The 57,671-nt window shown below is 42.0% G+C and carries 53 protein-coding genes, 1 pseudogene and 1 riboswitch (2 of these 55 cut by a window edge); of the genes and pseudogenes, 11 read left to right on the top strand and 43 right to left on the bottom strand.

The window, feature by feature from the left end:
• Positions 1-194, top strand: partial view of a DMT family transporter gene (locus DWW43_RS06985; protein ID WP_119963126.1) — the end only. It extends 727 nt beyond the left edge of the window; 194 of the gene's 921 nt are visible here — the last part of the coding sequence; the start codon falls outside the window, past its left edge; it ends in the stop codon at positions 192-194.
• A gap of 50 nt (positions 195-244) precedes the next feature.
• On the opposite strand, the gene DWW43_RS06980 is transcribed toward DWW43_RS06985, so the two are convergent.
• Positions 245-622, bottom strand: a complete 378-nt coding sequence (locus DWW43_RS06980) for a DUF2752 domain-containing protein (protein ID WP_119963125.1) — start codon at positions 620-622, stop codon at positions 245-247.
• Positions 623-631: 9 nt separating this feature from the next.
• The gene (locus DWW43_RS06975; protein ID WP_119963124.1) at positions 632-1,189 is read right to left on the bottom strand and encodes a DUF4234 domain-containing protein; all 558 of its coding nucleotides are present in this window, start codon (positions 1,187-1,189) and stop codon (positions 632-634) included.
• Positions 1,190-1,573: 384 nt separating this feature from the next.
• Here DWW43_RS06975 and DWW43_RS06970 point away from each other — a divergent pair, with 384 nt between their 5' ends.
• The 6 genes from DWW43_RS06970 (at position 1,574) to DWW43_RS06945 (ending at position 10,005) form a co-directional block, all read left to right on the top strand.
• Positions 1,574-2,506: an ornithine carbamoyltransferase gene (locus DWW43_RS06970; protein WP_044944652.1), complete on the top strand. Its 933-nt coding sequence runs from the start codon at positions 1,574-1,576 to the stop codon at positions 2,504-2,506.
• Positions 2,507-2,571: 65 nt separating this feature from the next.
• Complete coding sequence (gene pyrB / locus DWW43_RS06965; protein WP_008400466.1) at positions 2,572-3,486, top strand: aspartate carbamoyltransferase; 915 nt, start codon at positions 2,572-2,574, stop codon at positions 3,484-3,486.
• A 13-nt stretch (positions 3,487-3,499) separates the two neighbouring features.
• A complete protein-coding gene (locus DWW43_RS06960; protein WP_008400467.1) occupies positions 3,500-3,913 on the top strand; it encodes an aspartate carbamoyltransferase regulatory subunit in 414 nt (137 codons plus the stop codon).
• A 137-nt stretch (positions 3,914-4,050) separates the two neighbouring features.
• Positions 4,051-5,352 (top strand): UDP-N-acetylglucosamine 1-carboxyvinyltransferase, encoded by a 1,302-nt coding sequence (locus tag DWW43_RS06955; RefSeq protein ID WP_119963123.1) that lies wholly within the window; start codon positions 4,051-4,053, stop codon positions 5,350-5,352.
• A 177-nt stretch (positions 5,353-5,529) separates the two neighbouring features.
• Positions 5,530-7,605 carry a cadherin-like beta sandwich domain-containing protein gene (locus DWW43_RS06950; protein WP_119963122.1) on the top strand — a complete coding sequence of 692 codons (2,076 nt, stop codon included), beginning with the start codon at positions 5,530-5,532 and terminating at the stop codon, positions 7,603-7,605.
• A gap of 33 nt (positions 7,606-7,638) precedes the next feature.
• The gene (locus DWW43_RS06945; RefSeq protein ID WP_165853033.1) at positions 7,639-10,005 is read left to right on the top strand and encodes a cadherin-like beta sandwich domain-containing protein; all 2,367 of its coding nucleotides are present in this window, start codon (positions 7,639-7,641) and stop codon (positions 10,003-10,005) included.
• Positions 10,006-10,332: 327 nt separating this feature from the next.
• On the opposite strand, the gene metK is transcribed toward DWW43_RS06945, so the two are convergent.
• The 5 genes from metK to DWW43_RS06925 all read right to left on the bottom strand — a co-directional run bounded on the left by metK (position 10,333) and on the right by DWW43_RS06925 (position 14,400).
• On the bottom strand, positions 10,333-11,520 hold the full coding sequence (metK, locus tag DWW43_RS06940; RefSeq protein WP_119963120.1) for a methionine adenosyltransferase: 1,188 nt from the start codon (positions 11,518-11,520) through the stop codon (positions 10,333-10,335).
• Positions 11,521-11,670: 150 nt separating this feature from the next.
• Positions 11,671-11,801: riboswitch (SAM riboswitch) on the bottom strand.
• 197 nt (positions 11,802-11,998) lie between these two features.
• The gene (locus tag DWW43_RS06935; protein ID WP_119963119.1) at positions 11,999-12,745 is read right to left on the bottom strand and encodes a TraX family protein; all 747 of its coding nucleotides are present in this window, start codon (positions 12,743-12,745) and stop codon (positions 11,999-12,001) included.
• Between the two features lie 7 nt (positions 12,746-12,752).
• On the bottom strand, positions 12,753-13,169 hold the full coding sequence (locus DWW43_RS06930; RefSeq protein WP_044944662.1) for an HIT family protein: 417 nt from the start codon (positions 13,167-13,169) through the stop codon (positions 12,753-12,755).
• 60 nt (positions 13,170-13,229) lie between these two features.
• Positions 13,230-13,352: a hypothetical protein gene (locus DWW43_RS12395; protein WP_279221090.1), complete on the bottom strand. Its 123-nt coding sequence runs from the start codon at positions 13,350-13,352 to the stop codon at positions 13,230-13,232.
• A 223-nt stretch (positions 13,353-13,575) separates the two neighbouring features.
• Positions 13,576-14,400, bottom strand: a complete 825-nt coding sequence (locus DWW43_RS06925; protein ID WP_119963118.1) for a nitrilase-related carbon-nitrogen hydrolase — start codon at positions 14,398-14,400, stop codon at positions 13,576-13,578.
• 315 nt (positions 14,401-14,715) lie between these two features.
• Between DWW43_RS06925 and DWW43_RS06920 the strand changes: the two genes are divergently transcribed.
• On the top strand, positions 14,716-15,288 hold the full coding sequence (locus DWW43_RS06920) for a biotin transporter BioY (RefSeq protein ID WP_044944665.1): 573 nt from the start codon (positions 14,716-14,718) through the stop codon (positions 15,286-15,288).
• Positions 15,289-15,372: 84 nt separating this feature from the next.
• On the opposite strand, the gene DWW43_RS06915 is transcribed toward DWW43_RS06920, so the two are convergent.
• The 6 genes from DWW43_RS06915 to DWW43_RS06890 form a co-directional block, all read right to left on the bottom strand.
• Positions 15,373-17,058, bottom strand: coding sequence for a [FeFe] hydrogenase, group A (locus tag DWW43_RS06915; protein ID WP_119963117.1), 1,686 nt, complete (start codon positions 17,056-17,058; stop codon positions 15,373-15,375).
• Positions 17,059-17,072: 14 nt separating this feature from the next.
• Positions 17,073-19,001 (bottom strand): NADH-ubiquinone oxidoreductase-F iron-sulfur binding region domain-containing protein, encoded by a 1,929-nt coding sequence (locus DWW43_RS06910; protein ID WP_243104419.1) that lies wholly within the window; start codon positions 18,999-19,001, stop codon positions 17,073-17,075.
• Positions 19,002-19,050: 49 nt separating this feature from the next.
• Positions 19,051-19,533 carry an NAD(P)H-dependent oxidoreductase subunit E gene (locus DWW43_RS06905; RefSeq protein ID WP_008400480.1) on the bottom strand — a complete coding sequence of 161 codons (483 nt, stop codon included), beginning with the start codon at positions 19,531-19,533 and terminating at the stop codon, positions 19,051-19,053.
• Positions 19,534-19,865: 332 nt separating this feature from the next.
• Positions 19,866-21,419: an SPOCS domain-containing protein gene (locus tag DWW43_RS06900; protein ID WP_119963116.1), complete on the bottom strand. Its 1,554-nt coding sequence runs from the start codon at positions 21,417-21,419 to the stop codon at positions 19,866-19,868.
• 21 nt (positions 21,420-21,440) lie between these two features.
• Positions 21,441-21,872: a protease complex subunit PrcB family protein gene (locus DWW43_RS06895; RefSeq protein WP_008400482.1), complete on the bottom strand. Its 432-nt coding sequence runs from the start codon at positions 21,870-21,872 to the stop codon at positions 21,441-21,443.
• Positions 21,873-22,113: 241 nt separating this feature from the next.
• Positions 22,114-23,106: a hypothetical protein gene (locus DWW43_RS06890; RefSeq protein WP_119963115.1), complete on the bottom strand. Its 993-nt coding sequence runs from the start codon at positions 23,104-23,106 to the stop codon at positions 22,114-22,116.
• Between the two features lie 470 nt (positions 23,107-23,576).
• On the opposite strand from DWW43_RS06890, the gene DWW43_RS06885 reads away from it, so the two are divergent.
• From DWW43_RS06885 to DWW43_RS06875, 3 genes are read left to right on the top strand one after another with little or no spacing between them, the layout of a single operon-like run.
• A complete protein-coding gene (locus DWW43_RS06885) occupies positions 23,577-25,952 on the top strand; it encodes an endonuclease MutS2 (protein WP_119963114.1) in 2,376 nt (791 codons plus the stop codon).
• A gap of 25 nt (positions 25,953-25,977) precedes the next feature.
• Entirely contained in the window at positions 25,978-26,694 is a 717-nt protein-coding gene (locus DWW43_RS06880) for a response regulator transcription factor (RefSeq protein ID WP_008400486.1), read from the top strand.
• 2 nt (positions 26,695-26,696) lie between these two features.
• The gene (locus DWW43_RS06875) at positions 26,697-28,202 is read left to right on the top strand and encodes a HAMP domain-containing sensor histidine kinase (RefSeq protein ID WP_119963113.1); all 1,506 of its coding nucleotides are present in this window, start codon (positions 26,697-26,699) and stop codon (positions 28,200-28,202) included.
• A 259-nt stretch (positions 28,203-28,461) separates the two neighbouring features.
• Here DWW43_RS06875 and DWW43_RS06870 read toward each other — a convergent pair whose 3' ends face one another.
• From DWW43_RS06870 to DWW43_RS06725, 30 genes and pseudogenes are all read right to left on the bottom strand, one after another.
• Positions 28,462-29,538 (bottom strand): WYL domain-containing protein, encoded by a 1,077-nt coding sequence (locus tag DWW43_RS06870; RefSeq protein WP_243104417.1) that lies wholly within the window; start codon positions 29,536-29,538, stop codon positions 28,462-28,464.
• 12 nt (positions 29,539-29,550) lie between these two features.
• A complete protein-coding gene (trmL, locus tag DWW43_RS06865) occupies positions 29,551-30,042 on the bottom strand; it encodes a tRNA (uridine(34)/cytosine(34)/5-carboxymethylaminomethyluridine(34)-2'-O)-methyltransferase TrmL (RefSeq protein ID WP_117808535.1) in 492 nt (163 codons plus the stop codon).
• A 190-nt stretch (positions 30,043-30,232) separates the two neighbouring features.
• Positions 30,233-31,945 carry an ATP-binding protein gene (locus tag DWW43_RS06860; RefSeq protein WP_008400490.1) on the bottom strand — a complete coding sequence of 571 codons (1,713 nt, stop codon included), beginning with the start codon at positions 31,943-31,945 and terminating at the stop codon, positions 30,233-30,235.
• Positions 31,946-31,973: 28 nt separating this feature from the next.
• Entirely contained in the window at positions 31,974-32,738 is a 765-nt protein-coding gene (locus DWW43_RS06855) for a hypothetical protein (RefSeq protein ID WP_008400491.1), read from the bottom strand.
• Between the two features lie 66 nt (positions 32,739-32,804).
• The gene (locus tag DWW43_RS06850; RefSeq protein ID WP_119963112.1) at positions 32,805-33,749 is read right to left on the bottom strand and encodes an AIR synthase family protein; all 945 of its coding nucleotides are present in this window, start codon (positions 33,747-33,749) and stop codon (positions 32,805-32,807) included.
• Positions 33,750-34,007: 258 nt separating this feature from the next.
• Positions 34,008-34,655, bottom strand: coding sequence for an endonuclease III (gene nth / locus DWW43_RS06845; RefSeq protein WP_119963111.1), 648 nt, complete (start codon positions 34,653-34,655; stop codon positions 34,008-34,010).
• A 6-nt stretch (positions 34,656-34,661) separates the two neighbouring features.
• Positions 34,662-35,969 carry an ATP-binding protein gene (locus DWW43_RS06840; RefSeq protein ID WP_008400495.1) on the bottom strand — a complete coding sequence of 436 codons (1,308 nt, stop codon included), beginning with the start codon at positions 35,967-35,969 and terminating at the stop codon, positions 34,662-34,664.
• A gap of 72 nt (positions 35,970-36,041) precedes the next feature.
• Positions 36,042-37,295: an AI-2E family transporter gene (locus tag DWW43_RS06835; protein ID WP_243104416.1), complete on the bottom strand. Its 1,254-nt coding sequence runs from the start codon at positions 37,293-37,295 to the stop codon at positions 36,042-36,044.
• 79 nt (positions 37,296-37,374) lie between these two features.
• The gene (locus DWW43_RS06830) at positions 37,375-38,025 is read right to left on the bottom strand and encodes a 3'-5' exonuclease (protein ID WP_008400497.1); all 651 of its coding nucleotides are present in this window, start codon (positions 38,023-38,025) and stop codon (positions 37,375-37,377) included.
• A gap of 260 nt (positions 38,026-38,285) precedes the next feature.
• The gene (locus DWW43_RS06825) at positions 38,286-39,686 is read right to left on the bottom strand and encodes an MATE family efflux transporter (protein WP_119963109.1); all 1,401 of its coding nucleotides are present in this window, start codon (positions 39,684-39,686) and stop codon (positions 38,286-38,288) included.
• 118 nt (positions 39,687-39,804) lie between these two features.
• Positions 39,805-40,650: a patatin family protein gene (locus DWW43_RS12390; protein ID WP_117822509.1), complete on the bottom strand. Its 846-nt coding sequence runs from the start codon at positions 40,648-40,650 to the stop codon at positions 39,805-39,807.
• A gap of 209 nt (positions 40,651-40,859) precedes the next feature.
• Positions 40,860-42,146 (bottom strand): aminotransferase class I/II-fold pyridoxal phosphate-dependent enzyme, encoded by a 1,287-nt coding sequence (locus DWW43_RS06815; RefSeq protein ID WP_008400501.1) that lies wholly within the window; start codon positions 42,144-42,146, stop codon positions 40,860-40,862.
• Between the two features lie 328 nt (positions 42,147-42,474).
• Positions 42,475-43,443: a hypothetical protein gene (locus DWW43_RS12310; protein ID WP_243104415.1), complete on the bottom strand. Its 969-nt coding sequence runs from the start codon at positions 43,441-43,443 to the stop codon at positions 42,475-42,477.
• 271 nt (positions 43,444-43,714) lie between these two features.
• Positions 43,715-44,440, bottom strand: coding sequence for a lysophospholipid acyltransferase family protein (locus DWW43_RS06805; RefSeq protein ID WP_118675556.1), 726 nt, complete (start codon positions 44,438-44,440; stop codon positions 43,715-43,717).
• Between the two features lie 100 nt (positions 44,441-44,540).
• Positions 44,541-44,948 carry an ATP synthase F1 subunit epsilon gene (atpC, locus tag DWW43_RS06800; RefSeq protein ID WP_008400505.1) on the bottom strand — a complete coding sequence of 136 codons (408 nt, stop codon included), beginning with the start codon at positions 44,946-44,948 and terminating at the stop codon, positions 44,541-44,543.
• 20 nt (positions 44,949-44,968) lie between these two features.
• Positions 44,969-46,357: a F0F1 ATP synthase subunit beta gene (gene atpD / locus DWW43_RS06795; protein ID WP_044944676.1), complete on the bottom strand. Its 1,389-nt coding sequence runs from the start codon at positions 46,355-46,357 to the stop codon at positions 44,969-44,971.
• 13 nt (positions 46,358-46,370) lie between these two features.
• Complete coding sequence (gene atpG, locus DWW43_RS06790; RefSeq protein ID WP_008400507.1) at positions 46,371-47,255, bottom strand: ATP synthase F1 subunit gamma; 885 nt, start codon at positions 47,253-47,255, stop codon at positions 46,371-46,373.
• Entirely contained in the window at positions 47,256-48,764 is a 1,509-nt protein-coding gene (gene atpA / locus DWW43_RS06785; RefSeq protein ID WP_008400508.1) for a F0F1 ATP synthase subunit alpha, read from the bottom strand. It lies immediately after the preceding gene.
• A 6-nt stretch (positions 48,765-48,770) separates the two neighbouring features.
• Entirely contained in the window at positions 48,771-49,280 is a 510-nt protein-coding gene (atpH, locus tag DWW43_RS06780) for an ATP synthase F1 subunit delta (protein ID WP_119963108.1), read from the bottom strand.
• Positions 49,261-49,764, bottom strand: a complete 504-nt coding sequence (gene atpF / locus DWW43_RS06775) for a F0F1 ATP synthase subunit B (RefSeq protein ID WP_008400510.1) — start codon at positions 49,762-49,764, stop codon at positions 49,261-49,263. The genes atpH and atpF overlap by 20 nt, the downstream gene beginning before the upstream one ends.
• A 102-nt stretch (positions 49,765-49,866) precedes the next feature.
• A complete protein-coding gene (gene atpE / locus DWW43_RS06770) occupies positions 49,867-50,091 on the bottom strand; it encodes an ATP synthase F0 subunit C (protein WP_008400511.1) in 225 nt (74 codons plus the stop codon).
• 36 nt (positions 50,092-50,127) lie between these two features.
• Positions 50,128-50,799: pseudogene (locus tag DWW43_RS06765) on the bottom strand (F0F1 ATP synthase subunit A); the annotation flags it as partial.
• 63 nt (positions 50,800-50,862) lie between these two features.
• Positions 50,863-51,336 (bottom strand): HAD domain-containing protein, encoded by a 474-nt coding sequence (locus DWW43_RS06760; RefSeq protein ID WP_021944443.1) that lies wholly within the window; start codon positions 51,334-51,336, stop codon positions 50,863-50,865.
• A 271-nt stretch (positions 51,337-51,607) separates the two neighbouring features.
• Entirely contained in the window at positions 51,608-52,507 is a 900-nt protein-coding gene (locus tag DWW43_RS06755) for a Precorrin-6B methylase 2 (protein WP_119963106.1), read from the bottom strand.
• 138 nt (positions 52,508-52,645) lie between these two features.
• On the bottom strand, positions 52,646-53,179 hold the full coding sequence (locus tag DWW43_RS06750; RefSeq protein WP_119963105.1) for an N-acetylmuramoyl-L-alanine amidase: 534 nt from the start codon (positions 53,177-53,179) through the stop codon (positions 52,646-52,648).
• A 123-nt stretch (positions 53,180-53,302) separates the two neighbouring features.
• Complete coding sequence (gene thrH, locus DWW43_RS06745; protein ID WP_021944446.1) at positions 53,303-53,905, bottom strand: bifunctional phosphoserine phosphatase/homoserine phosphotransferase ThrH; 603 nt, start codon at positions 53,903-53,905, stop codon at positions 53,303-53,305.
• A gap of 19 nt (positions 53,906-53,924) precedes the next feature.
• On the bottom strand, positions 53,925-54,128 hold the full coding sequence (locus tag DWW43_RS06740) for a hypothetical protein (protein ID WP_119963104.1): 204 nt from the start codon (positions 54,126-54,128) through the stop codon (positions 53,925-53,927).
• 489 nt (positions 54,129-54,617) lie between these two features.
• Entirely contained in the window at positions 54,618-54,830 is a 213-nt protein-coding gene (locus DWW43_RS06735) for a hypothetical protein (protein WP_119963103.1), read from the bottom strand.
• Positions 54,818-56,401 carry a zinc ribbon domain-containing protein gene (locus tag DWW43_RS06730; RefSeq protein WP_119963102.1) on the bottom strand — a complete coding sequence of 528 codons (1,584 nt, stop codon included), beginning with the start codon at positions 56,399-56,401 and terminating at the stop codon, positions 54,818-54,820. Before DWW43_RS06730 ends, DWW43_RS06735 begins: the two co-directional genes overlap by 13 nt.
• A 164-nt stretch (positions 56,402-56,565) precedes the next feature.
• Positions 56,566-57,671, bottom strand: the 3' portion of a protein-coding gene (locus DWW43_RS06725) for an aminopeptidase P family protein (protein ID WP_119963133.1). The gene runs 769 nt beyond the window's last position; 1,106 of the gene's 1,875 nt are visible here — the last part of the coding sequence; its start codon lies off the right edge, out of view; the stop codon is at positions 56,566-56,568.

The raw sequence follows: 57,671 nt of genomic DNA, 5'->3' as shown, positions 1-57,671 counted from the left end.
CATTATGGAGTCTGCTGTTAGCGCACAATCCGGTATCAAGAATTGCCGTCTTTGGTTTCTCGAATCCGGTCTTTGGCGTACTGTTATCAGCTCTGCTTCTGCATGAAACATCTGCCTTAAATATCCGCTGTCTGGTCGCACTTGTTCTTGTCTGCGTAGGCATTATCCTTGCAAATAAAGAAAAAGCCAAGTAAAAAATGCCATATATCATCAAATTCGCCTGATGATATATGGCATTTTATTTTTATAGATTTCTCACAACGCCGAATATCAGCGCTGCTACGATCAGTATATAGATCAGAACCGTATCCACTGTACCAAGCCGATATGTATCTCTTTTTATATAGTTCAAATCTCCCCTGACTATCAGATATATGATACATGGTCCTGCAATGTACAAAAACGGATTATAGGAAAAGGATGTCCGTATCTCTCCTTTTAATAAAAACAGGCACGCTCTGGTTATCCCACAACCGGGGCACTGCCAACCGGTCAGAACCCGAAATATGCAGGGAACCGCCAAACCGGTCAGTCTGACAAATGCCGCATACAGGATTCCTGCTAAAAGGATAATGACATCCCGATATATAATCTTTCGGACACGATTTTTCTTTTCTTTCATATACGTTTCTTACTGTCCGTTATATGGGTTGTTATTATCATTTCCATTGTTGTATGGATTATTGCCGCCCTGATTGTAACCACCATACTGCTGATTCTGGTTGTAACCGCCGTTATATGGCTGCTGATTCTGGTTGTAACCGCCGTTATATGGCTGCTGATTCTGGTTATAAGCTCCATACTGCTGATTCTGATATCCACCATTATACGGCTGATTATATCCTGTTGTTCCGCTGTACTTGTTAACCGCATCCTGCGCTAATGCATAGTTGATGATTCCAAGTCCAAGAAACTGAAGAACTACAAACAGGATACCACTGTTGCTTGATGGCATACCGTTTCTGTTCTTGATGATATCGACCTTTTCACCCATCTTATATGCCCAGTACCATCCGTAAATATTACAGGTAACAATCGTAAGCAGCAGTGCCATTCCACCACCTGCCAAGTCATTCTCGCCTGACATCTCATTTGTATCATCTGTAATACATACAAACCAATAAAGCCCATAGATACCACAGGTGACAATTGACAATAAGATACACATGCCAATACTTCTTTGTTTCATACTTTCCTCCTTGCCGACGCGCCTTTCGCATCTCTTTCATAATAAAAAAAGTATAAAATATTTATAAACAACTGTCAACGAAGTTATACAAAAATATTGCACATTCGGCAATGTTATTGCGTAATCTTCCGTAGTTTGTATCTTATTCTGCTTCATTCCGACAAAATTCCAATAAATTCCAACAATTGCATACAAAAAAATTGAAAAAAAATACATATCGTGGTACAATTTGTTTTTCTGTTATTATTTCATTAATGATATTATAAATATGCCCTGCTTTTTCATTTTATGATATACAGATTTATATCATTTTTTCTGTATAATTTATGCATATATGCGAAGCAGTGACGGATACATACTATTTATTTTAAAGAGGTGTCAGATATGAAAAACATGTTAAACTTCAAGGAATTCACAGCAGATGAGCTGATGGATATCCTGAACCTTGCTCTGGATATGAAGAAGAATCCGGAGAAGTACAGCGAATCATTAAAAGGTAAGAAACTTTATACTTTATTTGAAAAGACATCAACCAGAACCTTCCTTTCATTTGCAACCGGCATTACTGAACTAGGCGGTACCTACTACAACCAGTTATGGAAGGATTCCAACTTTGTACTTGGTGAACCTGTTTCCGAGATCAAATATGTCTGCCGTAATGTTGATATCATCATGGCACGTCTGATCAAGAATGAAACTGTTGAATTATTTGGCAAGAATGCAACTGTTCCGTTTATCAACGGCTGCGACAATTCCTACCATCCTTGCCAGATCCTTGCAGATGCCCTCACTATTCTTGAGAAGTTCGGAACGCTGGATGTCAATCTGATGTACATCGGCGCAAAGAACAATGTATTTAACTCCCATGTTGAATTCTTCTCCAAGATGAAGAAAGGTACTTTATACGGACTGACCCCACTTGTAAATGAGACAGCCTGCGGCCCTGATTTCTATGAAGAAGCAAAGAAAAGCGGTCATTACATCGAACTCGATCCTTCTATGTCTATGGAAGAAGCAAAAGAATATGCTAATAAGATGGATGTCCTCTACACGGATACATGGGTAGATATGGAATTCTTTAACAATCCTGCTTACCAGAAGCAGAAGGAAGAAACCCTTGCAAAAATGATGCCTTACCAGTTAAACGGCGACTTCACAAAAGACAGCAAAGCGATCGTATTCCACGATATGCCAATGCATGTCGGCTTTGAGATCTCTCAGGATGTCGTAGATAAGAACCTCGACCATATCCTAGACGAGGCAGAAAACCGCCGTCATGCCGAAAAGGCCGTAATGTACACACTCTTAAATTCATAAAACCGGTTGCATGCCATTCAGGCAGGTGCTATAATCGTGGATAGCAAATTTGTAAGGAGGCTGCCATGAAGCATCTTATAGATCCAATGGATTTAAGTATGGAAGAGCTTGATCACATTTTGAATCTTGCTCAGGATATTATTGATCATAAAGAAAAATACAGTGAGCTATGCAAAGGAAAGAAGCTCGCTACTTTATTTTTTGAACCAAGTACAAGAACTCGTTTAAGTTTTGAAGCTGCCATGATGGAATTAGGCGGTAATGTACTTGGTTTTTCTTCTGCCAGTTCATCATCCTCATCTAAGGGTGAAAGCGTTGGTGATACAGTAAAGGTTGTAAGCTGTTATGCAGATATCATAGCTATGCGCCATTTCAAGGAAGGTGCTCCGATGCTTGCATCCATGAAATCCGATGTACCGATCATTAATGCAGGTGACGGTGGACATAACCACCCAACACAGACACTGGCTGATCTTTTAACGATCAAACGTGAAAAAGGAAGACTGGACAACCTTGTGATCGGCTTCTGCGGAGATCTGATGTTTGGACGTACCGTTCATTCTCTGATCAAAGCAATGTCCCGTTATGAAAATATCAGTTTTGTGCTTATTTCACCGGATGAATTAAAAATTCCTGATTATATCCGCACAGAAGTGATCGAGAAGAATAATATACCTTATAAGGAAGTTTCTTCTATGGAGGATGTGATCGGAGAACTGGATATCCTCTATATGACAAGAGTACAGAAAGAACGTTTCTTCAACGAAGCAGATTACATCCGATTAAAGGATACTTACATACTGGATAACAGCAAGATGGCACTTGCCCGTCCGGATATGTGTGTCCTCCATCCGCTGCCACGAGTAAATGAGATTGCTGTTGAAGTAGATGACGATCCAAGAGCATGTTATTTTCGTCAGGTATTAAATGGTAAATATGTCCGTATGGCATTAATTGCCACACTGCTTGGTTTAGCATAGGAGGTACAAACAGATGAACATAGACAGTATTCAAAACGGTATCGTACTTGATCACATTGCCGCAGGCAAGGCACTCCAGATCTATAATGACCTGCATCTCGACAAGCTGGACTGCTCCGTAGCCATTATCAAAAATGTCAAAAGCCAGAAAATGGGTAAAAAGGATATCTTAAAAATAGATCAGGATATCGACATCAACCTTGATGTCCTTGGTTATATCGATCCGGATATCTCGGTTAATATTATCCGCGACGGAAAACTGGTAGAAAAGAAAAATATCGAACTTCCGGAACGTCTGGTAGGCATCAAGAAATGTACCAATCCACGTTGCATTACCTCAACGGAACAGGGTATCCAGCACATATTCAAGCTTACCGACAGAGCACACAGGATTTATCGTTGTATTTATTGCGAAGCAGATAAATAATTTTACTTACTATTTACTTTTTGCAAAAATATGCTATAATCTAGAAGTTATCTGTGCGGTAATGCATCGAAAAAACTCACCGGCACGATAACCAGACTTTTTAAATATGCTGATTAATATTTAGAGGTGCAATTAGTATGGAACAATATGTGATCAAAGGCGGTCAGCCTCTTGAAGGAGAGGTAACAATTGCAGGTGCAAAAAATGCGGCACTCGGTATTCTTGCTGCTGCTGTTATGACCGACCAGGAAGTTATAATAGAAAATGTACCAAATGTCCGAGATACACGGGTTCTCCTGCAGGCGATCGAAGGTATCGGCGCAAAAGTCCGTTACATAGATGAGCACACGGTTTCTATCTGCGGAGCCTCCATTAATCCGAACAGCGATCTATGTGTAGATGACGAATTTATTCGTAAAATCCGTGCTTCTTATTATCTGTTAGGAGCACTGCTTGGAAAATATAAGCGCTCTCAGGTAGCATTACCCGGCGGCTGCGATATCGGAGCCAGACCGATCAATCTTCATATAAAAGGATTTGAAGCACTTGGTGCACAGGTTGATATTACAAATGGAACTATCTCCACTTATGCCGAAGAACTGATTGGAAGCCATATTTATATGGATGTTGCATCCGTTGGTGCAACGATCAATATTATGATGGCTGCAGTTCTCGCTGAAGGTAAAACCACCATTGAAAACGCAGCAAAAGAACCACATATTGTCGATGTTGCCAACTTCTTAAACAGTATGGGCGCAAATATCAAAGGTGCAGGAACTGATGTCATCCGTATCCGTGGTGTTAAAGAACTTCATGGTACTACTTATTCCATCATTCCGGATCAGATTGAAGCCGGTACATTTATGGTAGCTGCTGCTGCAACAAAAGGAAATGTTCTGATCAAGAATGTCATTCCAAAGCATCTGGAAGCTATCACCTCCAAGTTGAACGAGATTGGTGCTCACGTTATTGAATATGATGATTCTGTAAGAGTCATGTCAGATAAACGTTTGAAGTCTACTAATATCAAGACACTTCCATATCCCGGATTTCCGACTGATATGCAACCACAGATGGCTGTTACACTGGCTCTTTCAAACGGAACAAGCATCGTAACCGAAAGTATATTTGAAAATCGTTTCAAATATGTTGCGGAACTTACAAGAATGGGCGCTCATATCCGTGTGGAAGGCAATACCGCTATTATCGATGGTGTCGAATCCTTCACCGGAGCGAATGTTGCCGCTCCTGATCTCCGAGCCGGCGCTGCCCTTGTGATTGCCGCATTGGTAGCCGATGATTTTTCAGTTGTATCCGATATCAAGTATATCCAGCGCGGATATGAGAAATTCGACGAAAAACTTCAGTGTCTTGGCGCAAAGATTGAAAAAGTAGATACCGAAAAGGACATTCAAAAGTTCAAGTTAAAAATCGGATAATCCGATTACTGATATACCCAAAAATGGATTTTGCTTATATGCAGAATCCATTTTTTTTTACGATTTTTCATAGTTTTTTGAGAAAAAAGGGTTTTGTTTTTTTCAGATTATGGTAAACTGTTTTTCAAGAGCGTTTTCGCGTTCTTTTTATGTTTTGAACCCTGAAGGAGAATACACATGACAAACAAAAAGTCTTATACCGGATCGGGATACACCTGTATGTTTCTGCTTACAGCACTTATTTTCAGTCTCCTGATCTGCTTATTTATAAACAACGGCATGGCCGATGCTGCCGGAAAGGAAGGATATATCTCCGAGGGACGTACAAATGTCTACTTCAGAGAATCCCCCGGCGGAAATCCTGTTCAGGAAAACGGAAGTAACATTATGTTAAATGGGGGGCAGGCATTAAACGTCGTTGATACCTCTAACGGTTCCTGGTATAAGGTTACTCTGGTATATAACGGAACAACTTATACCGGATATGTATCTTCATCATTTATCACCCTCGGGAAAAAAGAAGATTCATCGGATACCGAAGCTACAACAGCAAGTGCCGGCGGTTCCGATTCCGACTTTGAAGCATATCTGACCAAACAGGGCTTCCCGGAAAGCTATAAACCACAGCTTCGTGATCTGCATGCCCTCCATCCAAACTGGACATTCAAAGCTATACAGACCGGATTAGACTGGAACACGGTTATCGACAATGAGATCAACAAAGCAGGCCAGATTAAAAATCTGGTTCAGGGAACCAGCGGAGCCCCTCATTATAACTGGCGTTCTACCACAGTCGGATATAACATCAAGACGGACAAATGGTCCTCTTACGATGGCTCGAACTGGTTTGCTGCTTCAAATGATTTTGTCACTTATTATCTGGATCCACGAACTTACTTATACGAGCGCTTTGTATTTGCATTTGAAAATCTTTCATATGAAGATACCCAGACCAAATCCGGCGTAGAATCGATTCTTTCCGGTACATTTATGTACAAGTCCAAACCATCCGGATACAGTTATACATATTCCGAGTTAATCATCAAAGCCGGGCAGGCAGTCGGTGTCAGCCCATATCATATTGCGTCCCGTATCAAACAAGAGGTAGGTTCATCCCTGAGCTCGGTTACTAACGGAAAACACGCTAAATATCCGGGCATCTATAACTTCTATAATATCGGTGGCTATGACAGTGCCAGCGGTAATGCTGTAACAAATGCTCTGCGCTGGGCAGCGACCAGCGGTTCCTACGGAAGACCATGGAACAATGTCTACAAGTCCATTTATGGTGGCGCACAGTATATCGGCAACAACTACATTTTGAAAAAACAGAATACTTTGTATACACAAAAATTTAACGTTACAAATACATCCAACCTGTTCTCTCATCAATATATGTCAAATGTACAGGCTGTATCATCAGAAGCATCGAAAGTATTTAATGCCTACGCAGGCTCCGGTACCTTAAATGATGCGATCACTTTCAGCATTCCGGTCTATACCGATATGCCGGACACAAACACGGGGAAACCGGCAGACAGCGGCAATCCGAATAATTATCTGAAGTCTCTTACGATCGATAATTATTCACTGACACCGACTTTTGCCATCAACTCAACAAAGAAATATTCCCTGATCGTATCTGAGAACACAACCTCGGTTAAGATCTCCGCCACCCCGGTAAACAGCCATGCTTCTGTATCCGGAACCGGAAAGATCTCCCTGTCAAAGGGAACAAATACAGCTAAAGTTACAGTTACAGCACAAAGTGGTGCAAAACGAACTTATACCATAACTATAGTCCGCGGTAAGTCAACCGGAAACGGAGGATCTGATCCTGAATTTGACGGAGACTACATCATCTCCGACGAAACAATCAGCGGAGTAGCTCCATCAACTACTGTCTCCTCTTTCCTGTCAACTCTAGGATGCACAAACGGAACGATAAGCATTACAAATGCTTCCGGTAAGGAAAAGACATCCGGTAAGATCGGAACAGGTGACATTGTAAAGATCACAGTATCCGGTAATACAAGCACTTATAATGTTATTATCTTTGGTGATGTAACAGGTGATGGTGTGATCAATGCACTGGATCTGTTAAAGATTCAGAAACATATCATCGGCGCCTCCTCATTAAAGGGTGCATTCCTGCAGGCAGCCAATATCAAACGAAGCGGCGGTCTCTCTGCACTGGATCTGTTAAAGGTTCAGAAATTCCTGATGGGTGCTGCCAAGATTTCACAAAAATAAGCCTTTTACAAGGTTATGATAGGAGATATTACTATGAATAAGCTAAAAAAATGTACAGCGATGATTCTGGTTCTAATCATGGCTCTCAGCTGTTTTGTGTATGGAAACGCGATAAAAGCGCAGGCCGCTTCTACCCAGTTCTCCATTTCCCTTTCATCTTCAAGTGTATCAAAGGGAGGTTCGGTAACAGTAACCGTATCAGTAAGCTGCTCCGAAGCACTGGGTGCATACAGCTATTGCTTGTCCTATGATTCTTCCGTTCTGGAATACACTTCCGGTGACGGATATGGCGGAGGCGGTACAATTTCCTGTGCCGGATACGGTGACGGAAATATCAAATCTGCTTCTAACAGCTTTACATTTTCTGCTATCGCAAGCGGCTCTTCCTATGTAGGTACAGGAAGCTCAGACGTATATACTTGGGGTGAGGAAAGCTGCTCTGTCTCAAATGCCGGTGCTACGATCACTGTAACAGCAGCAGGTAGCGGCAACAACGGTGGAGATTCCACCACTCAGGCTGCAACTACACAAGAACAGGGTTCCACCGAAGCCGGAAGTACCGAAAGCGGAGAATCTACAGAAAGCACCGAAGAAACTTCCGAGGAGACAACCGAAGAAATGTCCGATAATTGTTTCCTTTCATCCCTTCAAATCACACCGGGCGAATTAAAGCCGGAATTTTCAAAGGATGTATATTCATATGAGACAACTGTTCCGGGTGAAACAACAAGTCTCGCCATCAATGCTTTACCGGAAGATTCCAAATCATCTGTATCTATTGACGGAAACGAGAACTTCGAACCGGGCAAGCAGGCACATGTTACGATAAAAGTTACCGCCGAGACAGGCGACACCCACATTTATGATCTTACGGTAAATGTTGAGGAAATCGTTGATACACGGGCTGTTATCAATGTAAACGGAACCGATTATTATTTCTCTCAGGATTATAGCAAGATCAGTGTCCCTGAAGGGTTTGCCCAATCAAAAGAAAAATTTGATGGCGCCGATGTAATCTTATATACTTCTCCTAATGGTCAGATCAAATGTGCATATCTGACGGATAAAGATGGAAAAAACGGGGCATGGTACATCATTGATCTGAATGCAAAAACAGCAGTTCCGTTGATCAATGTGCAGTCGTCATATAAGAATTTTATTATTCTGGAACCATCTGACAACGTAAGCAAGCCGGAAGGTTACAGCTCATTCTCTTATGATTTTGGTGGAAACACCGTTACTGCTTACCATGTAACAGAAAATGATGAAGTTATCTTGGTATATGCTATGAGTCCGGATTCTGACCCAAGCTGGTACAGATACGATACAGTTGAGAAAACATTTGTCCGATATAATGCAGATCCTGTAACGGAAAAGCAGGAAGAAGCTGCATCAAACGGTTCATTCTTCGACCAGCATAAGGATAAGGTTCTGACAATCTGCATCATTGTCGTTGTAGTTATGTTCTTCCTTATCATCATCCTTGCATGCATGCTTGTACGTGTGATCCGAAAGGGTCTGCCTGAAGACGATGAGCCGGATGATCCGAACGATCCTGATAAAATGGCCGATGAAGATATTGATACTGACGCTATAGACGACGCCGGCGATAATGTCGAATCTAATGCCAACGAAGATATTCATGCAAATGCTATTGATAACGCCGGTGATAGTGTTGAGGCAAATGCCACAGATGATGCCGGCGATAGTGTTGAGTCAGATGCCACAGATGATACCGACGATAATATTGAGGCAGATACCACAGATGATGCCGATGATGCAAATGTTGATTCTGAGACATCAGAAACCAGTAGTGTTACCGACGTTGCAGACAACTCAGAAATTATGGATGACTCTGCTAAAGCAGACACTATAGACGATACTGCGGATTCAGACAGCTCCGAAGATTCCGAACAGCTTGTCTTAAACGAGTCTTCTGACAAGGATTCTATTGAGGCATCTTCGATCCCTGAGATTAAGGCCAAAACAGAACCTGCTGAAGCAGATACGACCGATTTACAGGCTACAACAGAGGAAGCGGTTGCTACAGATACCACTGAGGCAGAACAGCCTAAACCGGATGCAAATGCTTCTGTAAAAGAAACAGCCGCTGCTACTCACGATGGAATGACGGAATTAAAAGCAGAACCTGCTACCAAGGCAGAAAACATTACATCTACCAGATTAAGTGCTGGTGCAAAGAAGGAACAGGAATTAACACCGGCAGAAGAGATCGTGAAGAAAGCTGCTCAGTATTCATCTATGAATACCGCAGACCTGTCAGAGGTATTCAACATGGCCGAAGCGATCATCAACCATGAAGATCCTAAGAAGAATGCCGGTTCCTTACAGTTCAAGCCGATCAAGCAGAACGCACCGGAGGATAAAAAGGAAAAATAAGATTTTAATAATAGCAAAATAAGACCTGACCAGAATTGTTTGTTATTCTTTATTAAGGTTTCTAATCACGTTTGCCTACCTTTGTTTCACTCAATTTTATATGCACATGTCTCTGCCGCGATAAAAACTTTTGCGGCGACGACATGGCACAAAATTGAATGAAACTCAGTCGGCTACACTATGGATTATGAAACCTTAATCAGAAATAACAAACTCTGTCAGGTCTTATTTTTATTTTTACAATAGCGTCAATATTAAACAAGCAAACGTGATTATAAACCTTATTCAAGAGCTGCAAACTTCCGACAGGCTTTTTATCTATACCTTTTATAAATATGCCTTTAGCATATCAACTTTGTCGAGCTTCTCCCACGGAAGGTCGAGGTCAGTTCTTCCAAAGTGTCCGTATGCTGCTGTCTGCTTGTAGATTGGTCTTCTGAGGTCAAGCATCTTGATGATACCGGCCGGGCGAAGATCGAAATGCTCACGAATGATCTCAACCAGCTTCTCATCGGATACCTTTCCTGTTCCAAATGTATCTACCATGATAGATGTAGGTCTGGCAACACCGATCGCATAAGACAACTGGATCTCACATTTATCTGCAAGTCCTGCTGCTACAATGTTCTTTGCTACATATCTTGCTGCATATGCTGCTGAACGGTCAACCTTTGTGCAATCCTTTCCTGAGAAAGCCCCGCCGCCGTGACGGGCATATCCGCCATAAGTATCTACGATGATCTTACGTCCTGTAAGTCCACTGTCACCATTCGGTCCGCCGATAACGAATCTTCCGGTCGGATTAATAAAGAACTTAGTATCTTCATCTACCATATCAGCAGGAAGAACCGGATCAAATACATACTTCTTGATATCTTCGTGAATCTGTTCCTGTGATACTTCCTCGCCATGCTGAGTTGAAAGAACTACTGCATCGAGCCTCTTTGCTTTTCCATTCTCATCGTACTCTACTGTTACCTGAGTCTTACCATCCGGTCTAAGATATGAAAGTGTTCCGTTCTTTCTTACTTCTGTCAGCTTTCTTGCAAGCTTATGTGCAAGTGCAATCGGATATGGCATATATTCCGGGGTCTCATTTGTTGCAAATCCGAACATCATACCCTGATCTCCTGCACCGATCGCTTCGATATCATCATCGCTCATCAGATGTTCTTTTGCTTCTAACGCCTTATCAACACCCATTGCGATATCTGCTGACTGTTCGTCAATTGCTGTGATAACACCGCAGGTATCGCAGTCAAATCCATATTTTGCTCTGTCGTATCCAATCTCACGGATCGTCTCACGAACGATCTTCTGAATATCTACATATGCTTTTGTTGTAATCTCACCCATTACAAGTACAAGACCTGTTGTAATAGATGTCTCGCAAGCCACACGGCTCATTGGATCCTGTTCCATCAACGCATCCAATACCGCATCTGAAATCTGGTCACAGATTTTATCCGGATGACCTTCTGTTACTGATTCTGATGTGAATAATAATTTTTCCATCATTTCCTCCTTGTATAAATACTGTCTATAGCTATAGCCATGCGTATTCGTTCACATGACTTTCTGATTTTTCTTTTTTTCAGACAGGACGTCTCTACCTGATTTTAGGCAAAAGAAAAATCCGCTCTGAGCGGATTGATAAAATCAAACCTCTCATTGTTCGACGTCTGCATATTACAGACTCGCTCAGGAAGGCACCTTCCATACAGGTATTTCTTTCACCTGTTCCGGGGTTGCCATGGCTTCACAGTCCCTTATGACTCCACCATTCTGAATAAGAGCATTTATAAATATTTACTTGTATTCGAACTGCAATGCAGTTCAGAAACAGCTATACTGTAACTGATAAATCTTCATAAGTCAATAGGAAATTTATATTTTGCGACAAAAAATCAATAATTTTACATAGATCACAGCACTGTTTTTTAATTTTTAGCATTTTCAGAATAAAATAATATTTCATCTTAAAAAGGTTATACTATAAAATCACCCTGCCAAGCAGATATAAAATGAGCAAATGTGCCGGATAGAACACATAGAATGCATATTTTAGAACTTTATTCTTTCGACCATACTCTCCGTTATACAGACTGATCGGTAGGATCGCCAAAACAGCATAGAGCTGTCTTATTCCGTAAAACAGGAAATACAACACCGCCGATACGATCGCAAATCCCATATTCTGACGCAGTTTCCTGCTAAATGGATAATGTCCCGTCACAAGGCCGGCATTTCTGAATGCATGTTCCGCTGTGCCATCTTGGGTCGAATAATACATTAATACGATCAGAAGGATGCCGGCAATTCCATAATCAAAATGCAGCGCTTCTGCAACTACCATAATGACAACAATTCCGATGACTGCTCCCATCTGATTCCATTTTGCTACCTTTCCGAGATAAAGCACGATCAGCCCTGCTGCAAGCGTAAAGAAGATATTCTGCTTTTGCATATCAAACAGACGACCGGTTGTTACCAGATCAAAAGGGACTTCCGAAATCAAGGCAAACAAAAAAAGCCGGATAAAATATTTTCTGATATCCGACGTATGTCTGTATCCTTCTACCAGCAGAAATGCAAATATAGGAAATGCGAGCCGTCCTACAGCCCGCATTATCCAGTTATTATTCATTAGAACAAATCCTACATGATCGCACAACATAAAAATACATGCCAGAAGCTTTAACTGATTTGAAGTTATCCCTGTCTCTGCCCTTTTATCCATGTTTTCCTTAAATTCTCTTACGAAGTGCCTTTGACAACTGATCCAGTTCCTCATTGTCTGACTGACCCGGAACCCATGTAACTGTAACCGTATCCTTAATGAATCGCGGTACAAGATGCATGTGAAAATGGAATACTGTCTGTCCTGCAGCAGCGCCATTGTTCTGAATAATGTTCAGTCCGTCAGGATTTAATTCCGCTTTCTGAGCCTTGGCAACCTCTGTTGCAATCGTAAAGATCTTTGAAGCAGTATCCGCGTCCATGCTATATATATCATCATAATGTTCTTTTGGTATAATTAAAGCATGACCTTTATTTGCAGGATTTACATCAAGTATTACTCTACATATGCTGTCTTCATAAACTGTCGCTGATGGTATCTCACCATTTGCAATCTTGCAAAAAATGCAATCGTCCTTACCCATAAAAGTTTCCTCCTTAATTGCTTTTTCCATTTTACTCCATTATGTGAGATTTTACAAGCTTTATGTGGTTTGGGTTCCACCAAGCCCATATAATTCATCTAATTTATCCGAATATTCTGTATTCATGGTTCTGCGACACGCCTCTGCTAATTCATCCGGTGTCTCCCATACAAAAGGTTCCATGTCTCTTTACCCCGTAAATTATTTATATAGATAATATTTTATCTTTTTATTCTACATTTTTGTTGTAATAGACAATATATTATCCATATTTATTATATGATATCATCTTATTATTTTTAATTTATATTTATTCAAAAATAAAATATGCTTACAGCCTGTCGAATAAAAATGAAGCATATCATGTATTTTTCATGCCGATCCGACTGACTGTAAGCACATTTCATCAATAAAGCGTCTTATAAAATGTATTCTTTCTGTCATTTGCCTGTGGAAATTCTGTTCTTGCCAGTCTGACTCCCCCGGAATCAATATCTGCAACACGCAGCTTCTCACTAACCCGAACCGATATATCCCGTCCAAGCCAGTCATATACATGAGAGCCCGGAATATAGTGAAGCCCATCTCCATCTCCGACCCGGTTGACAGCGATCACATATGCCTGATTCTCGATCGCCCTTGCTTTTAAAAGTGTTTCCCATTGTTCCGCCCTTGTTTCCGGCCAGTTTGCGATTACCATGACAGCCTCATACCGGTCTCTCATTGCAGAGAAAATCTCCGGGAAACGAAGATCATAGCAGATATATCCGCCTATCCGGATATCCTTTACCTGTGCCTGTACAAGCTTTTCTCCTGCCCGATATACCTTATCCTCACCGCTATATGAAAATGGATGGATCTTAGCATAATCAAGCAATACATTTTCTCCATCCACAAGCACCAACCGGTTCTCGTAAGCCTTTTCTTTCATTTCATCATACACCCGGCTGCCATCGGCCATAACTGTATGAATATATCCAAATGCCATAGGCATCTTATATTTTTTGCTGTTCTCCATAAAAAATGAAACACTGTCAGGGATATTATCCGCATCCCCGCTTTCCCCATGTAACCATGGGCGCATCGTAAATCCTGTCAGTGTCATCTCCGGAAATACCAGAAGCTCTACTCCATTTGCACAGGCTTTTTCCATAACTTCAAGACAGCGTTCCTTTGCTTCTTCCCTATTCTCAAATCCAATATCCAGTTCCGTAACACCAACTCTAAGCATAGCCGCTGCCTCCTACCTGTTTTTCTTTATTATATTCTTATATAGTATATTTATATCTGCTTTTTTTCAACCCTTAAGCCTCCCGTTTCAATTGTCAACCTTAATGTTTGTTTTATGGTTGACAATTAAGAATATACCATCTATAATGTTATCCAGTGGGTGCCATTTAATAGTTGACATTCAATTTGTTATCTGGAAGCGGATAGCTTAGCCCTGCTATCCGCTTCATATTTTTGTCAATCCCCCTTAACCTCATCCAATCGAGGAATGGCACCCATTGTATGTATATTATTTATCAACAAGGAGAACACACAGATGAAAAACAAATTCACAACCGTGGAGATTACAATGATGGCTGTATTTGCAGCAATCTTATGCGTATCTGCATATTTAAGCATCCCAACTCCACTCCCAAATGCAGCTCACATTACATTATTGAACTTTATGATCATGCTCATTGCACTGGTATTTGAAGTCCGCGACTCAACGATCATCGTTGCCTTATGGATGATCCTCGGTGCAGTCGGTGTTCCGGTATTTATCGGCGGCGGCTCCGGTATCGGTTATCTGACAGGAGTATTTGGTGGATATACATTCTCATTTATTATCGTTACTATCTTTGCAGGTCTGACAAAGGGTAAGAAATACAATCGTATCCGTTATACGATCGTTGCTATTTTAACAGCAGCACTTATCGACATCATCGGTATGTTATGGTGGAAATTCAACGGAAACTTAACCTGGAAAGTTGCTTTCCTTTCAGGCTTTGTTGCATTTATTCCACTTGATCTTGTAAAAGCTATCATTGCTGCACAGATTGTTCCATTATTCAAAAAACTTATGCCGGAAGCAAATGCAAATACAGGAGCAAAAGAAGTAACCGAATAATTCTTCAATAATTACTATACGCAAATAAGCAGGAAACTTTTAAAGTTCCTGCTTATTTGCGTTTTTGTATTAATTAATATAACTCTACAGATTCCGATGTAGCAGCCGATGTTCTTTTCCGGCAAGGAAATGATCATACAACTGACGGACTGCCGGGTTTTCCTCGGAGAAACGGACATTGGAGCTTGCGTCTGCATTGTACATACCTTCCATACGGCTCCGTCTGGTTCTTGGGCCTGCGCCGGATGGCTGACCGCCACCCATGATACATCCACGTCTGCACGCCATAACTTCAACGAAATCATAGCTTGCTTCGCCGGATCGGATACGGTCAAGCAACCGTCCTGCATTTGCAAGGCCATGTACAACTGCGATCTTCACTTCTCTGCCATCTAAGTCGATCGTTGCTTCCTTCGTTCCTTCAAATCCCCGGACACCTGTATAACTGATCTCACGGATCGTGTTATAGGATTTGTCCTCCGCAAGACGACGGAGCACCGCTTCCGTTACACCACCTGTCGTTCCGAAGATCTTGCCTGCACCGGAAGCCACGGAAAATGGTGCATCTGCGGATTCATTTTCCAGTTCGGTAAACTGCAGTCCCATCTGCTTGATCATCCGCACAACCTCTGTCGTTGTGATGACATAATCGGTATCCTGTCTGCCATCCGTGAAATTATCCGGTCGGAGGATCTCTCCCTTCTTTGCTGTACAGGGCATGATCGATACAACCATCGTTCTCTTACCATCTTCTTTATCTTTCTCTGCAAAATAATCCTTGATCACTGCCGAGAACATTCCCTGTGGAGAACGGCAGGTTGACAGATTATCTGCAAATTCCGGATATTTTTCTTCACAATATTTGACCCAGCCCGGACAACAGGATGTAAATAATGGCAGCTTCTCATCCGACGCAAGACGCGCCGCAAATTCTTTGGATTCCTCCATAACCGTAAGATCGGCGCCAAAGCTTGTGTCAAATACCATGTCAAAGCCCATGATACGAAGTGCTGATACCAGCTTGCCAAAACAGTTCTCGCCCTTTGGTATACCGAAGTTATCTCCAACTGCCACGCGGACTGCCGGTGCGATCTGTGCGACCACCCGGATGGACGGATCTTCGATTGCATCCCAGATATCGGTTACATTGGTACGGATCGAGATTGCTGCGGTCGGGCAGACAACTGCACATTGTCCGCATCCTACACAGTCTGTCTCTGCAAGCGGCTTGTCAAATGCCGGCTGCACCTTCATTTTCGAACCACGGAATGCAAAATCGATAACACCAAGCCCCTGAATCTCATCGCAGGTACGCACACAGTCACCGCACAGGATACATTTATTTGGATCCCGGACGATAGACGGCGAACTCATATCGATCTTTTCTTCTTTTTTATTATTCAGGAAACGAACCGCATGCACTCCAACCTTATAGGCAAGTGACTGGAGCGCACACATGCCATTCTTCTGGCAGGTCGTACAGTCTCTGCAATGAGAGGATAACAACAGCTCGATAATAAGCTTTCTGTACTGCTGCACTTTCTTTGTATTCGTATAGATCACCATGCCCGCTCTCGGTGTCTCGGAGCATGCCGCAAATATTTTTCCTCTGTCATCTTCTACCACGCACATACGACATGCGCCATAGATGGATAATTCTGAATGATAACAGAATGTCGGGATATCGATCCCCGCCTTTCGGATCAGAGACAGAACATTCTTCTCGCCCTCGATCGGCACTTTGATTGAATTGATCGTAATATAATCCATGTTCGTCTCCCTCCTTAATTCTCTGTATATACTGCATGGAACGCACAATTATCGATACATGCACCACACTTGATGCATTTGGCTGTATCAATGACAAATGGTTTCCGGATCTCACCTGTGATCGCACCGACCGGACAGTTTCTCGCACATTTGGAACAGCCCTTACATGCTTCCGGATCGATCTTATAGCGAACCAGTGCTTTACAGTTTCCGGTTCTGCATCGTTTGTCAACCACATGCTCGATGTATTCCTGACGGAAATTCTTCAGCGTACTGAGTACCGGAAGGGCTGCGCTCTTACCAAGTCCACAAAGGGCCGTGTCGGTGATCGCCTGTCCCAGTTCCTCTAACAGATCCAGATCCTCTAACGTACCATTTCCGGCAACGATCCGCTCCAGGATCTCAAGCATCCGCTTGGTTCCTTCACGGCATGGAACGCATTTGCCGCAGCTCTCGTTCTGTGTAAAGTTCATAAAGAAACGGGCTACCTCAACCAGACAGGTATTCTCATCCATAACAACCAGACCACCTGAACCGATCATCGCGCCTTTGCTCTTTAATGAATCAAAGTCCAGACTGACCTCCAGATCATCCGTCACCAGACAGCCACCGGATGGTCCACCGATCTGAACTGCCTTTAATGGGATGTCATCCTTTAAACCACCGCCGATATCATACACGATCTCACGCAGCTTTGTTCCCATCGGTACCTCGATCAGTCCCGTATTCTTTACACTTCCGGTCAATGCAAATGCCTTGGTTCCCGGACTTTTCTCCGGTCCGATCGACTTGTACCAGTCTGCACCATTTAAAATGATCATGGACACATTTGCATAGGTTTCTACATTATTCAGAACCGTCGGCTTGGCAAATAAGCCCTGCTCTACGGTTCTTGGCGGCTTGGTTCTCGGCATTCCGCGCTGTCCCTCGATCGATGCCGTAAGCGCACTTCCCTCTCCGCAGACAAATGCCCCCGCGCCACGATTGATATGTATATGGAAAGAAAAATCGGAACCTAAGATATCCTCACCAAGGAAGCCCGCTTCCTCTGCCTGTGCTATCGCTGTCTTCAAACGGCTGACTGCCAGCGGATATTCTGCTCTTACATAGACATATCCCTCCTGCGCACCAACCGCATATGCAGCAATGATCATACCCTCTAACATCTTATGCGGATCGCCTTCCATCACGCTTCGATCCATGAACGCACCCGGATCTCCCTCATCACCATTGCAGACAACATATCGGATCTTCTCCGCCTGTCTGGCAACCTGCTGCCATTTGTATCCGGTCGGGAAACCACCGCCTCCACGTCCACGCAGATTGGAGTCACTGATGACCTGAATAACCTCCGAAGGCTCCATGGTAAATAACACCTTACGAAGTGCCTGATATCCACCGACCGCAAGATATTCATTGATATTTTCTGCATCGATATGTCCGCAGTTTTTCAGTACCAGTCTGGTCTGTTTCTTATAAAATGGAATTTCTTCCTGCTGTCTGTAGACAATACCATCCTTGTGATACATCAGACGCTCTACCGGTCTTCCGTGCAGGATCGTCTCGTTGAAGATCTCCTCGCAGTCTTCTTCCTTTACTTTTATGTAGATATAATTATATGGCTCGATTCGCACAAGCGGCCCCATCTCGCAGAAACCATGACAGCCGCTTTTCTTCACGCCGACATGACAGGATTCTTTTATAACTGTCTGTCCCGCTGCAGAATTCTCTGTTTTACTAATGTCTGTTTCAAATTCTTCTGCTATATCCGGCTTTTCCTGTTTCTCCGTCCCTGTATACTCTGCCTCCGGGACAAATTCTACCTTCACGCCCTCCGACTGCTTCGCCATCTCGCAGAACCGGTCGTATATTTTCTGAGAGCCACCCGCCAGACATCCGGTTCCTGCACAGACAAGGATCCTGTGCGAATCTGCATGCAACATCTCTTCTGCCTGTTTTACTGCTGCGTCAAGCTCCGATACATTTGTTATTCTATTCATCCGCACCCTCCTTCAATTCTGCTATCAATGCAGTTACCTTCTCCGGTGTCATAGCCGGATGAACAACATCGTTTACCGTCATGACCGGTGCGAGTCCGCATGCGCCAAGACATGATACTGTCTCTAATGTGAACATCATATCATCTGTTGTGTGTTTCTCTTTTGACAATCCAAGTTCTTTATACAATTGATTTAAGATATCCATGGATTTTCTGACATGGCATGCGGTTCCATCGCACACCTTAAGAATGAACTTTCCTTTTGCATCAAATGAAAAGTTCTCATAGAATGTTGCTACGCTATAAGCTTTTGCCTCTGTAATATTCAGTTTGTCCGCCACATATCGTAATAATTCCGGCGGAAGATACTTATATTCGCTCTGAATATCCTGAATGATCGGGATCAGAAATCTTGGCTCTGTCCCATATGCAGCAATAATCTTATCAGCCTCATCGTAGTAAGATTGTTCCAGCATGTATTACCCTCCGTGCTTTGCCCCATTGTTGGGAATTTTTATCAATACCTCATATATAGATGATAACATTTTTCAATAGGATTTGCACGAAGATTTTGGATTGAAAAATAAACCCCCGCCTGTCTCCGGCACGATGGTGGATAGTGTTTCAACTCATTGCACTTTCTATTCGGTTCGCACGCTTATTTGTCAGCAGTCGCCCAAACTCGCCTTATCAGGCTCAAACATGGGCTTGATGCTGACAGCTAGTGCAAACCTCATAACGAAAGTTCCACTGATGTTGAAAACACTATCCACCATCGTGCCGGAGACAGGCGGGGATTTTTATATTGCTAACATTTTACGATCAATAGTTTTTCACCCGGTGTTACCTCGTCGCTTTCCAGATGGTTGATGGTTCGGATGGAATCCAGGCTGGAGAAATATTCTTTGGCAATGGACCAGATACTGTCGCCTTCTTTTACAACATATCCAACCATACCCGGCATAGCTGCCTTCTTATTCCAATCGATCGGTAGGATATTCATATCGGTAATGACGTCCACAGAACCCGGTGCAAATACCGTAACATTCATATTGATCACCACCTTGATCTCCACCTCATCGGAATTCAACATCTGGGCTGTAATCTGGTCAACTGATGGATTGATACGGATTGAATCCTGATTGACAAATGGTACGGATTCCACTTGATAATTGAATGGTATCGCCGTTTCAATCTGCTGTAACGGCTTGCTATCCTCCGCTGATACATAGAGTATTTCAGCTTTTACCGCACCTGATATATCAATGCTGTCCTCTCCTGCTTTTACCTCATCGATCTCAACCGTTCCGGTTGCGTATACGATCTGCAGTATCTTCGGGAAGCTGCTCTTGATCCGCTCTTTATGTACGACCTTTGTCTTGGCATTATTTTTTATCTGAAGATTCTCAAATGGAAACTGTTCACAGATCGTTTCTACATTTGCCGACGGAGAGAACATATCCCCGATGATAGAAAGCTCCATATCTTCATAAATCTTCATATCTGTATGGAGATTATATTCAACCTGAAGCACGCGGTCCTCTCCGTCATTGTCGGCACGCACACCGACTTCTCCTTTTCCCATCGTGATGCGGTCATCCAGGATCATGCCTTCATTTGCTTCTTCGCAAGGGATCATTCCTGCAAATTCCCGGCTCTCATTCAGATACTGCATCGGTACGCCGGGCTCCTCCGCCAGATAGATTACAAACAGGTCCATCTGTCCTTTAATATTTATTCCCCCATCTACAACCTTTGTCTCGATGCCATAGAAGGACACCCGGCTCCAAAGCACCCGACCGATGTTTGGTTTATTGGCAGCGATCTCGAAATCTTCTTTTACCTTCAATATATCTTTTACAGATGCCACATTATTTGTAAATGGAATCTGCTCATTCCTGCATTCGATTCCCGATCCATTTAACAGTCCGGTTGCCCCGGACAGTTCTACGGAATCCATAGCCCACAGTTTCATGCCAACCAGCCCGCGAACTTCAAATTTTCTTGAATTGATCATGGTTATGTACAGATCTTCCAGCACGCAGCTGACATCGACCTTATCACCGGCAAGTATGCCATCCATATTAATGGATTCCTCAAATGGAACATCACCCTCATAGGTTTCAAACCGAACATCTTCACCAACTGTCTGATACAGGACTTTAAATACAACTGTTCCTGATATCCGCACCTTATTCTCCAATGTCTCTACATCATCTAAAAGGACATTTCCTGTACTTGCAATGATCCGTTCCATATCATCTTTTGCATCCGGTACATTAAAATCATCATTGATCGTAAACTGCGAATACTTAGAAGTCTTTAAAATCGTTGTACTGAGTTTATTTTTTACAAGTTCCATATGATACCCCCATACTATTTTCTAATTTTTAAATACAACCGGTGTCGTTGTCCGTGCGATCCGAAGAACTATATATGGATACGATACCGTATCCTTACTTACTGCATCTGATGGTGTCGCCGTCTGCCTAAGAACCGATTCGATGTAAATAGCATTTTCATCCATATACATCTTATCTACAACCACGCCAACATCATCCCGATTCTGCCTGCCGCTGCAGATCACAATATATGTGTAAGTGTTGTTTGAATATGTCAGATTAAACGGTTCTTCTTTTTTGCTGTTAATGACGCTCAACAACTCCTCCGGCAGCATGGTGTCGTCACAGATATCGTAAGTCAGCGCTTCACCATCTTCTTTCACCTTATAAAAACTGCATCCAGCAAACAAACTCAGCCCAACTACCACAGTCAACACCCCTGCCAGAATACGCAGCCATCTTTGTCCTCTCATCTCACCGCTCCCTTCACAATGTCATTTTTCGGCTCTATCTTTACCCTTGTCAATCTCTATACCATTATTTATATGTCCTGCTTTGCAAGTCTATGCATGGAAATTTTGCCGGAGCTTTTAGCCTGTCTTTTCTCATTTTTTCTTATTAATTTATATTTCAACTAAAAAAGTCCGGATACAGCATTTCTGCCATATCCGGACTTCCACTAAAATATACATGTTATCTGTTCTGCTTATGTTCTTATCCTATAATTGCCTTGATTTCAGCTTCACTCATTTCGGTTACATCCATGATCTGCTCTAAGGAATAGCCTTTCTTATGCATTTTCAGAATAATATCAGCTCTTTCTTCTGATCTTCCTTCTAATCTTCCTTCAGATCTTCCAATGATTTTGCCAGCGGCTTCGCCCTTGGCATATCCCATTTCTTCTACGCCTTCACTCAGATTACACATGATCTTCACCTCATCTCTTATACCGCGTCTGTCTACCGGTATGTCATACTCCTGTTCCATAAGCTTCAATTTTTGTTCTGCTGTCATTGTCTGCGACAATAGTGCTCCTAACAATCGATGCAGTTCATATCTTTCTTCCTTTGGTGGAATCTCCTTTGCCAGACCAATCATCACGATATTTGAAATATCCAGATTGCCCTTCCAGTCCTGTTCACCAAGTAAATCATCCTTTACCATATGAATATGACTCAGACTGTTCTCTTTCATATTCATACAGATCCAGATCGAATACACCTGCTTAATCTCGTTATAATCAGAACCTGTAAATTCCCGCTCTTTCTGGGATGACACCAGTCTTGCCGTATAGAAGATTGCCCGATTTAAGATAAAATACTTTGTCGGTTCATTCTTCTGGGCTTCCAAATTAATGATCATTTTCGCCAGTCCATCCCGCATCCGTACATAGAAGATAATATCAAAATATATCTTTCCCTCATCAATTTCGGAACTTTCTGTATTCAGTCCGACAATCCGTTCACCGGTTCTGGCATCCACCGTTTCTTTGTTCGTTAATCCCGGTTCTACCGGAACCTGACTGATATACGGTTCGCCCTCGATCAGCGAAGCAACCGTATCTGCATCCATACCTTTAAATTCTTCTACTACCCTGATCAGTATATGCGCCAATATGATCTTCTGACCCAGCAGCCGTTTGGCACTGGCATCATACTGTGCTTTCTGATCAGTAGCCTTGGAGGAATATACAATTTCGTTATCCATGTCCCATCTCCTTTCCCGATAGAACAGAATAACATGCATATTTTAGCTTTGTATATTGCCTCCGTCTCTCCAAGTTTGATTGTAACGGATATCAGAAAGGAAAACAAGTTTAACCATAAAAAAACTCTGCCTGCTATAGATTCATATGTTTCTATGTAAAAAAAAAAGAGTCGTCAATATGCCGGAAGAAATTAATAAAAGAATTTTCCTATAAATAAATGTCTGAGAATTTGGGCAACTGCTGGTTCATAAATGTGCGAACCGAATAGAAATATTGCGAGTCTTACTGTTTGTATGTGGCCTGAATAAGATGGTATAGCAAATAACAGAAAATCTCCATCAAGTAGTAAGATGAAGTCAGGAAAACAACATATAGGTTCCCGCCATCAACCCACACTGGACAGCCACAGGCAAACTGTTTATAATGGATTGTGTATGCATATTTGTGCATTTAAGATGGAGAAAATGATATGAATTTAAGGACTTTAAGACTTTTAGAATATAATAAAATAGTAGAAATGCTGACCTCCTACGCGGCATCCCCGATGGCAAAACGAAAATGCGAACGCCTGAAGCCCCGCAGGGATCTGACACTGATCCAGACCTTACAGCAGGAAACAAGAGATGCTCTGATCCGGCTGAATACACAGGGCAACCTATCATTTGCCGGACTCCGTGATATCGGTGCTTCGATCAAGCGGCTGGAGGTTCAGGGAGCACTCGGCATCAAGGAACTGTTAGATATCGGAAGTGTCCTTGATATGGCATTATCCGCCAGACAATATGGCAGCGGCGATGATAACGAGGAAAAAGCACATGACAGCCTCTACTCCCGCTTCATGGAGCTTGTTCCGCTGGAACATTTAAGTCAGGAGATCCACCGCTGTATCCTGTCAGAATCCGAGATCGCAGACGATGCATCGTCCGGTCTGAAGGCAGTCAGACGGAACAAAAAACTGACAAATGAAAAGTTACATAACCAGTTGAACAAACTTGTAACCGACCAGAGCAAGCAGACGATGTTTCAGGATAACCTGATCACGATGCGTAACGGAAGATACTGTATCCCGGTAAAACAGGAATATAAGAACAGCTTTCCGGGTATGATCCACGACCAGTCTTCCAGTGGAAATACTGTATTTATCGAACCTCTTGCTGTAGTTAATCTGAACAACCAGTTAAAAGAGCTGGATAATCAGGAGCTTGCAGAGATCGAAAAGATTCTTGAGAACCTGTCGGCACGGGCAGCATCTGAATACGAAAATATAAAATTTGATTTCGAGACATTGACCGATCTGGACTTTATATTTGCCAGAGCGAATTTTGCAAGATCCTATAAGGGAACCGAGCCGATCTTCAATACGGACGGCATTGTGGATATCAAGCAGGGCCGCCACCCACTTTTAGACAAACATACCGTTGTTCCGGTCGACATCAGACTGGGTGAGGACTACAACCTGCTGATCATTACCGGTCCGAATACCGGTGGTAAGACCGTATCCTTAAAAACACTGGGTCTGTTTACTCTGATGGGACAGTCCGGACTTCATATTCCGGCACTGGATGGTTCCAGACTGAATGTATTTGATGATGTATTTGCCGATATCGGAGATGAACAGAGCATCGAGCAGAGTCTCTCGACCTTCTCCTCCCACATGAGTAATGTCGTATATATCATGAACCATGTGACACCAAACACGCTGTGCCTTTTCGATGAGCTTGGCGGTGGAACCGATCCGGTCGAGGGTGCTGCACTTGCAATCGCGATCTTAAGCAGCTTAAACGATCAGGACATCCGCTGCATGGCGACCACACACTACAGCGAACTGAAGTTATTTGCCATGTCGACTCCGGGCGTTCAGAATGCAAGCTGCGAATTCGATGTAGCAACACTGATGCCAACCTACCGGCTCATTATCGGTATTCCCGGCAAATCAAATGCATTTGCAATATCGAAGAAATTAGGTTTATCCGACGATATTATTGAACGGGCAAAGACAAATATTGACAGCAACAAAGTTGATTTTGAAACACTGCTGTCCGATCTGGAAAACAGCCGAAAAGAGATTGAACGCGACAAAGCGGAGATCGCACGGTTCAAGGAAGAAGCCAGACAGCTTCAGGAACGCGCAAAGGCAAAGGATGATGAACTCTCTGCCAAGAAAGCTCAGATCCTAGCGGATGCAAGAGAAGAAGCGGCTGATATTCTGGAAGAAGCAAAGGAAATGGCGGATTCAGCCATTAAGAAATATAACAAATGGACAACAAATCCTCATAAGGCAGATGCGAGCACGATGGAGAATGAGCGAAAAAAGCTCCGTACCAAGATGGACGATTACCGGAAGATGACACCGGAAAAACGCAAATCCATGACCTCCCATCATATGGCAAAGGATTTCAAGGCCGGAGACACCGTGCATGTTATCAGCATGGATACAACAGGAACGGTTACTGCTCCTGCTGATTCAAAGGGAAATATCAAAGTTCAGATGGGCATCTTAAGCTCTCTGCTTCCTGCTTCTGATCTTGTGATCATCGAGACACCAAAGCAGAACAACGCTCAGGTATCGATCAACAATAAACGTGGAATGGGCAAGGCTTTAAATATTCAGCCGGAGATTAATGTACTCGGCATGACTGTAGCTGAAGCTACCTCATTAGTCGACCGTTATCTCGATGATGCCATGATGGCTCACCTGCACAAGGTAAGGATCATCCATGGAAAAGGCACCGGAGCACTCCGGAAAGGAATCCACGACTATCTGCGCAAGCAGTCATACGTCAAATCCTTCCGTCTGGGTGAATACGGTGAGGGTGAAGCCGGCGTTACGATCGTAGAATTATAAAATACACAACAACAAGGAGAACTATATGGACAAAGAAAAAATATTGATCGTTGACGATGACGAAAACATCGCCGAACTGATCTCCCTTTATCTGAATAAAGAATGTTATGAAACACAGATTGCCGCAGACGGAACTTCTGCCCTGGAAGCATTTGTCGAATTTGCGCCAAATCTCATCCTCTTAGATGTCATGCTTCCGGGCATGGATGGATATCAGGTATGTACCGAAATCAGAAAGCAGTCAAATGTACCGATCATCATGTTATCTGCAAAAGGTGAAGTATTCGATAAGGTTCTCGGACTTAAGATCGGTGCTGACGATTACATCGTAAAACCTTTCGATTCTAACGAACTGGTTGCCCGTGTCGGTGCATTGCTCCGCCGCTGCAACTCACGGACAGATAACTCCCAGAACTATAATCCGACAAATGCCGATCATATCGGCACCTATGTCGAGTATGATAATCTGGTCGTTAATATTTCAAATTATACAGTTACATTAGAGGGCAAAAATCTGGAAATGCCGCCAAAAGAACTGGAACTGCTGTATTTTCTTGCAAGCCGTCCAAATCAGGTATTTACCAGAGAACAGCTTCTGGACAAATTATGGGGCTACGAATATGTCGGCGACACCAGAACCGTCGATGTGCACATCAAGCGTCTGCGTGAAAAACTGACAGACAAATATAACTGGTCTATTTTCACAGTATGGGGAATCGGTTACAAATTTGAGGTTAAATAACCATGAAAAAAACCATTTTTGATAAGATTGTTGTTGGCTTTGTCCTGCTGGTCATTGCTATCTTCAGTGTTCTTGCGTTGTACACTGTCCATATGACTCAGTCAAGGCTTCTTAACAATACAGAGAAAAATCTGAATACCGAGAGTAAACTGATCATCGACACAACGATTCATGATTACCTGAATAATACGATCGATCAGTATACTTTCTTTGATCGATTGGATGATCATGCCGATACGATGAATGCTGAAATCTGGTTTTCCACACCGGACAATAATATTATTTATTGCTCAAATAAAGACAGTGTGGCTGCAAAGGATCTAATCATAACCGATTTTTATGAGCGTACGGAATTATTTACCAAAACGATCAAAACCGGAACCTTGAACGGATGCTTTAACACTAAAACGCTGAGTATCAGTACTCCGGTTTATCAGGATAATACATACGCAGGTTTATTATCGATCCACTTATCCCTGCAGTTTATTAAAGATATTGCGCAGAAAACATTTACATCCACTTACATGCCGTTTCTCGTCATCGTTGTATTATCTCTAATCGCCCTTATGCTGATCTCGAATAGCACCTTAAAACCGATTCGTGAAATTATCGCAACATCCAAACAATATGCTGCGGGTAATTTTAATGCTAGAATCGATGTCCATACGGATAATGAATTTGGCGAACTGGCACGATATATGGAGGAAATGGCAGACGAACTGAGCCGGTCAAATGAATACCGAAGATCATTTATCTCTAATATCTCCCACGACTTCCGTTCCCCTCTGACCTCCATCAAGGGATATATCGAAGCCATGATCGACGGAACGATTCCGCCGGATAAGCACGAGAAATATCTCCAGATCGTTCTGAGCGAAACTATGCGTCTTACCAAACTGACACAAGGGCTTCTGGAACTTAACAACTTTGATTCCTTTGACCTTCAGCTTGATAAGTCGAATTTTGATATCAAGAGCATCATTCTTCCTACGATCAACACCTTTGAAGGCCGTTGTCAGGACAAAGGCATTTATCTGCACGCGATCTTCCATACCGACAATACCATTGTCTATGCCGATCGAACAAGAATCCAGCAGGTTATCTATAATCTGGTTGATAATGCGATCAAATTCACCCCGGAGGGTCGCCAGATCACGGTTCAGGTCACGGAAAAATCCGATAAAGTCTATGTCAGTGTCAAGGATGAGGGTGTGGGAATTCCACCGGAATCGATCAAGAAAGTTTTCGACCGTTTCTATAAGACGGATCCGAGCCGCGGAAAGGATAAGACCGGAACCGGTCTCGGACTTGCTATCACAAAAGAGATCATCAAAGCGCACGGCGAGAACATTACCCTCACCAGTAAGGTTGGCGAGGGAAGTGAATTCATCTTCTCTCTCCCTATGCAGAAGGAAATGCAGGTTCCGATCAAAGCCGTGCATGTGAAGAAGGAAGAAGCCGATACACAATATATCTCCAATGGAAAGTTCCGTATTAAGAAGGACTAACCAAAGCCCCACCCGTTCTTGCCACTATGCTGGGTAGGAATTGAAACATCAGTGAAACTTTCGTTATGAGGTTTGCACTAGCTGTCAGCATCAAGCCCTTGTTTGAGCCTTATAAGGCGAGTTTGGGCGACTGCTGACAAATCAGCGTGCGAACCGAATAGAAAGTGTAGCGAGTTTCAACTCCTACCCAGCATAGTGGCAAGAGCGGGTGGGGCTTTATTTTATGTCTTACTCATAATGTCTCCATTAATAGGAGGCATTATTTATATCTCTCTGCCATCTCATTTACAGCATTGCGGATGCGTTCACGGAGATCTGCAGGCTCTATGACTTCCACGCTGGTTCCGTACTGCATCGCCCAGTGGAACATGGCATTCTGGCTGCAGGTCACACGGATAAATGCCTTATTGGCATCTGCCTCAGGATTAAAGTTATCTGGATAATTGTTCTGAACAAATTTTGGTGATAACACTTCAAAGTTCTTATCAAACCAGTCTACAATATCACCCATATTCCCTTTCTGAACCTTTAATACAATCGTAGCTGCGGAATCACTGAACATGTAGAGATGTTCCGCCATATGCTGTGGCAGATTCAGTCCATGCTCCATCCCTTTTACCAGACTTTTATCCTTGACCTTTTCATCCAGTATCTCAATCTCCGTCATACGGTCGATCCGGTAATTCGACAGATTGTCATATTTATCATAATTGCAGATCAGATAATATTTGCCCTCATTTGCAACCATCTGATATGGATTTACAATATACTTCGTATCCTTTCTTGGATGAAGCTGTTTATCGATACCATAGGTGTTATAGAGAAATGCAACCTTCTTGCCCTCACTGATCGCATCATCGATCATCTCAACATTTAACATGGTCTGACGGTTATCGGTATGTGATAACCCCGGCAGATTGCACACATGCTGTACCTTCGCACTGAAATACACATTCGAAAGCCCCTTGATCTTCTCGATCAGCTCCTGTGCCTGATTTCTCGGTATCGTCTTTGAAAATAAGATACTGTCGATCAACATTCTAAGCTCAGCATCATCAAATTCGTGATTGTAATACCAGTCCTTTGTCAGGATCTCGGTCTCTCCGTTTTTATTTTCACGTTCAATCTCCGTACATTCCAGATTATAACCAAAATCCACCAGATTCATCAGATTGCTCTTGACAGATTTCCGGTCAACCTTCATTCCATATTCGGTTTCCAGTTTCTTTATGATATCCTTCTGATCCATTGTATGTTCGGAATCCGTGTATTTCCGAAGAATCTCAAGGATACAAATATTCATCATTTTCTTTCCATCTACCATGTATGTACTCATAAATACTCCTTTTTACCACTCATAATGGTGAAGCTGTCCCTTCGTCTCAAGCTCCGGGAAGCCCTGCTGTCTGAGTGCCTCATATAACACGATTGCTACAGAATTTGCCAGATTCAGGGAACGGATCTCCGGGAACATCGGAATTCTGACTGCTGTTTCCTTATAGTCTAACAGAATTTCCTCCGGGATTCCCGCGCTCTCTTTTCCGAACATGATATAGGCATCTTCCTCATAGTTTACATCTGTATATTTCTGTTTGGATTTGGTCGTTGCCATATAGATCTTTGCGCCTGGATTTTTTTCAAGGAAATCATTGAAATCATCATAGATCGTTACATCTAATTTGTCCCAATAATCCAAACCCGCACGCTTTAACTGCTTCTCGTTGATCTGAAAGCCCAGAGGCTCGATCAAATGAAGTCTTGCACCTGCTGCCACACAGGTACGTCCTATATTTCCTGTATTTGCCGGCATCTCCGGCTCATGAAGTACGATATTTAACATGTTTTTCTCCTTTTTTATATAGCTGTATATTCGTAAGCATCGCTCACTTCTTAACCAAGCTTATATCCTTCATTTTTTACAATTTTAAAAATATCTCGGTTAAATCTCGGTTAAATCTCGGTTAAATTGTCTCGACAACACTAATTATCAAACAAATTATTTGGGTTAAAATCAGGATTTTAACCAAGCCCTACTTAAGTATCCAATTAGATATTTGTTGATTATCCGAATCTAATTGTATAATATTGCTCTTTTTCATTGCTGTTAGAATATTATGAATCTTATTTTCCTTCTGTTTATCAGACAAAGAATCCGGTAATTTTTCCCACAATAATAACTTAATATCTCTACGTTTTGCCTTATGATATTTTTTCAAATACTCAACAATCAAATCTTTATAATATTTGTCATTAAATCCTTTATTCTTGATATAGCCTGCACTATCATCCATACTTTTTGATGCTGACGCTGATAAAAACAAACTTGTAATTCTTCCCTCAACCAATTTTGCAGCTCTTAATTTATCTACATCCGCTTTATCAAGTGAAAGTCCCTTCTGAACTCGATCCAAAAGAAATACCGTCTGTAAATCCAGGTCCTGATGATCATATAATATATGCATGTAATTATCATCTAATATTTTTCCATAAACAGTAACCTCAACCTGAGTTCCTGATGAAATATTATAATCTGGCATAGGAAAATATTTCGCTTTTTGAATATTAAATGCTCTTCTGATACCTAAAGTTGCAGTATCAATCATATGAAACACAACCATCGATTCAGCTAATAACTGATTTCTGTAAAATGGTGGATTATAGCTCACTTCCAATACATTTTCAATCTTTTGCGGAATAAAATCTCCAGGGTTTGTAAATTTAATTTTATCCTCAAATTCATTTACATATATTCTCCCACCAAGTTGATAATTTGTGTGTGCAATACAATTATTTAACAACTCTCGAATAAGCCAACTGTTATATTGTTCCGTTTCCATAGGAAAAAGGGTCAATTGATTCGGCATATATCTGTATGTAAGATTACGCACCTTCGAAAACACCTTATCTACAACATTTATAAATGGTATCTTAAATATTTCATAATCCTTATCACTTCCATCCGCACCATATAATCTCCACATAATACTTGGAGCAGATGTCATTAAATAATCATAATCTGCTGACCCAAGTAACAACATGCCAGCATTCGTAACCTTACCACCAATCAATAACTTTACTTTCGTCAAGAACTCTTCATCTGTCATTTCATCGACTTCTTTTGATATGTGTTCCTGATTCATTTTCTCTTTATACTTTTCTCTAGCCAAATTAATAGCCGTTTTATCTAAATTATCAATAGTGGCTACTTCAATCACCTGTTTTGACCAGTCTTTTCTTTCCTGTGATCGAATTGCATCAATCTTATATTGTTTTAATGGAACAAGACTCTCACCCGAACGCTCATAATAATTGGTACGCCAATCTGTAGGAATACCCGTTGCTGCGGCTGGAACTTTAAACATTAACACCCTTAATCTTTTACCATTTACAATAGGAAATATCTCTTTAATTTCATAAAAAGTCATTCCATTTGTAATATCTCTTGATATCTCATACTTAAATTTTTCAAGAAGACTCTGTTCCCCCTGCTTGTATGCAGTTCCAACAACATGTTTTATCTTATCTCGTTCACTTACACCAAAAATTAGCCATCCGTACTGTTGCTGCTTCAGATTAGCCTCATTACTTAATGCTGAAAAATATCTTCCTATTTTATCCGTATCATAATTACTTTTTGCTTCTTTAAATTCAACCGTTTCATACTCCCAACGTTCCATCAAGTTCTCAAGTATTTCATAGTATTCAATATCTTTAACATTCTTCTCATAATGAAAAAAAGCCATTTCACCTTTAACCCCCTATTACAAATTTTCACATTCTTCCCTTATGATAATACCACAACAAGTGGTCAAAACCATTTCTACTAATTTTTTCATCTGCTGCATTCCTAATCATATCAACAGCATTTCTATACTGCTTATAATCACGGAGATCATACCGCTCAGTAATATTAAAATAAACCAAATACATTGGTAAAACTGTTCTTAAAATATTATCATATATTGAATAATTATCCTGATATTCTGTATTTTCAAATAAATAAAAGCATGCGTAATGACAAAATTTACTCGCAAAGGACAAATTTGTTCTTGCCCTAAACTTGGCAGATGTTACTCTTGCAATTTCATGAACTAACTTCATGTCTTCATATTCCGGATTTCTCAAACATTCAATCAGTTCTGAACAATCAAATGCGCAAATACGCCTTACTATTTCTGTTCTTCCACATTTATCAGCATTCAAATGTGTACTGTTTTCTCTATCTACAGCCTCAACTGCACCTTTTATTAATTCCTCATAAGTATAATTTACTTCTTTATTTTTAATTAGAACACTTTTCAACATGGTCATCCAGTATGCTGATGAGCCACCATATACAAGTTGATTCTTTCTATCAAATTTAGGTCCCGCCGATATATCTGTTGATTTTATATAGGCAGAATCATTACGTATCATAGCCTCTACAATAGCGACATTATCCGTTGTTAATTTAACAAGTTTTTTGTTATTATAAGTAACCTCTTCAAACATTTTTGTCTTTGCAATTCTAAGCTCTTTTTGAATAATATTACCCATACTATATTTCTCCTTTATATCCCCATATAGGCTATATGGCTAGTCTTAAATATATTGTGAACTAAACTATGGTGTCAAAAAGCTTTCCTCTCCATCGTGGATGATCACGCGATCATGTCCGATTGTTGTTCTGCCGATCACAGCAGCTTCAAATCCGGCTTCATACAGACGATCGCTTAACAATCCACCATCTGCCGTGACAAATAATGCCGCTCCGCATCCATCGATCCGGTATGGATCATCCCCGGTAAATTCACAGATCTCAATGGTTTCCTGCATGATCGGTATATGGTCATGGCTGATCCGAAGCCCGACATTTCCAGCCTCTGCCAGTTCCCATAATGCGCCATATACTCCTTCTGTTGAGATGTGGCGTGCATATATACTGCCACATGCCATCGCAATATCTCCTTGATCCTTCACAAGTAATAACCGGTCAAATTGCTCTGCTGTGCGAAGATATTCCTCAGAATATCTGGTCAGAAGCTCTTCTTTTCTTTCCCTGACCCGAAGCAGGGTTCCGAGGATGCCGGCCTGTCCACACATAACGATATCCATATCCGGCTTGATCTTTGCATTTTTCTCGCCCTGCGATATCCTTCGTCCATACATCGTTACAGTTACCGCAGGCTCCTTGAATATCCCGCTGATCGCGGTATCTCCATACACAACATCCATGTGAAACTCCTTCGCAAGATCAGAAAGCTCCCGCAGAATCTTTTTCATACGCTTCTCATCATTTTCCGGCATCATGACCGTATCTGTAAGTGCAAATGGCTGATACCCTCCAAGCCGTAATTTATTATATTGTTTGATAACATCCGAAGTCACCATACCCAGTGCATTTGCAAGGCAGAGCCCTTCCGTTACTGCAAGCTCACTATCCAACAACACAAGCCGGCTATAGTCATCTCCTATGCCGGCTTGTGTTATGTCAGAATGTTCCTGTTTATTCAACGATCTTAAGATTGACCGCTTCTGCTGTATAAATCGAAACTTTTCTTTATTCATCCCTGATACCTTTTAGAATGCATATGCAAGCATACCGATTACCATAGCTGCTACCAGGATTCCAACTATAATTGCGGATGCTACCTTTTTACCCTTTGAACTGCTTAAATTGATCATTTCCCATTTCTCCTTTATATTTTAAACTTATAATTTTCTGATATTACCTGCCCACACATCAGATCTTCTTCCGTCTTATGCAGGACATCATGTATAGATTAACGCTGAATTTTCACTTTGTCCAGATATAATAGCATTATTTTATAGCAATTTAGCATTTGCCGAAGGACACACACGGTTCAGCGCACATTCCGCACATTTCGGTCGTCTGGCAATACATATCGTTCTTCCAAGTGTAATGATCTGAATATTATATAAGATCCACTGTTCCTTTGGAAGCTTTTCCATAAGCTCATGCTCGATCTTCACCGGATCATCACTATCTGTCAGCCCAAGCAGCCTGGAAATACGTTTTACATGTGTATCAACGACGATACTTGGCTCGTGGTAGATATTGCCACGGATCACATTTGCGGTTTTTCTTCCAACACCGTCTAATTTCGTCAGGCTCTCGATATCACTTGGCACTTCTCCGCCATATTCACTGATGAGCTTCTTTGCACAGCCAATTATATTCTTCGCTTTATTCTTATAAAATCCGGTCGAATAAATATCCTTTTCCAGTTCCTTGATATCTGCATCGGCAAATGCCTGCAAGGTCGGATATTTCACGAACAGATCCTTTGTTACGATGTTTACTCTGGCATCTGTACATTGTGCCGACAGCATCGTTGCGATCAGAAGCTGCCATGCATTTTCATGATTCAGATAACACTTGTAATCAGTTCCGTATGTCTCATTCAAGATCCGACAGATCTCAGCGACCTGTTGCTTTTCTTTTTTTGTCATGCTACATTACTCCTGTTTTCCTGCCAGATAGTTGATAAACTGCTGTGCTGTACGGCCGGAGATTCCACCATGTGACAGCTCCCATTTGTTTGCTTCCGCGCACAGTTCTTCCTCTGTCATATGGATGCCGTTCTTCTCTGCCAGACCTACAACGATCTGGAAATATTCCTTCTGTGACGGCTTGCTATAATTGATCGTAACACCAAAACGATTGACCAGTGACAGCTTCTCCTGCATTGTATCGCTCTTGTGCATACCATTGTTATTCTCAAGATCGGTACGATCTGTCCATGTCTCACGGATCAGATGACGACGGTTCGATGTTGCATAGATCAGAACATTATCCGGCTTGATCTCCAGGCCACCTTCGATGACTGCCTTCAGATATTTGTATTCTGTCTCAAACTCCTCAAAGGACAGGTCATCCATGTAAATGATGAAGCGATAGTTACGGTTCTTGATCTGGGAAATAACCTGAGACAGATCCTGAAACTGATGCTTATAGATCTCGATCATACGAAGTCCCTGATCGTAATATTCATTTATGATCGCCTTGATCGTTGTTGACTTTCCGGTTCCGCTGTCGCCAAATAACAGCGCATTATTTGCCTTACGTCCTGCAACAAAGGCTTCTGTGTTCTCCACGATCTTCTGTTTCTGGATCTCATATCCGATCAGATCATCCAGACGAACATCCTCTGTGTTATTGATCGGAACAAACTGCATATCTCCATTTGTCGGATGAACGATACGGAATGCCTTGTTCAGTCCGAACATTCCAACACCATATGCCTTATAGAAATCCGTCACGATCTTGAAGATATCATTTTCATCCTTTGCCCCTTCGATCGCACGGCTGATATCCTGTACCTTTGTGCTGACATTCTTATTATACATACGTTCTTTCTTGCCGATGGCTTTATAATTATTCACGATCGTGAAGCAGTCAATATCCAACGCTTCCTCGATCTCAGAGAAATCAAAATCAAACAGCTTCTTGAAGATCTTGAAATCATTTTTTGCAAAATAATTAACGGTTCCGTCATTGGCACCCACTTTTTCACTCGTCATAGAGAATGAATTCTCATTTGTGATAAGGATAAATGCCAAATAATTGTGCCACAGATTTGTGTCAAATCCATAATCGGTAGCAAGATCCAGCAACCGCTTGATCTGGTCGTAGATCCTTGCAACCAGCTCCGCATTCGGACAGTCTCCGCGGTCAAAATCCTCAAATATCCCGGACAACTTCATCAGAATACTGTTCTCACCCAGATTTCTATATAATACTAATTTCGCTATATCTCTGTACATCTTAAATTATCCTTCTTTCTTCATTTGTCTATATAAACAGGCATTTGCCCTGTTTTATCCAGCTCGTTTCTCTCAGGCATTTTCCTTGCTTCTTTTCTCTTTCATGCGTCTCGACTGTCGTCTCTGCTGCCGCTTCCGGGGTTTCTCCCTCCAGCCATCATCCGACGAAGCGTAAGGTTCTCCGTACTTTTCCCATGCGACTCCCTTTTCCCGCAATCTCATAAGTACGAATTCCTTCACCAGTGCATATAAGACAGAGGATAATGGTACAAATATCAGCATACCGAGAATTCCCATCAGATCTCCGCCAATGATAACGGCAACCAACACCCATATAGATGGAAGTCCGACGGACCCGCCTACCACATGCGGATAGATCAGATTTCCCTCGACCTGCTGCAATACGATAAACAGGATCAGAAATACCAATACCTTCTTCGGATCGTCAACCAGAATGAGAAATGCACCGACACCACATCCAATAAATGCACCAAAGACCGGAATCAATGCCGTTACCACAATCGTAACACTGACCGTCAGTGCATATGGAATACTAAGGACGCTCATGGATACAAAGAACATCAAGCCCAGAATACATGCCTCCAGACACTGTCCGGTTATAAAATTTGCAAATGTCTCATCTGCCATAACGCAGGTCTTGATGATCTTATCTGCTGTTTTCTCTTTAAATAATGCATATATCAGACCCTTTGTCTGACGCTTCAAGTTCTCCTTCTGTGCCAGAATATAGATTGCGAAAAATAATCCAACCACAAAATCGACTATACCGCTGACAATAGAGGTTGCAAAATTAAATGTTGATGACAACAGGCTTCCGCTTCCATTCTTTATCAGATTGATCGCACTCTCACTCACCTTATCCCATGCAATATCAATCTCCATGATCCGGTCAACGATATCCGGATACCCCGCTGCCAGATTCACCGCCCAATTCTTAATTGCCTCCATCGTAGACGGGAACTGCTGTCCGATCGCTGTAATTGTCCGGCTGACCTCCGGTATCAGCATCGTGATCACAAAAGCAATCACCAGGACGACGCAGATAATGGAAAGCACCATACAGACCGGTCTCCGGAACCGATACCATCTACTTTTTTCATTTCGGAATAACAGATTTTCAAATCCCTTCATCGGCACATTCAGAATGAACGCAATCGCAAATCCAATCACGAACGGCATAAGCAACCCGATGATCCATGTACCGCAGGCATAGATTTTATCAAAACGAAATACGCAAAATACGACTAATACAGTTATAATGATCAATTTTATGAGCTTTTTCATATTCGAATTATTCAGTTCCAAATTCAATTTCCTCTGCTTTCTTTTTACATTTTTTTGAGCAGGCACATAGAACGTGTCTGCTCAATCATGCCAAGACCATTTATTCCGGCAGATTGATGTTCCCAAATACATCACCTATGGAATAGGTCATATTCTCTTTTGGTTTATAAGCATTCATAATCGGAGCCATGATCTTCTCAAACTTCTCCCTGTCCTTTGAAAGAACGAATACTTCTGCTGTATTTCTGGCATCCCACAATGCATCATGCTCTTTTCCTTGAAAATCTTCTCCCAGATAGAATACCGCATCTGACAGTGCCAGTCTTCTTCTGGTTCCAAGCATACGTGCAAATTCCTTCTGGAAATCCTTCCATTTGGATGCAAGCTTCTGTGCATCCGGGTTATTATAGGATTTTAACTTGCGCTCCCGGTTGAACTGCCGCAGATCATTCTCACTCCATGCATAAATCACATCCGCGCTTAAGCCCCATGCAATGAACCGATCCATCGCAATCGCAAAATCCGGTGCATCGTCTACCATCTCATTTGTGATCCCGGTAAGATTTGTTATTCTGGATGTCACAGGCGTAATTCCCGGCTTTACATAAGTCTTGAATGAATCAATCTCCTTATATGTATCGTCCAGCTTAACAGCTCCTATTTCAATTATTTCATTTTTGCAAATTTTTAATTCATCGGGATGAGAATTATCGATCTGATTCATCTCAAAATCCACAAATATATACTCCATGTGTCACAACCTTCCTGAAGCTGTCTTCCGGGTGAAAGCCACCTGCCGAACATGGCTTCCACCATCACAATCTTACCTTACAGCATACCATTCACAGTCAAAAATGTCTATCTTTTTCTTAGTGGAGATTTTCTGTAAATGCCCTGTTAAAAATTGTAGCTGTCTCGGCTTTATTTACCGTAACTTAAAAGATTTCGGATAAATAAAGCTGGGACAGCTACAGTTTTTTACAGGATATCTATTCTCCATAGCCAAAAACATTATTCATTATAGCTATTTCCTACCTGTTTTTTACACATATGAATCGCCACAAGTATAAACGGCAATGAAAATACCCCTGACAGTACATCGGAGATTCCCTGTGTAAGAGCCACGCCTGTTTCCTGAAAACACATTGGAAGAAGCCAGATCAATGGCAGGAAAAAGATTCCCTGTCTGGTGGATGATATGAGAATGGCTTTTCCGATCTCCCCTATTGCCTGAAATAACATACCGCTGACCAGGCACACCGCCATAAATGGCAATGATACCGCATGCATCCGGAGGGAGAGCACGCCCAGATCAAGTACTGCATTTTCACCAAATAACGAGATGATCGGAGATGCAAATATCCACACAAGAACACCTGCAACAGCCGATGCGATGATCTGGCTTAGAAGTGTAAACGTGATTGCCTTTTTTACCCGGTCATTTTCCTTTGCCCCATAGTTGTAGCCAACCACCGGCGCAAATCCCTGACCATAGCCAACCATAACAGCAAACAATATGGCAAATACTTTATTCGATACCGATATTGCAGCAACCACATCATCCCCATATTCTCTCGCCGCCCGGTTCAACAGGATCGTTGCCACGCAGACCAGCCCCTGACGGAAGAAAGACGGAATACCTGTTCTCGTAATATCGGCTGCCGTCTGCCTGAACGGCTTCCCTTTCTGCCCCCTGAATCCGATCACGCTTTTCCCGCTCAGCATCACGATCAACATAATAGCAAGGCTTACGCTCTGTCCACAAAATGTTGCGATTCCCGCTCCGCGGATTCCAAGCTCCAAACCCGACACCAGAATCGGATCTAAGACTGCATTTAAGACAGCACCGCTTCCAATTCCAACTAACGCCCAGACAGGCATTCCTTCCGCCCGCAGAACATTGTTGAGTACATATGACACACACATGACCGGAGCTGTAAGCAGGATCCAGAATCCATAGTCTAATGCAAATGTCTCGATCGTATCCGTCGATCCCAGAAAATCAACCAACGGTTTCTGCCACAGGAAGCCTGCTCCCATCAATATAAGCCCGGCAATCAGAGACATTAAAACCGCAACCAGTGCATCTCTGCCTGCCTCCTGTTCCTTCTGCTCGCCTAAAAATCGGGATATTCTGCTGCCTGCACCCATGCCAAATGTATACCCTACCGCCTGTATCATGGCAAGCACCGAAAATAAAACCCCAACTGCCGCAACTGCACTGTTTCCAAGATCCGAAACAAAATACATATCTACAATATTGTACGTTGTTCCGGCAAGCATACTGACAATGGTTGAACAGGATAATCGCAAAATAAGATAAGGCACAGGAGTCTGTGTCATTTTCACATGATTCTCCTGTGCCTTATCCTTCGTATTGTCAGTTTTACCTTGAACACTATTATTTTTCATACGCAGACATCCTGCCCTATAGTCATAGTAAGAAACCGACAAATAAATATTTCTGTATCCATCCAAACTCTGATACCAAAATCATAACAATCTTTTATATCATCCGGATATTGATGCATTATTTCAGAAATTCAGCCACTTCCTCGATCTTATTCTGTGCATCATACACGCCCAGGTCGTACATTGCCTGAATCTTCTTATCATCCTTTTCCGTTCTTGATATGTCGATCTGTACACTCGGACGGATAATAAGAACCTCGCCCTTCTGTTCCAGTTCAGCCAGCTTCTCCAATGTCTTATTATAATACAAATGCCGCATGGCTATTCGTTTCACATACTCCGGATATTCCTTATACCGGATTGCTTCCAGCTTCAACATGCTGTCTTCTTCCTTGACATAGCCTTCCGGTCTGGTCAAAACTACGATATCTTTTCGATATCCCATTCTCCGGAACTGGAAGATTGGAATGCTGTCTGCCGTTCCGCCATCCAATAACTTCTTGCCATCTACTTCTACAATCTGTGACACGATCGGAAGTGATGCTGATGCACGAAGCTTGTCCATATCCTTTCGAAGATCCGTACATTCCAGATACTCCGGCTGCCCGGTTTCTACATTTGTACAGCATACATAAAATCTCGTTGGATTCTCCTCAAATGCATCATAGTCGAATTTGTATAATTCATTTGGCAGTCGATCATAACAAAAATCAACTCCAAATAAATTTCCCGTTTTCAACAATGACTTCAAACTCATATATTCCTTATTGTTTCGGTATTCCAAGCTATATGCAATATTTCTTCCACGCTGCTTGGATACGAAAGAGGCTCCATGAATAGCTCCTGCCGATACGCCGATCACGCCATCCACTGTAATATTATGATCTAAAAATACATCCAGTACGCCGGCAGTATAGATGCCACGCATGCCACCGCCTTCTAAAACCAATCCTGTCTTTGTCATATATCTTCAACTTCCTTTCAAAACGAATTTGCCATCTTTTGTTTTTACTATGATAACGCAAATCTGGATTTTAGCAAGAGGAATTTTGTGGATTATAATATTACATAAAAAACAACATCAACATGCCAGCCATAAGACTACCTTCGGATAATCTTATTTTTAACACATTGATGTTGCTTTTATATGTTCTCTATTCGATTATTTATTACTTATTCTTCACCCAGATATTTGTCGATGCTGACTAACTTTACACAAAGAACAAAGATCTTTGAAGCTGCTTCCATCTCCTCAACAGATGGGAAGGATGGTGCGATACGGATATTGCTGTCTTTTGGATCTTTACCGTATGGATATGTTGCACCTGCGCCTGTCAGAACAACTCCTGCATCCTTACACATTGCTACGATCTTCTTTGCACAGCCCTCTAATGCATCAAATGAAATGAAATATCCACCAACCGGTCTAATCCATGAACCGATCTCAAGTCCTGCAAGCTCCTTATCGAATTCATTCAGAACTGCTTCAAACTTTGGTCTTAAGATATCTGCATGCTTCTCCATATGAGCCTTTATGCCATCGATATTCTTAAAGAATCTTGTATGACGAAGCTGGTTGATCTTATCATGTCCGATTGTCTGAACAGTAAGCTGCTTCTTGATAAATTCAACATTTCTCGGAGATGTTGCAAGTGCTGCTACACCGGAGCCAGGGAATGTAATCTTGGAAGTAGAGCCAAACATGTATACCATATCCGGATTTCCGGCTTTCTCACATTCATCTATGATATTTAAAATCTTTGCCTGCTTGTCCTTATATAAATGATGGATGCAGTATGCGTTATCCCAGTAGATTCTGAAGTCTTCTGCTGCAGGCTTTAATGCTGCAAAACGTCTTACTACTTCATCTGAATAAACGATTCCTGTTGGATTTGAATACTTTGGTACACACCAGATTCCCTTTACTGCAGGATCGTTATTTACATATTTCTCTACAAGATCCATGTCCGGACCATCCTCTAATAAAGGAATATTGATCATTTCAATTCCGAAGAATTCTGTGATCTTGAAATGTCTGTCATATCCCGGTACAGGACAAAGGAACTTCACCTTGTCCAGCTTACACCATGGAGTAGAACCATTTACACCATGTGTCATGGAACGTGATACTGTATCATACATTACATTTAAGCTGGAGTTACCATATACGATGATATTCTCTTTCTTAACTTCCATCATATCTGCCATAAGCTGACGGCACTCACCGATACCATCCAGATCACCATAGTTTCTGGTATCGTTTCCTAACAAAGTTCTCATATCCGAAGAACTATTGATCTCATCTAACATTCCCATAGACAATGCAAGCTGTGAGAATCCAGGCTTACCTCTTGCCATGTTCAGACTCAGACCTTTTGCCTGTTCTTCCTTATACTCCTCCAAAAGAGCGGCTTTTAAAGTCAATAATTCATCTTTACTCATATCTTTGTATTTCTTCATTCTACATACCTGTGCCTTTCACTTATTCTATTCCGGTTAAATCAGTTATGTCCTGTAAAATTCCTATTAGCTATTTTAAAACATTTTTCAAAAAAGGCAAGCCTATAATTGAAAATTCTTGTCTATTTCGTTTTAAATATCAACTATTTTATTGAATTTTCTTTATTTTATTCAGTTTTTTCTGCAAAAATCGTATTTTTCTCCATTATTTTCATATATGACTTGTTTTCATTAAGTAATATGCAAACAAAATGACACCGGTCAGACTCTTTCCGACCGGTGCCATCTTATATGTATTTACGAATTGATACTTTTATAAACGTTCATCCTAGTATATGGAACTAAAATCCAGATACCACTTTCCAGCTCGCTTATATACATACATTGTGATATCTTCTTCGACATCATCATCTTTGCCTTTTACCTTAATGGTAGCTTCTACACGTGCAACCTGACTGACCTTGATATCGTATTCATCTTCATAGTCTTCCTTCTTATCTTCCAGCTTGCTGCCCTTTAACTTCTTAACCTTCTTGAACTTAACCTTGATACTCTTTACTTTACCAACCTGATTCTCCAGAGCCTCGCCTGAATATTCCATAACGTCGTCTAACTGTTCGATCATATCTTCTTTGTCGATATCATTTTCATCCTTAATATATTTAATGATCTTCTTATCGATCAGCTTATACATCTTCTTACCGCTCTGCTTTTCTACTGCATTTACATAAGCCTTAATAACTGCCTTTGGGCTCTGTTTGCCGTGGCTGGCAATTCCACCGATAATGTTAAAGATCAGAATCAATGCAACAACTGCTGCCGCCGCAATAATAACGATCTTCTTATTATTCACAATCGCATTCTTTACCTTATCAAATCCGCTGCCTGCCGGCTTATTACCCTGTGGCTGCTGTCCATACTGTCCACCATATGCCTGCTGGTTTGGATCATAATACTGCTGTCCGCCGTATGCCTGCTGGTTCGGATCATAATACTGCTGTCCGCCATATGCCTGCTGATTCGGATCATAATACTGCTGTCCGCCGTATGCCTGCTGGTTCGGATCATAATACTGCTGTCCGCCATATGCCTGCTGATTCGGATCATAATACTGCTGTCCGCCGTATGCCTGCTGGTTCGGATCATAATACTGCTGTCCGCCATATGCCTGCTGGTTTGGATCATAATACTGCTGTCCGCCGTATGCCTGCTGATTTGGATTCATATTCTGAGCTGCTCCATCCGGCTGTCCGGCATTCATGCCATTTTGCTGATTTCCATTCATATTCTCGTCCATGTTACTCTCCTTTATAATTCAGACTAAATTTCATCTGACAGCCTCATCTGCCAGATAGCCCATCGATAACACAATATATTCATTATCGACAAAATTTATTCTACCATCTAAAATCTCAACAGACAATATATTTCTAAAATTTTTGCTAAAGAAATGCCACACTTGTATATGCTCCAACCCCAAAATTCAGATACAACATTTCTGCTCTGTCTGGATTTCCACGAAAAAAAGAGATAACATAACTGCTATCTCTCTTTTCTTCGGCAATTCCCTACCAGTCATTCAAGCTCTCCATCTTATCAAGTTGATTCTGGATCAGTGAAACTACCATATCTCTTATCTCATAGGTCTTCATATCTGCAAATGTCTCATATGGGATCGGTGGCAGAAAATGAAGCTGTGTAATAACCTTTCGGAAAGATTTTCCTTCGAATGGTTTAAATGAATCATATAATACAACCGGCACGATCGGGCATTTTGCCTTCTGTGCGATCTTGAAGCTTCCCGGCAGGAAACCTCTCAGAGAATTATGGTTATGGTCATATCCGCCTTCCGGGAAAAGAATATATCGTCTTCCCGCTTTGATCTCTGTTGCAACGTCATTAATTACCTGAACCTGCTGCCTGAGATCAGTTTTATCCAGACGCTTTGCCTTTAACAGCTCACACAACTGCGTGACGATAAACAAATGTGATCGCTTCGCATCCATTACATATGTGCATGGCTTTTCATGTACGCTTATAACACCAAGTGCATCGTACTTGCCCTGATGATTTGCAAACATGATATATCCGCCTTCTGTCGGCAGATTCTCCATGCCGGATGCAACCGTCTCGATACGCCCTCTTTTCTTTACATGCTCGATCATAACCTGTGCCATTCTGTAGCATGTCTCCTCATCATATTTCTCACCATGTCTGGCATAATATGACATCTTCGGAACATAATACAAAATCAGAAAAAAACAGGAAATGATCACTATAAAAAATCTAACCATCTACCTAAATCCCCTGAATTTACAACTCTCCGTCCAAAAGTACTGCAATATCCAACAACTGTTTTTTTGATCCGGTGCGATCCGCACCGGATCCGGCCATTTATAAATCTCTACCCGTTACCTTTAATCGCATTAACGCTCTGGAAAGAGATGCTTCTGTCTGTTTGTACTCTTTCAGACTTTCCTTCTGCCTCAAACGCTCTTTCGCACGTTCAAGTGCCTGTTCAGCACGGACTCTGTCGATATCCTCCGGACGCTCTGCAGAATCCACCAGCATCGTTACACGGTTATTTACGATCTGGGCAAATCCTTCCCCGACAACACCAAGGATCTTCTTTCCATCCGGTGTATCAATTCGGATCTCCCCGATACTGGTTGCAATGATCATATTCTCATGGTGAGGAAGGACTGCCATCTCACCATCTTCCAAAGGCAATACAAACTTCGTAACCTTATCATCAAAAAATACTTTATTACTTGATATGACTCTCAGGTAAAATGTATTCATGTCTGTCTGCCTCCTTTATCCTACTGTCCCTTTGCGGCTTTTTCTTTGACTTCTTCGATTCCGCCTACGTTAAAGAATGCCCACTCAGGATATTCATCCATCTCACCGTCTAAGATAGCCTTAAAGCCCTTTACTGTTTCTTTAAGAGGTACATATTTTCCCGGAACACCTGTAAAGTTCTCTGCTACATGGAATGGCTGTGATAAGAACTTCTGCACCTTACGTGCTCTTGTAACCGTAATCTTATCTTCCTCTGATAATTCTTCCATACCAAGAATTGCGATGATATCCTGTAATTCTCTGTATTTCTGAAGAATCTCCTGAACGCCTCTGGCTACATTATAATGTTCTTCGCCGACAACGTCCACCTCCAGAATACGGGAATTGGATTCCAGAGGATCAACAGCAGGATAGATACCCTGTTCTACGATCTTTCTGGAAAGAACGGTTGTCGCATCCAGATGTGCAAATGTAGTTGCCGGAGCCGGATCTGTCAAGTCATCGGCAGGCACATAAACTGCCTGTACGGAAGTAACGGATCCTGATTTTGTAGAAGCGATTCGCTCCTGCAATTCACCAAGCTCATTTGCCAGAGTTGGCTGATAACCAACTGCGGATGGCATACGTCCAAGCAGGGAAGAAACCTCTGATCCCGCCTGTACAAAACGGAAGATATTATCTATAAATAATAACACATCCTGATGATTTACGTCACGGAAATATTCTGCCATCGTAAGTCCTGTTTCCGCAACACGCATTCTTGCTCCAGGTGGCTCGTTCATCTGTCCAAACACTAAGGCTGTCTTGGACAATACCCCTGACTCTTTCATCTCTGTCCAGAGGTCATTACCCTCTCTGGAACGCTCACCGACACCAGTGAAGATAGAATATCCGCCATGCTCTGTTGCTACATTCTGGATCAGCTCCTGGATCAGAACGGTCTTACCTACACCGGCACCACCGAACAGACCAATCTTACCACCTTTGGCATATGGGGCAAGAAGATCGATAACCTTGATACCTGTTTCGAGAATCTCAACAACAGGGCTCTGATCCTCAAATGACGGAGGATCTCTGTGGATGACCCAGTGCTCTGTATCTGCCAGATTCGGTCCACCGTCCAGAGTGTCACCGGTTACATTAAATAATCTGCCAAGGGTATCTGTACCAACCGGAACCTTGATTCCTGATCCTGTCGGAACAACCTCCATATCTCTGGATAAGCCCTCGCTTGCTGCCAGCATGATGCATCTGACGGTATTATTTCCGATGTGCTGTGCAGCTTCCATTATGCATTTCTTTCCATGATTATCAACTTCCAGAGCATCCTTGATGTTTGGTAAATCATTATCCGGAAATTCTACGTCTACAACAGGTCCCATGACCTGTACTATTTTACCGTTTTTCAAAACATCAGACCTCCTATTTCTTATTCTGCAGAGCCTTCGCACCACCAACTACCTCGGTAATCTCCTGCGTGATCGCAGCCTGTCTGGCTCTGTTGTATTTAATACTGAGATCAGCTAACATATCTTTCGCACTTCTGGTTGCAGAATCCATTGCCATCATTCGGGAATTCTGTTCACTACAGAAGGATTCAACCAGTGCTCCATATATGAAACCTGTAATATAATTCGGAACAATTCGATCCATGACCGCTCTCGGAGAAGGTTCAATGATGATCTCCTCATGATAGACATCCGCCTGTGAGATCTTGAAATCTATCTTTCTGAACGGAAGAAGCTGGATCATCTCCGGCTCTGCCGTTACACTATTTATCATCTTCGTATAAATGATATAGACTTCATCGATCTTACCGCTTTCATAGTTTTCCAGCATCTTATCCGCAATAACCCTTGCTCTGTGAAGACTTGGGTTCTGTGCTGTATACTGGAAATGAATATCAACCGGCACATTCTTCCTTGCAAAATAATGTCTTCCCACCTGTCCGACAACATATAATTCGCTGTCCGGGTGATTTGCCAGTTCTTCTTCTGCGATCTTAATGATATTATGGTTATATGCACCTGCCATGCCCTTATCGGCTGTAACCACAATATAACCTCTTTTCGGATTTTCCTTCTTTTCATCGTCTTCATTTTCGAAATAAAGATGATCCATATCAGGAAGATGTCGTAACAGTCGTGCCAGAGAAACCTGTAAAGTATAGAAATACGGTTCCGTATTCTCCAGATCCTTCTTCGCTTTTTTCAGTTTGGAAGAAGAGATCATGTACATGGCATTTGTGATCTTCATTGTATCCTTAATGCTTTTTATTCTGTTTTGGATTTCTTTGGTACTTGCCAATTACTCCACCCTCTTCATAAACTCTTTTCCTGCTTCAAGAATATGTTCTTTCAGATCATCTGTAAGAACCTTTCCTTCTTCAATCTCTTTGATAACATCCGGTTCTGCATCCTTGAAATATGCAAGCATATCCATCTGTGTCTGCTTTACTTTCTTGATATCTACATTTAAGAACAGCTTATTTGTTGCTGCAACCAGTGTAATAACCTGCTCTGCCATACTAAGCGGATGACATAACGGCTGTTTTAACAACTCCATCAGTCCCTTACCATAAGTAAGCTGCTCCTTTGTATTCTCATCCAGATCGGAACTGAACTGGGTAAATACTTCCATCTCACGGAACTGTGCAAGATCGATACGAACGGTACCGGTTGCTTTCTTCATAGCCTTGGTCTGCGCTGCACCACCAACACGGGATACAGACAATCCTACATTTACCGCAGGACGCATACCGGAGAAAAACAGATCACTCTCAAGGAAGATCTGACCATCCGTGATGGAGATAACATTTGTAGGGATGTATGCAGATACATCACCTGCCTGTGTCTCTATAATAGGAAGGGCTGTGATCGAACCACCGCCTAATGAATCCTTTAACTTACTGGAACGCTCAAGCAATCTGGAATGCAGATAGAATACATCACCGGGATATGCCTCACGTCCAGGGGAACGTCCAAGTAACAGGGACAGTGTTCTGTATGCTACTGCATGCTTTGACAGATCATCGTATACGATGAGCACGTCTTTTCCCTTATGCATAAAATATTCTGCCATCGATGTTCCTGCATATGGTGCTATATACTGAAGCGGTGCAGGATCACTGGCTGTTGATGCTACAATGATCGTATAGTCCATTGCATCGTTTTTCTCAAGTGTGGAAACAATCTTTGCAACGGTGGATGCCTTCTGACCGATCGCTACATAGATGCAGACAACATCCTTTCCACGCTGGTTGATGATCGTATCAAGTGCGATCGAAGTCTTACCGGTCTGACGATCACCGATGATCAGCTCACGCTGTCCTTTACCGATCGGGAACATGGAATCGATTGACAGGATACCGGTCTGAAGTGGTTCATTGACCGACTGTCTGTCTGCGATACTTGGTGCTTCCTGCTCAACCGGCATGTAATCTGCCTCTTTGATCGCTCCCTTACCATCAATCGGTGCACCCAGTGCATTGATGATTCTTCCAAGGAATTCTTCACCTACCGGTACGCCGGCTCTCTTACCAGTTCTGGTAACCTTTGTACCTTCTTTTATTCCGGTATCTTTTCCGAACAGGATACATCCGATCTCGGTTCTTCTGATATCCTGTACCATACCCTTGATACCATTTTCAAATACTACAATCTCACCATACATGGCATTATCAATACCATATATCGTTACTATTCCATCTCCTACCCAGATGACAGTTCCTACTTCTTTGTCCCGGGTGTCGAAGTCAAAATTCTCTATCTCACTTTTCAGTATGGAGATAATATCTCCTGAACTTATTGAACTCAAATCTTATCACCTCGTAACCAATCTTTGTGTAAGCCGCTTACATCTGCCTGCCAGACTCCAGTCATATTCCTTATTTCCGACCTTAATAATAAAGCCTCCAATCAGACTGTCGTTCTTCTCCAATGTCAGTTCCACATCTGAGGTCTTATATTTCTTTTTCAGAAAATCTTCAATCCCCTTCTTCTGTGCCTCCGTTGGAGGTGTCACATAATAAAGGGTTGCAAGAAGGACATCCGCCTTCTTCTTTATAAGAACTCTGTATTCTCTGCATATCTCAAAGAACTGATCAAAATCAGAATTGTTGCAAAGCACCTTTAAGAATTTTACCGTAGTCTTTGAACTATCAAATATCTTATCGATAATTTCTGACTTTTTTTCTCTGCTGACAACCGGACACGTAAGTGCCTCCTGTAATTCAGGATTCTCCCTGACAACTGCTTCCATGTCTGAAAGCTCAGCCGCATCAATATTCAGCTCGCACAAAACTTCAGCATAATTAATTGCTTTCTGTGTCATGGGCCTCACCTGCTTTTTCTATAAACTCATCATATAGTGACTGATTTTTCGCGTCATTTGAGTCTTCACCCAGAATCTTAGCCGCTGCCGACATTGCAAGCTCTGCAACCTGAGATTCCATATCGCTCAAAGCCTTTTCACGCTGTACTTCTATAGTTTTTTCCGCATCCTTGATCATGCGGTTTGATTTCTCGCCTGCATCTGCCACAATCCTGTTATATTCATTCTGTGCAGCCTGTCTGGATTTGTCCCGCATGGTATCACATTCATCCTGAACACCTGCGAGAGTATCTTCATATTGCTGCTTCAGTTTCATGGCATCATCCTTCGTCTGATTGGCATTCGCGATTGAGGATTTGATCATCTCTTCACGTTCTGCCATGATCTTATTGATCGGACCGATCAGGAATTTCTTTAACAGAAGAAACAAAACTATAATATTAATTATGGTTATGGCTATGGACGAGACACTTAAATTTATCATTTAATGACCTCCTGCCTTTCTGTCTGTTTTCGTTATCCGACAATTACGATTCCTTCATATCTTTTCTGATATGAAGTTGCAATCATCATTTTCAAATATAAATTATTTCAGAAGAAGAATGATCAAAAGACCAATTACCAGACCGTAAACGGCTGTTGCCTCTGCAAGTGCTCCACCGATGATCAGAAGCTTTGTGATCTTACTGTCTGCTTCCGGCTGTCTTGCTACTGCTTCTACTGCCTTTGATGTTGCGATTCCAAGTCCGATACCTGCACCAATACCTGTTAATACTGCTATAGCAGCTCCAATTGCGATTACTGTATTCATAATTATTATCTCCTTTTCATTTTCCTTATGTTAATCTTAGTCTTCTCCCAATCCTTCCTGCATGTAGAGTGCAGTTAAGAATGTGAATACAAATGCCTGAAGTAAGCCATCAAAGATATCAAAATAAAGGCTTAACGGAATAGGCACAATGACAGGCGCTACCGCCTCAATTAATTTCATTACAACAAATGCACCTAAAACATTGCCGAACAATCGCATACATAACGACAATGGTTTTATTACAAGCTCCATTACATTTATAGGTGCTACTATTGCTACCGGCTCTGCAAAGCTCTTAAGCCAGCCTTTCGGTCCCCTGCTTCTGATACAGACAACCTGAACCATGACTATACTCATGATCGCCAGTGCTGCTGTTACGTTCAGATCCTTGGTTGGTGGTTTAAATCCAAATATACCTGCGATATTTGCCATTCCGATATACAAAATGACAGTGATCAGATACGGTATATATGTCTTACCTTTTTCTCCCATAACGTCACTAAACAGATTATTAAATGTCGTAATGATCGACTCCAGAGCAAGCTGTTTCTTTCCCGGATTCTCAACTTTCAGGTTCCGGACAAGTATAACGGACAACAGAACAAGTACCGCCATAATGATCCATGTTACCACGATTGATTCCGAGATCGGGATTCCACCAAAAATTGGAATGGTAAAGAGAGTCTCGCAATTCAGCTCCTCTGTTAACTTTTCTGCAAGGTCACCCGTAGGTCTTCACTTCCTCTCATGTAATTTTTTTCAAAGGGCATACTAACTGTTAAGGATATTTATTACTTCTCTTGCATCACTCTCGGAAAATCCTTTTACCGTATTCTCCGTATTGATCCAGTAATCAGCAAGTCCAACTCTGTCCCAGTCTGAATCCATGTCATCTAAGATCACCAGCCTGTCCACATCGTGTTGGTCTACATAGTCCTTAACCTCGAAGCATCGTCCATAATCCTCATACTTGCCGGATATATGTTCCTGCGGCGGAGTTACATCTGATATAACGAGACCTTCCTCCTTAAGCTTCAGGATCAGCTCCTGTGCTCTCTCGTCACATACCGGATCTTTCATAACCTCTTTCCGCCAGTTAAAGATCGCTACCAGCTTCGCATCTGTTGCCTTTACAACATCTGCAAGGTTTTTTACATTTTTTCTGTCAACGGTTTCACCCGGATTGTTACAGATGAATTTGTTTGAATTTAACACACCGTCAATGTCGAAAAAAATGACTTTCATTTAGATTTCCTCCTGCATTCTTCCATGTGCTTCCAGTTGTCCTTTAAACAACAACGTATTATAGCACACCATTTTTTATTTTTCACCTTTTATTAATTTATTAATAAAAAATATATTTCTAAACTTTTTATAAAAAAATCATAACTGATTCTACTCTGTAAAGTAAAATAGCCCCATCCTTTTCAGGCTTTCTTCTGTTTTTTTACGCTGTCTATAAAACAGAAGAAAACTCTTACCGGAGGATGGGGCTTTATTTCTGAATATCTGTGTTCTATTCAGCCCCACCTGTAATGATCCATGGTGCCGGCTGAGCAACAAATACATTTTCTTTATTTGTCTTGGATACGTTGATCTGTAACGCTTCCATATTCCGAATACCGAATTTGTCAAAGATCAGCTTGGTCTCTGCAAGGATACCAAGATCTAATGTGTAAATAACAAACTGCATCTGCGGATTGATCGCAAGCAGGCGTTCAATATCAGATTCCAGATAATGATTCGCAACGATAAATGCAAGTCTTGGTACCGGAATCTTACTTAAGGATTCTTCGCTCATATCCGGAATGATCTGCACGTTATGAACTCCAAACTTCTCAACATTTTCCTCCATAGATCTTCTGGAACCGCTGTCCGGCTCTACTGCAATGATCTGACCTTCGCTCGCTGTGATCGCAGCTTCGATAACGATACTCTCTGCCATCAGCGCAAGAATCGTGTCATGAGTATCTACACCGAGAATACTCATGATAACCGCGCGGATCTCATTGCATACATAATGAACCGATCCCTTTGTAAACAGATCATTCTTCATGCCGTACCGAACGGATTCTCTGGTCTTCTCGTTTACAATAAAGACAACCGTCGGTTCGGATATCTTCTTATTAATAACATTCTTGAGTTTTGCATTTGTAAGTTCACTTCCCGGCTCTGTTCCTTCGCCGATCCAGATATCATATTCGCCAAATCCCGCTTCCCATAATGTATAGAAGAGATCTTCATGACTGGCATCGGTATAGATCAGAACCCGCTTATGTGTATCAATCGTTGGCACGACATTTTTCTGTCTGCCGCAGATATTAAGCATCTTTATCTTCTCCGGGCTGACATCCATCTTATTTGCAAAGAAGCCAAGCCAGTTCAACATGCCTGAATTACTGAACGTATTTTTCATTGTTTTCTACCCCACTTTTCTATCGTATTTTCCAATCAGATAACCTTCTCCAACCGGATTGTCGTTTTCTAAAACAGTCTTTATAATTATACAATTTTTCTCGTTAACTGTAAATTCTTTTGTGCGTTTTTCACACATCTATCCACGAAGTGTTTCATCAATTCCGAGTGCGATCGCATTCACAATATCTTCAAACCGGTAATCAAACAGATAATTATCCTTATCACTGTCAATAAATCCGGTCTCGATCAGAATTGCCGGCATCGTTGTCCGGCGCAGAACAGCCAGATTCTTCCGTTCCTCAACTCCCAGATTCTCAAATCCGATATTTGCAAGCTCTGCATCCACATTTTCTGCCATTTCATATGCAATCCCTGATGTATTATAAACCAAGGTTTCCACTCCGTTATATTTGTTCGGATACGGTGCAGCATTCCGGTGCAGGGAGATAAAATAATCCGCACCGCTCTCATTTCCGATCTGTGCTTTTCTTGTCGGTGAATCATAGACATCTGTTGTTCTCGTAAATTCCACGTCATAACCAAGCTCCGACAACGCATCACCGAGTGCCAAAGCCAGATTCAGGTTGTCATTCTTCTCCGTTCTTCCATTATAAGATGCCCCATTGTCAAATCCACCATGTCCGGCATCGATCATTATTTTTATAGCCATAAAAAACCTGCATACTCTGTTTGCTACAGTATATGCAGGTTTCTTGTTATATGTACTTAATTTTCATGACCTCAGTATGCCTTTCTTACATGCTGCGTATATTTTTATATGAAAGGACCAATCTTAAGCCAGTACTTTCTTGATAGCTGCGAGCAGCTCATCATATGTCTCATAAGCCGGAAGATCAGGATTGTCTGCTTTGATCTGATCGGTACTCTTAAAGAGGAATCCGGCCTTGCTTGCACGGATCATTCCAAGATCGTTGTGGCTGTCACCACTTGCGATTGTATCATAACCGATAGACTGAAGTGCCTTTACGGTTGTGTATTTGGATTTCTCACAACGCATCTTAAAGCCTGTGATCTCACCACTTTCTGCTACCTCCAATGAGTTGCAGAAGATTGTCGGCCAGCCGAGTTTCTTCATAAGCGGGCTTGCAAACTGTGTAAATGTATCACTGATAATGATAACCTGTGTCATGGAACGAAGCTCATCTAAGAATTCCTTTGCACCGGGAATCGGATCGATCTTTGCGATTGTTTCCTGAATCTCTTTTAAGCCAAGTCCATGTTCTTTTAATATACCAAGACGCCAGTTCATTAATTTGTCGTAATCCGGCTCATCTCTTGTTGTTCTCTTTAACTCCGGGATGCCGCTTGCCTCTGCAAATGCGATCCAAATCTCCGGTACTAATACGCCTTCCAAATCCAAACATACAATGTCCATTTCGGGTTCCTCCTGTTATCTACATTCTCGCTTCATTATAATATACCGCCTGCCATTCTGCAATACCTTTGCCAGCAGAAGGACTGACAGGGTTATATTGCAACATGAACATCCATATAAAAAGATTCGCTTCGTTTCCTACTCGATACATATGCCTGATACGCTCATGCTCCTGTGCAAACTCGTCCTTCGGACTCAGACATGCACCCGCATTCGCTGGCAATATGTATCTCATCACGGAAACTACACTTAATATCTTTTCTATATGGGTAGTCATATTGCAATTATTACCCTGTCAGTCCTTCTTGCTGTATTTTTTATGTATTCGAATGGCATATATTAGTTTCTACAACCAGCCGCACCCATATACAGGAATTGCCTATATTCCACGTTTTATTCTTCTACCAATATATGCAGAAAATCCTGCATATTTGTAAGATACAAAATTTCTCGGATATCAGCTGCAATGCTGCACTGGCTTCCTTGTTTGATAAGATATCCGGCTTTTTTCTGTTATGAGATACATATTGCCGGCGAATGCGGGTGCATGTCTTAGCTCGAAGAGCGAGTTTGCACAGGAGCATGAGCAGATTAGGCATATGTATCGAATAAGAAAAAAGCGTATCTTTCAAACAAAGAAGCCAGTGCGGCATTGTAGCTGATATTCAAGATATTCCCCCCCACAAATATGCAGGATTTTCCCTCTTATTAATCAAAAGAATAAAATCTTGTGGCCCTGGTCAATCTGGTAGTAGGAGATTTTGTGCTGCCTGGCAAATTCCTTCTCTGTCTCCGTCTCACCATGAAGATTGGAGCGAAGCATCCATGATAACAGTATGCCTGCTGCAACCAGACCGCCACAGACGAGCCCTTGTATAACAGAAAATAGTTTCCATACGGACAAAAAAATATTTATCGTATCCATGTCTTATCCTGCCTTTCTTTTACATATTCCTTCGTTGTATCGGAGGTCAGTCGTTCTTTATCATGCTTATACTTTCTATATTTACGGAGATTTTTGGTAAAAAAACCTGCTGCCAGTACAAAAGGCAACACAACAAAATGTCCGCCAAATTCAGAAAAAAATCCATAACCACTTATAATTCCCTGATTCACTTCGGTAAATAAAATCACCCCAATTGTACAGCATATCACCCCAAGTATCACAGCATCCGAGATAAAGCTCCGCTTATTGACCGGAATATTTCCAACTACCTTTCCAGTCTGCCCATTTACCAGAATCGTATAAAGCTCATGTTTATACCAGAAGGTCATGAACCATGCAGGAAGGAGTGCATACTCAATTTTATCCACACTGTACTGTTCAATGCTCTTCTCTATGTAAGTCGTTCCTGTATCTTCTATCATCGCTTTATCCATCGCAGCACTGATTTTCTGATGAATCTCCGGTGCCGCTTCTCTGGATGGTACATCATATCGATCTGCATAGAATCCCGACAGGTAAGATGGATCAAAAGGCTTTAATGCTTCCATATGATATGGTTCCAGTCGGCCGGATAGCCGATCATCTAATTTTCTGGATGCATCAAATGTAACCCGGTCAAAATTACCATATGCATCTGCATACATATCGGTTCTTTGATTTATCCCCGCAGAAAAGCTTCTCTTCTCTGATTCATATTTCTGATTCTGAAATGATCCCGGATACATACCTACCTTCTTCGTTGTCTGCAGCATCGAATAAAAGGATTGGTTTCTATTCGTTCCGGCATTAAAGATATTTGTCGGCTCTTTCTTCTCTTCATCACTTGATACTAAATGCAGATTGGCCTTTTTTCTCATATATGCTGTATACAGCCAATATGGAATATAGATTCCACGGATCTTGTCAATCTTCGGATGCTTGATCTCTCTTGGCACATATCTGCCTGTACCAAATCTCTCTTTGATCGCATCCACTGCCTGCTGTTCCGTTACGGAAAATGGAATGATATAATCCGGCCATACTTCCTTCGATTCACGGTCAAATATAACCGTCGGCTGTCCACAAAACGAACAAAAAGTTGCCCGCTCGTTTCCATGGATCATAATCTGTGCTCCGCAGGAAGTACAGCGGAATATCTGAACCGACATCAGTCGTTCCCTCTGTGTCCCTTTCCGGTCATCTGCATAAGCAGCATCTTGTACCTGCTGCTCTGTTTTTCCTGCCATTTCCTCTGTTTCCATCTGTTTTGATACAGCCGATATATCTTCCGGTCTGTTATTCTGCATCTCAAATGCCAACAGATCTGCATCCCAGTCAGGATTGATCTGGATTTCCTTCTCTCCATGCCACTTCTGATCTTTATCAAGACCAAACCACAGATCATCAAATGATCGTTTTCCGTCTTCTTTTTTCTCTGTATCCGGATCTACTTCCTTTAACTTCATATGGAATCTGCGTTCGCTTGTCTGACCACATTGTGTACATTTCATTTTTCCGAGATCCGGATCATATACCAGCACACCCCCGCATGCCTCACACTTATAGATCATATGTTTCTCCCCTTGAAATTCATCAAATTTTATTATGATATTTTAAGATGTTTCTGTTATCCTTTCATGCACGCTTTCACCATTTCCCAGCAAGGAATCTAGTTCCCATATAATCCGCGTCATGTTAAAAGTTTCCATAAATACTCGATTTATCTTTAATTTAATTAATATTTTTTCGATACAGGACTCGTTGCCTGCTCCAGCCATATACGTTCTTCCTCCGTCAGATGTGGGGCAATCTTCTCATACACATTCTTGTGATATTCATTCAATCGTTGGAGCTCACGATCTGTCATCAGTTCCGGTATCAAAGCTTCGGTGTCAAATGGAACCCAGGTCAGCGTTTCAAATTCCAGAAATGTTCCATTTGCTTCCGCTTCTTTCAAGAATACCTCCGGAAGCTTGCCTGTCGGTTTCCCTGCTTTCTTACAAAGAACCAGATTCTCATGACGGATGCCAAACCTTCCTTCTATATATAAGCCCGGTTCATCTGATGTGATCATACCTTCTTCGAATACTGCTGTCGGTCTGCGTTCTTCCATGATTCGGAAGTGTATCCTGTTTGGTCCTTCGTGTACATTTAACAGATATCCGACTCCATGACCGGTGCCGTGATTGAAATCCAGGCCATACCGCCACAGTGGTTCACGCGCCAGATAATCGAGATTCTCACCACGCGTTCCATGCTTAAATCTTGCTGCTGCCAGATTCAGATGTCCGATCAGCACCAGTGTATATGCCCATTTCTCTTCCTCTGTCAGAGTTCCGAGCGTGATTGTTCTGGTGATATCAGTCGTTCCCTCCATGTAATGACCGCCACTGTCTACTAATAAGAAGCTCTCCGGTTTTAGTTCGACATTTGTCTCCTCAGTCGGTTCATAATGTACGATCGCGCCATGTGGACCATATGCAGCTATCGTATCAAAGCTCGGCTCCAGATAACCCTTCTGCTCTTTTCGGAAGGATTCCAGTTTCTCTGCTGCCGAAAGCTCCGTGATTGTCTCTGTTCCGATATGATGCTTGAGCCAGTAGATAAATTTCGTTACAGCAACTCCATCCTTGATATGCACATTCCGTTCATTTTCACACTCTACTGAATTCTTCTGTGCCTTCATCAACTGAACCGCAGACGGTTCATCGACCACTGATATACCATCCGGTATACAACTTCTTAATCTGTAATTGGTCTGGCAGCCATCCAGCAATATCGTCATCTGCTCTGCCTGTTTATGCGTATGAATAATCCCCGGCAACCGCTTCAGATCCGTAT

It is taken from the genome of Clostridium sp. AF15-41, from assembly GCF_003604095.1.
Classification (GTDB): Bacteria; Bacillota; Clostridia; order Lachnospirales; family Lachnospiraceae; genus Coprococcus.
This window is presented reverse-complemented; position numbering and strand designations above follow the sequence as displayed.

Coding starts and splice junctions, on each gene's coding strand:
- DWW43_RS06980 (WP_119963125.1), bottom strand. CDS start 622: ATGAAAGAAAAGAAAAATCGTGTCCGAAAGATTATATATCGGGATGTC.
- DWW43_RS06975 (WP_119963124.1), bottom strand. CDS start 1,189: ATGAAACAAAGAAGTATTGGCATGTGTATCTTATTGTCAATTGTCACC.
- DWW43_RS06970 (WP_044944652.1), top strand. CDS start 1,574: ATGAAAAACATGTTAAACTTCAAGGAATTCACAGCAGATGAGCTGATG.
- pyrB (WP_008400466.1), top strand. CDS start 2,572: ATGAAGCATCTTATAGATCCAATGGATTTAAGTATGGAAGAGCTTGAT.
- DWW43_RS06960 (WP_008400467.1), top strand. CDS start 3,500: ATGAACATAGACAGTATTCAAAACGGTATCGTACTTGATCACATTGCC.
- DWW43_RS06955 (WP_119963123.1), top strand. CDS start 4,051: ATGGAACAATATGTGATCAAAGGCGGTCAGCCTCTTGAAGGAGAGGTA.
- DWW43_RS06950 (WP_119963122.1), top strand. CDS start 5,530: ATGACAAACAAAAAGTCTTATACCGGATCGGGATACACCTGTATGTTT.
- DWW43_RS06945 (WP_165853033.1), top strand. CDS start 7,639: ATGAATAAGCTAAAAAAATGTACAGCGATGATTCTGGTTCTAATCATG.
- metK (WP_119963120.1), bottom strand. CDS start 11,520: ATGGAAAAATTATTATTCACATCAGAATCAGTAACAGAAGGTCATCCG.
- DWW43_RS06935 (WP_119963119.1), bottom strand. CDS start 12,745: ATGGATAAAAGGGCAGAGACAGGGATAACTTCAAATCAGTTAAAGCTT.
- DWW43_RS06930 (WP_044944662.1), bottom strand. CDS start 13,169: ATGGGTAAGGACGATTGCATTTTTTGCAAGATTGCAAATGGTGAGATA.
- DWW43_RS12395 (WP_279221090.1), bottom strand. CDS start 13,352: ATGGAACCTTTTGTATGGGAGACACCGGATGAATTAGCAGAGGCGTGT.
- DWW43_RS06925 (WP_119963118.1), bottom strand. CDS start 14,400: ATGCTTAGAGTTGGTGTTACGGAACTGGATATTGGATTTGAGAATAGG.
- DWW43_RS06920 (WP_044944665.1), top strand. CDS start 14,716: ATGAAAAACAAATTCACAACCGTGGAGATTACAATGATGGCTGTATTT.
- DWW43_RS06915 (WP_119963117.1), bottom strand. CDS start 17,058: ATGGATTATATTACGATCAATTCAATCAAAGTGCCGATCGAGGGCGAG.
- DWW43_RS06910 (WP_243104419.1), bottom strand. CDS start 19,001: ATGTTGCATGCAGATTCGCACAGGATCCTTGTCTGTGCAGGAACCGGA.
- DWW43_RS06905 (WP_008400480.1), bottom strand. CDS start 19,533: ATGCTGGAACAATCTTACTACGATGAGGCTGATAAGATTATTGCTGCA.
- DWW43_RS06900 (WP_119963116.1), bottom strand. CDS start 21,419: ATGGAACTTGTAAAAAATAAACTCAGTACAACGATTTTAAAGACTTCT.
- DWW43_RS06895 (WP_008400482.1), bottom strand. CDS start 21,872: ATGAGAGGACAAAGATGGCTGCGTATTCTGGCAGGGGTGTTGACTGTG.
- DWW43_RS06890 (WP_119963115.1), bottom strand. CDS start 23,106: ATGGATAACGAAATTGTATATTCCTCCAAGGCTACTGATCAGAAAGCA.
- DWW43_RS06885 (WP_119963114.1), top strand. CDS start 23,577: ATGAATTTAAGGACTTTAAGACTTTTAGAATATAATAAAATAGTAGAA.
- DWW43_RS06880 (WP_008400486.1), top strand. CDS start 25,978: ATGGACAAAGAAAAAATATTGATCGTTGACGATGACGAAAACATCGCC.
- DWW43_RS06875 (WP_119963113.1), top strand. CDS start 26,697: ATGAAAAAAACCATTTTTGATAAGATTGTTGTTGGCTTTGTCCTGCTG.
- DWW43_RS06870 (WP_243104417.1), bottom strand. CDS start 29,538: ATGAGTACATACATGGTAGATGGAAAGAAAATGATGAATATTTGTATC.
- trmL (WP_117808535.1), bottom strand. CDS start 30,042: ATGTTAAATATCGTACTTCATGAGCCGGAGATGCCGGCAAATACAGGA.
- DWW43_RS06860 (WP_008400490.1), bottom strand. CDS start 31,945: ATGGCTTTTTTTCATTATGAGAAGAATGTTAAAGATATTGAATACTAT.
- DWW43_RS06855 (WP_008400491.1), bottom strand. CDS start 32,738: ATGGGTAATATTATTCAAAAAGAGCTTAGAATTGCAAAGACAAAAATG.
- DWW43_RS06850 (WP_119963112.1), bottom strand. CDS start 33,749: ATGAATAAAGAAAAGTTTCGATTTATACAGCAGAAGCGGTCAATCTTA.
- nth (WP_119963111.1), bottom strand. CDS start 34,655: ATGACAAAAAAAGAAAAGCAACAGGTCGCTGAGATCTGTCGGATCTTG.
- DWW43_RS06840 (WP_008400495.1), bottom strand. CDS start 35,969: ATGTACAGAGATATAGCGAAATTAGTATTATATAGAAATCTGGGTGAG.
- DWW43_RS06830 (WP_008400497.1), bottom strand. CDS start 38,025: ATGGAGTATATATTTGTGGATTTTGAGATGAATCAGATCGATAATTCT.
- DWW43_RS06825 (WP_119963109.1), bottom strand. CDS start 39,686: ATGAAAAATAATAGTGTTCAAGGTAAAACTGACAATACGAAGGATAAG.
- DWW43_RS12390 (WP_117822509.1), bottom strand. CDS start 40,650: ATGACAAAGACAGGATTGGTTTTAGAAGGCGGTGGCATGCGTGGCATC.
- DWW43_RS06815 (WP_008400501.1), bottom strand. CDS start 42,146: ATGAAGAAATACAAAGATATGAGTAAAGATGAATTATTGACTTTAAAA.
- DWW43_RS12310 (WP_243104415.1), bottom strand. CDS start 43,443: ATGGACGAGAATATGAATGGAAATCAGCAAAATGGCATGAATGCCGGA.
- DWW43_RS06805 (WP_118675556.1), bottom strand. CDS start 44,440: ATGGTTAGATTTTTTATAGTGATCATTTCCTGTTTTTTTCTGATTTTG.
- atpC (WP_008400505.1), bottom strand. CDS start 44,948: ATGAATACATTTTACCTGAGAGTCATATCAAGTAATAAAGTATTTTTT.
- atpH (WP_119963108.1), bottom strand. CDS start 49,280: ATGACACAGAAAGCAATTAATTATGCTGAAGTTTTGTGCGAGCTGAAT.
- atpF (WP_008400510.1), bottom strand. CDS start 49,764: ATGATAAATTTAAGTGTCTCGTCCATAGCCATAACCATAATTAATATT.
- atpE (WP_008400511.1), bottom strand. CDS start 50,091: ATGAATACAGTAATCGCAATTGGAGCTGCTATAGCAGTATTAACAGGT.
- DWW43_RS06760 (WP_021944443.1), bottom strand. CDS start 51,336: ATGAAAGTCATTTTTTTCGACATTGACGGTGTGTTAAATTCAAACAAA.
- DWW43_RS06755 (WP_119963106.1), bottom strand. CDS start 52,507: ATGAAAAATACGTTCAGTAATTCAGGCATGTTGAACTGGCTTGGCTTC.
- DWW43_RS06750 (WP_119963105.1), bottom strand. CDS start 53,179: ATGGCTATAAAAATAATGATCGATGCCGGACATGGTGGATTTGACAAT.
- thrH (WP_021944446.1), bottom strand. CDS start 53,905: ATGGACATTGTATGTTTGGATTTGGAAGGCGTATTAGTACCGGAGATT.
- DWW43_RS06735 (WP_119963103.1), bottom strand. CDS start 54,830: ATGGATACGATAAATATTTTTTTGTCCGTATGGAAACTATTTTCTGTT.
- DWW43_RS06730 (WP_119963102.1), bottom strand. CDS start 56,401: ATGATCTATAAGTGTGAGGCATGCGGGGGTGTGCTGGTATATGATCCG.